Origin of the sequence: Microbacterium testaceum, from assembly GCF_003075375.1 — a bacterium.
In the GTDB taxonomy this organism is placed as follows: Bacteria; Actinomycetota; Actinomycetes; order Actinomycetales; family Microbacteriaceae; genus Microbacterium; species Microbacterium testaceum_E.
Genome location: NZ_QDFT01000025.1, coordinates 1 through 47,491 on the forward strand (window position 1 = coordinate 1; position 47,491 = coordinate 47,491).

Consider the following 47,491-nt stretch of genomic DNA (forward strand, 5'->3'; position numbering starts at 1 on the left):
SCRCGATGCTCCGCCGGGTCACCCGCCCCGGCGGACGCATCGTGGTCTGCGAGTTCTCGCACCCGCCGTCCCGCGTGTTCAACGGCCTCTACCGCTTCTACAACGATCGGGTGCTGCCGATCGTGGCGAAGGCCGTGAGCTCCAACGCCGAGGCCTACGACTACCTCAACGAGTCCATCCGCGACTGGCCCGACCAGCCGACGCTCGCGGGATGGATGCGGGATGCCGGCTGGGAGGACGTGGCCTACCGCAACCTCTCGCTCGGCATAGTCGCTCTGCACCGCGGCATCCGCCCCGCCTCGTAGCTGCCCTGTCAACCGTCGAGATACCCGCGGTCGCGCCCGAGCGCGCCAGGATAGGCTGAAACCGTGACCCCGAGACCGTCCGCGGCCGGCACCCGCCTGTCGGGCAAGCTGGGCCTGAGCGACCGCATCTTCGCAGGATTGCGTTCGCGCACCCTCCTCTCCACGGTGGAGGCGGGTCTGGCGCGCGTCGAGACCGAGCTCGAGGGCGAGGTGCGCAGCGCCGACAAGCTCGCCGACGTCACCGCGCGGTACCTCTACGAGGCCGGCGGCAAGCGCGTGCGCCCCATGCTCGCGATTCTCACCGCCCAGCTCGGACAGGGCACGACGAAAGAGGTCGTCGAGGTCGCCACGGCGCTCGAGCTGACCCACCTCGGTTCGCTGTACCACGACGACGTCATGGACGGCGCCGACAAGCGGCGCGGCGTCCCCAGCGCGCAGACGGTGTGGGGCAACAACATCGCGATCCTCACCGGCGACCTGCTGTTCGCCCGCGCCAGCCAGCTGATGGCCCGTCGCGGAGAGCGCGCGATCCAACTGCAGGCCGACACCTTCGAGCGGTTGGTCCTCGGGCAGATGCACGAGACGGTCGGACCGCAAGAGGGCGACGAGCCGGTCGACTTCTACCTGCGGGTGCTCGCCGACAAGACCGGCTCGCTGATCGCCGCCGCGGCCCAGTCCGGAGTGATCTACTCGGGCGCCCCCGAGGAGTTCGAGGAGCCCATGGTCGTCTTCGGCGAGAAGGCGGGCGTCGCCTTCCAGCTGCTCGACGACGTGATCGACCTCTCGCCCGACCCGTCCGAGACCGGCAAGGTGCCCGGCACCGACCTGCGCGCGGGCGTGCCCACCATGCCCTATCTGCTGCTGGGTCACCGCTCCGACGCGGCCTCGGCCGACCTGCGCGCACGCATCGACGAGGGCCAGGAGCGCATCGCCGCCGGCGCCGACGCGTCGATCCTCGACACGGCGCTGGCCGAGCTGCGCGACCACGAGACCACGCACGAGACCCTGCGCCTGGCGCACCAGTGGTCGCAAGAGGCGATCGACGCCCTCGCGCCGCTGCCCGACGGTGCCGTCCGCGAGGCGCTGACGCGTTTCGCGCGCGCCGTGGCCGACCGCTCGGCCTGATCCCTTTTCTCCCCCCCCCCCCCCCCCGATCGCGATCGAGAGGAACCCATGACGAAGCTGCGCCTCGCCATCGTCGGAGCCGGCCCTGCCGGCATCTACGCCGCAGACATCCTGCTGAAAGCCGAGCGTCAGTTCGACGTCTCGATCGACCTGTTCGAGCAGTTGCCCGCCCCCTACGGCCTGGTCCGTTACGGCGTCGCCCCCGACCACCCGCGCATCAAGGGCGTCATCACGGCGCTGCGCGAGGTGCTGGACCGCGGTGACATCCGCATCTTCGGCAACGTGCGCTTCGGCGAGGACATCACCCTCGACGACCTCAAGCAGCACTACAACGCCGTGATCTTCTCGACGGGCGCCATCCGCGACGCCGACCTCGACATCCCCGGCATCGACGCCGAGGGATCGTACGGTGCCGCCGACTTCGTGAGCTGGTTCGACGGGCACCCCGATGTGCCGCGCGAGTGGCCGCTCGAGGCCGAGTCGGTCGCCGTCATCGGCAACGGCAACGTCGCGCTCGACATCACCCGCATGCTCGCCAAGCACGCCGACGACCTGCTGCCCACCGAGGTACCCGACAACGTGTACCAGGGGCTCAAGGCCTCGCCGGTCACCGACGTGCACGTCTTCGGGCGCCGCGGTCCCGCTCAGGTGAAGTTCACGCCCCTCGAGCTGCGCGAGCTCGGCGAGCTGCGCGATGTCGACATGGTCGTGTACGACGAGGACTTCGATTACGACGAGGCGTCGAAGACGGCGATCGAGACCAATAAGCAGGTCAAGGTCATCGACCGGGTGCTGCAGCAGTGGCGCACGCGCCCCGGCGTCAACAACGCCGGCGGAGAGGCCTCGCGCCGCCTGCACCTGCACTTCTGGGCCAAGCCCCTCGAGGTCGTCAAGGATGCCGACGGTCGCGTCGCCGCCCTGCGGTACGAGCGCACCGTGCCCGACGCCGAGGGCGGTGTCGTGGGCACCGGCGAGATCCGCGAGGTCGCCATCCAGGCGATCTACCGCGCGGTCGGCTACTTCGGCTCGCCCCTCAAGGACGTCCCGTTCGACGAGCTGCGCGGCGTCATCCCCAACCACGAGGGCCAGGTGCTGTCGGCCGAGTCGAACGCGCAGCTGCCCGGCCTGTACGCGACCGGCTGGATCAAGCGCGGCCCCGTCGGCCTGATCGGTCACACCAAGTCGGATGCCATGGAGACCGTCCGCCACGTCATCAACGACCAGGGCGAATGGTGGCAGCCCGCGCACCCCGAAGAAGAAGCCATCCCGGCGCTCCTCGCCGAGCGCGGCGTGCGCTGGACCGACCTCGACGGCTGGCACCGCCTCGACGAGCACGAGATCGCCCTCGGCGCCCCGCACGAGCGGGCCCGCATCAAGGTCGTGCCCCGCGACGAGATGATCGCGATCTCGCGCGGCGAGTAACCGCAGCGTCGTCGAACCGCCCCGTCCTCGGAGGGGCGGTTCGACGTCTTCGCCCCTCCCGCGCGCGATTATCAGGCACTCCCGGCGGGGGCAAGCCTCGCGGCCGGATTCGCGCGCCGTCGGCAGGATGGACCCACGACGAGGGGGCCGTGTCGGTTCCCGCACCGAGGCGAGGGGGCCGGATGCGAGCGGTGAGACGGATCGTGGCCGGGGTATCGGTGCTCGCCCTCGCGGGCACGCTCGGCGCGTGCGCGGCGGGTGACGGGGTACCGACCCTCACCTGGTACATCAACCCCGACGACGGCGGGCAGGCCGAGATCGCGGCATCCTGCACCGAGGCTGCGAACGGGGCGTACCGGATCGAGACCTCGCTGCTGCCTCGCGACGCCGCGTCGCAGCGCGAGCAGTTGGCCCGCCGCCTTGCGGCGAGCGACCGCTCGCTCGACATCATGAGCCTCGACCCGCCCTTCATCCCCGAACTCGCCGAGCCGGGGTTCCTCGCCCCCGTCCCCGCCGACCTGCAGAACACCGACGGTGTGGTGCAGGGCGCGGTGCAGTCGGCGAGCTGGAACGGAGAGCTCGTCACCGTCCCCTTCTGGGCCAACACGCAGCTGCTCTGGTACCGCAAGTCGGTCGCCGAGGCCGCGGGCCTCGACATGAGTCAGCCGGTCACGTGGGACCAGATCATCCAGGCCGCCGAGGGGCAGAGTAAGCAGATCGGCGTGCAGGGGGCCCTCGCCGAGTCGCTGACGGTGTGGATCAACGCGCTCGTCGCGTCGGCGGGCGGGCAGATCCTCGACAACCCCGACGCCAAGCCCGACGAGATGCAGCTCGGCCTCGAGACCGACGCCGGCAAGAAGGCCGCTGACATCATCGGTCGCATCGGCTCGTCTGGGCTCGGAGGGTCGGGGCTGCCGACCGCCGACGAGAACGCGAGCATGAACCTCTTCCAGGGCGACAACGGGTCGTTCATGGTCAACTGGCCGTTCGTCTACCCGGCCATGCAGGCGGCGGCCCCCGACGTCGTCGACGACCTGGGCTGGGCGGTGTACCCGCGAGTGGATGCCGAGACCCCCGCCGCGCCACCCGTGGGAGGCATCAACCTCGGCGTCGGCGCGTACAGCGAGAACGTCGACCTGGCCTGGCAGGCGGTCTCGTGCATCGTCAGCCCTGAGAACCAGGCGCAGTACTTCGTCACCAACGGCAATCCGCCCTCCAACCTCGCCGCCTACGACGACGCCGAGGTGAACGAGAAATTCCCGATGGCGTCCACGATCGCCGAGTCGCTGCAGCTGGGCGCTCCCCGGCCGCAGACGCCGTACTACAACGAGATCTCCATCGGACTGCAGCGCACCTGGCACCCGCCGAACGCGGTGAACCCCGACGCGACCCCGGAGTCCTCGACCGATTTCATCCTCGCGGTGCTCAGAGGGGAGCGACTGCTGTGAGCGAGACGACACTCACCCGTGCCGCGCGGAGGACGCCGACGTCCGAGCCGCGGAAACCGACCAAGAAGCGCCGGTCCGATCGTGCCCGCGCCGAGGCGCGGCTCGGGTGGATGCTGGCGGGTCCCGCGTTCGGGATCATGCTGCTGGTCACCCTGTACCCGATCGTGCAGGCGATCTGGGATTCCCTGTTCAGCCTGCGTCTGACCGCCCCCGACGACCGCGAGTTCATCTGGTTCCGCAATTACGCCGTCATCCTGGGCGACCCGGCGTTCTGGCAGTCGATGGGGGTGACGCTGTTCATCACCGTCGTCACGGTGCTGCTCGAGCTCATCATCGGTTTCGCCTTCGCGCTCGTGATGCACCGGGCGATCAAGAAGCTGCGCGGATTCGCCCGCACGGCGATCCTCGTTCCCTACGGCATCATCACCGTCGTGTCGGCGTTCGCCTGGTTCTACGCCTTCGACATCAACTCCGGCGGATACGTCAACAACTGGTTGTCGTGGATCCCGGGCTTCGATGAGAGCCTGAACTGGTTCGCCTACCAGGGCACCTCACTGACCGTCATCATCCTCAGCGAGGTCTGGAAGACCACGCCGTTCATCTCGCTCCTGCTGCTGTCCGGACTCGCCCAGGTGCCTGGCGACCTCGAGGAGGCGGCCAAGGTCGACGGGGCGACGTCGTGGGAGGTGCTGCGCCGCGTCATCCTCCCGAACATGAAGGCCGCGATCATGGTCGCAGTGCTGTTCCGCACGCTCGAGGCATTCCGCATCTTCGACAACATCTTCATCATGACCGCCGGTGCCAACAACACCGAGGCGCTGTCGCTCCTGGCGTACAACACCTCGATCGGCCGCCTCGAGATCGGGCTGGGATCGGCCATCTCGGTGCTGCTGTTCCTGAGCGTGCTGATCATCGCGGCCATCTTCATCAAGGGGTTCAAAGTGGACCTGTCGGCGGGGAGGAACTCCTGATGCGCGCGATGACCTGGCCCCAACGGATCATATGGCTCGCGATCATCGCGGCCGTGTTGGTGTGGTCGCTGTTCCCGGTGTTCTCGATCCTCATGACCTCGTTCAAGACGCCGTCTGGATTGTTCTCGGGAACCCTCCTGCCGACGGAATGGACGCTCGACAACTACGCGACGATCCTGGCCCCGGGTGGCAGCGCGCAGGACCTCTTCCTGCCGGCCCTGCGCAATTCGATCGGCATCTCGTTGATCGCGACCTTTATCGCCGTGGTGCTCGCCACGCTGTGCGCGTACGCGATCGCCCGCCTGGACTTCCCCGGTAAGCGCATCATCCTCACGACGGCGCTCGCCGTCTCGGTCTTCCCGATCGTGTCGATCGTCACGCCGCTGTTCAACCTGTGGCGGGTGGTGGGCCTGTACGACACCTGGCTGGGGCTGATCATCCCCTACCTCTCGCTCACGTTGCCGATCTCGATCTGGACGCTCGCGGCGTTCTTCCGCCAGATCCCGTGGGAGCTCGAGCAGGCGGCGCAGGTCGACGGAGCGACGCCCTTCGAGGCGTTTCGGAAGACCGTCGTCCCACTGGCCGCACCGGGGGTTTTCACCACCGCGATCATCGCGTTCTTCATCGCGTGGAACGACTTCGTCTACGGCATCTCGCTGACCTCGACGGATGCCGCCCGCCCGGTGCCCGCGGCCCTGTCGTTCTTCACCGGGGCATCGCAGTTCGAAGAGCCCACCGGCGCCATCTCGGCCGCCGCCATCGTGGTGACGATCCCCATCGTGATCGTCGTCGTCATCTTCCAGCGTCGGATCGTGTCGGGCCTCACCCAGGGCGCGGTCAAGGGTTAAAGGAGCAGCACGTCATGGCATCCATCACTCTGAACAGAATCGTCAAGACCTACGACGACGGCTTCACGGCGGTCAAGGGCGTCGATCTCGACATCGCCGACGGCGAGTTCGTGATCCTCGTGGGCCCCTCGGGCTGCGGCAAGTCCACGTTGCTGCGCATGATCGTCGGCCTCGAGGACATCTCGGACGGGGAGCTGCGGATCGCCGACGAGGTCGTCAACGACAAGGCCCCGAAGGATCGCAATCTGGCGATGGTGTTCCAGAACTACGCGCTGTACCCGCACCTGACCGTGTACGAGAACATCGCTTTTCCGATGCGGCTGAAGTCGAGCGATCTGAGCGACGACGAGATCGACACGCGCGTGCGTCGGGCCTCGAAGCTGCTCGAACTCGACGAGCACCTCGAACGCAAGCCCGCCAACCTGTCGGGTGGTCAGCGTCAGCGGGTCGCGATGGGGCGCGCGATCGTCCGCAACGCCAGCGCCTTCCTGTTCGACGAGCCCCTGTCGAACCTCGACGCGAAGCTGCGCGGTCAGATGCGCACCGAGATCGCGCGGCTGCAGCGCTCGCTGGGGATCACCACGGTCTACGTCACGCACGATCAGACCGAGGCCATGACCCTCGGCGACCGGGTCGCGGTGCTGCGTCGCGGTGAGCTGCAGCAGGTCGCGAGCCCGCGCGGCCTGTACGACCAGCCGGTCAACCTGTTCGTCGCCGGCTTCATCGGCTCGCCGCCGATGAACTTCCTCAGCGGCACCGTCGACGGCGACGTCCTGCGTCTGCCGATCGCCGACGTTCCGCTGGACGACCGGCTGCGCCGAGCCGTCGAGGGCCGCGACCTGGTGATCGTGGGCGTGCGCCCCGACGCCTTCGAGGACGCGGATGCCACCGAGCGCGACCTCGAGGGCGGAGTCACCGCCGAGCTCGATATCGAGATGACCGAGTGGCTCGGCGAGGTGCTTTACGCCTACGTGCCCTACGAGACGGACGAGACCGTGAAAGAGAAGCTGTCCGAGCTCGACCGCGATCTCGACGGCGAGAGCCTGCGGACCGAACTGGTCGTGGCGTTGGATGCCATGAGTTCGATCCGCCCGGGCGATGCGGCGCGACTGTGGTTCTCACCGGACGCGCTGCACCTGTTCGACCCCGAGACCGGGGTCAACCTGACCCGCGACGAGGCGAAGGCCGAGAAGCTCGAGGAGGACGCGCGTGCTGCACGCACGCGCGCCCTCGAGCGGGCCAAGCAGCGGGCCGAGCGCGAGGACGCGTCGGCCCGGCGCTGATCCGCAGCCGGGTCAGTCGGCCCGGTCGGCCGCGGCGAAGGTGTCGGCCATCGCCTGCTCGTCGATCTGCTCGGCGGTGACGCTCGTGCGCGACGCGTAGACGTCGCGGTCGATCTCGTCGGTCCCGTTCGCCACCAGCAGGGCCACCATGGTGTCGCCGTTGACGTTGAGGAAGGTGCGGAACACCCCGGTGAACCAGTCGACGGCGATGAGCAGGCCCACCGCCTCGAGCGGCAGTCCCAGTGATGTGGCGAGGAAGGTGGCCGCGACCGCGAAACCGCCGGGGACGGTGATGGTGCCCATGTTCAGCATGATCGCCAGGGCCATGCCCAGCACGATCTGACCGGGGGTCAGCTCGACCCGTCCCGCCTGAGCGAGGAACAGGATGACGATGGTGTAGTTGAGCACCGCGCCGTACGAGCCCATCGTCAAGCCGACCGACAGGGTGAAGTTCGCCACCCGCTGGCTGATACCGACCTTCTCGACGGCGTTCTTCAGCACGGTCGGGAAGGTCACCGCGGAACTCGTGGTCGTCACGGCGATCACGGTCTGCTCGGCGAGCTTGCCGGGCAGCGCCCACGGGTTCAGGCGGGTGCGGGCGGCGACCACGACGACGAACAGCACCGAGACGATGATCACGCCGATGAGGGTGGCCCCCAGGTACGACAGGGCGCTGGTCACGACGGCGAACCCGACGTCGCCCGCGAGGGCGGCGAGCAGGCAGAAGACGCCCAGGGGAGCGATGCGCATGACCAGTCGGATCATGCCGAGCACGACCTGCTGCAGCTGGTCGAGCGCGGTCACGATGAGGCGGTTGCCGGTGGCGCGCACGTACCCGTTGAGAGCGAGACCGAACAGCAGTGAGAAGACGATGATCGGCAGCATGCTCGCGGTCGACATCGCATTGAAGATGTTGGTCGACACGAAGCCGAGAACGGTCTCCTGCCAGCCGGTCGGCTTCGCCGAGTCCACGATCTTCTGGTCGATCGAGCCGGAGTAGTCGATTCCGACACCCGGCTGCAGCAGCGTCGCGAGCGCCCAGCCGACGAGCGCGGCGACGATCGAGAAGCCGATCATCCAGCCGAATGTGCGGCCCGCCAGGCGTCCCATGCCGCTACCGGTCATTGAGCCGGTGGCGACGATGACGGATGCCATGACCAGCGGGACGATCGCCATCTGGATCAGTCGGATGAACAGGTCGCCGACGAACTTGAGGTTGGCGGCCCATTCACCGGTGAGCAGCCCGACGGCGATCCCGAGGACCGCCGCGATGGCGATGAGGGACGCGGGGTGGGCGAGGACCCTCCACGTTCGCGAGCGTCGGATGGTGGCGGTCGGGGGTGTACTGCTCATGAGTGCTCCTCGGGATCTGGTTCGGGGGGTCGGGCCCATCGTGGGAGCGGGCAGTTTCGCGGAGCCGCGTGGGCTGTTTCGGCGTCGTTAATGTCGGCAGGTTTCATCCCAGGGGTGATTCCCGCACCGCGGCGCGTGAAGACATGGCTTGAGGCGCGCCCGCGGCTGGCGCGGCGGCGGAGGGCTAGCGTAGAACGCGATCGAAGGAGCACCATGATCCCCACCGCCGCGTCCGCGACCGACCGTTACCGCGCCGCGCGCGACGAACTCCTCGCCGCCCGCACCGACCCGGGGCGTGCGGCGGGCTTCGTCTGGCCCCGCTTCGAGGGGGCGTTCAACTGGGCGATCGACTGGTTCGACCCGATGGCGCGCGGAAACGACGCCCCGGCGCTCATCGTCGTCGACGACGACGACACCCACCACACCCGCACCTTCGACGAGCTGGCGCGGCGCTCCGACCAGGTCGCCGCCTGGCTGTCGTCGCAGGGTGTCGCCCGCGGTGACGCCGTGCTGCTCATGCTCGACAACCGCGTCGAGCTGTGGGAGGCGATGCTCGCCATCATGAAGCTCGGCGGTGTCATCGCACCGACCACCACCGCGCTCGGGCGCCTCGACCTCGCCGATCGCATCGACCGCGCCGAGATCCGCCACGTCGTGGTGGGTGCGGCCGACGCCGACAAGTTCGACGACCTCCCCGAGGGACTGGGTCGCATCGTCGTGGGCGGAGCCCACCCCGGCTGGTCGTCGTACGACGACGCTTTCGAGACGGATGCCGCCCCCGCCCGGCATCCGGGAACCACCGCCGACGAGCGACTGCTGCTCTACTTCACCTCGGGCACCACCTCGAAGCCCAAGCTCGTCGAGCACACGCACTCCTCATACCCCGTCGGGCACCTCAGCACCATGTACTGGCTGGGTCTGCAGCCCGGTGACGTGCACCTCGCCATCAGCTCGCCCGGATGGGCGAAGCACGCGTGGAGCCTGTTCTTCGCCCCGTGGATCGCGGGGGCGACGGTGCTCGCGCTCAACTACTCGCGGTTCTCGGCGGAACGACTGCTGTCGGAGCTCGAGCGCGACCGCGTGACGACCTTCTGCGCGCCGCCGACGGTGTGGCGCATGCTCATCCAGGCCGATCTGTCGGGGCGACGCGGGGCGCTTCGCGAGATCGTCTCGGCGGGCGAGCCGCTGAACCCCGAGGTGATCGCGTCGGTCCAGCGCGCCTGGGGTCTCGACATCCGCGACGGGTACGGCCAGACCGAGATGACCGCGGTCGTGGCGAACACCCCCGGCGCCCAGCTGGTGCCCGGGTCGATGGGGCGGCCGCTCCCGGGATGCCCCGTCGTGCTCGTCGACCCCGTGACGGGGGAGCGCGCGGACGAGGGCGAGATCTGCATCGACCTGACGGCGCGTCCGATCAACCTCATGACCGGATACGTGGGGGATGCCGACCGCAACGCCGAGGCGTTCGCCGACGGCCTCTTCCACACCGGCGATGTCGCGCGCCGCGACGAGACCGGCAGCATCACCTACATCGGGCGCACCGACGACGTCTTCAAGGCGTCGGACTACAAGATCAGCCCGTTCGAGCTCGAGAGCGTGCTCATCGAGCACCCGGCCGTGGTCGAGGCGGCCGTGGTGCCCGCGCCGGACGACCTGCGGCTCGCTGTTCCGAAAGCGTACGTCGTGCTCGCCGGCGGGCATGAGGCGGGGGAGCACGTGGCCCTCGACATCCTGCGCTTCGCACGCGAGCGGCTCGCGCCGTTCCAACGCGTGCGCCGCGTGGAGTTCTTCGACCTGCCCAAGACCATCTCGGGCAAGATCCGCCGTGTCGAGCTGCGTCAGCGCGAAGAGGCCGTGTTCCGCGGCGAGATCACCGCGGTCGAGTGGCGCGACGATGCCCTGAGGGGCTGAGCCGGCCCCGCAACCCCCTCGTATCCACGCGCGAGGCGTGTGAGCATCGACGCATGGAAAAGGATCAGAAGCAGCCGTTCGAGAATCCCTCCGTCGACGACGACAGCGACATGCCCTCGCTGATGGACGAGCGCACCATGGGGCGCGAGACCGAGCGCGAGATCACGCAGATGATCAACGGCATCGAGGGCTGACGCCCAAGCTGCTCCTGCGTCACGAGGGCTCGGTCGTGCGGACGAGACCGCAATTCAGGCACGACCACGCCACGAGGAACCGCTCGTCGTCGAGCACCTCGAAGCGCAGCGGTTCGCCGCATGTCGGGCACCGCGGCATCCCGTCGGGAGTGCTCATCGAGCAGCCTCCGGGCGGGGCTCAGCGGTAGTTCGTGAACTGCAGGTCGACGTCGAGGTCGGCGGCCTTGAGCAGGCGCTGCACCTCTTGCAGGTCGTCGCGCGACTTCGACTGCACGCGCAGCTCATCGCCCTGGATCTGCGACTTGACGCCCTTGGGGCCCTCGTCGCGGATGATCTTGCCGATCTTCTTCGCGTTCTCTTGCGAGATGCCCTCTTTGAGGGTCGAGGTGATGCGGTACTCCTTGCCGCTCTGCACCGGCTCGCCGCTCTCGAGGCTCTTGAGCGAGATGCCGCGCTTGATGAGCTTCGTCTGGAAGACGTCGAGCACCGCGTTCGCGCGCTCCTCGGAGTTGGCCTTGATGACGATGGACTCGCCGCTCCACGCGATCGAGGCGTCGGTGCCCTTGAAGTCGTAGCGCTGCTCGACCTCTTTGTGCGCCTGGTTCAAAGCGTTGTCGGCCTCTTGCCGGTCGATCTTGGAAACGATGTCGAACGAAGAATCAGCCATGCCCCCAGGGTACCGGGCGGCCCGGCCGGAGGGGAGCGGACCGCCGGGCCCGGGTGTCGTCGATGACGCACAGGAGCCGCATCGGCAGGTCACAGGTTGGTATCGGAACGCGCGGCGTTTTTGATCCGCGTCCATCTCCGGCTAACTATGTAAGCGCTTGCATAACGAGCTGGGGCCGACGACGTCCACCACGCGGTACGTCTGGTGCCCTTCCCCCCACCAGAGAGGCACACCAATGAAGGTGACATCCACGCGCGCGCTCGGTTTCGGCGCGCTCATCGCCGCGGGCTCGATGCTGCTCGCCGGTTGCTCCGGCGCCGGCAGCGCTCCCCAGGCCAGCGGCGACGCCGCCGCGGCCGGCACCCTGACCGTCTGGGTCGACGCGAACCGCGCCGACGCGCTCAAGGACGTCGCCGCGACGTTCTCGGAAGAGAAGGGTCTGAAGGTCGACCTGGTCGAGAAGGACTTCTCGAAGATCCAGGCCGACTTCGCCGCCCAGGTCCCCACCGGCAAGGGCCCCGACATCACCGTCGGCGCTCATGACTGGCTCGGCGGCTTCGTGCAGGACGGTCTGGTCGCCCCCATCGAGCTCGGCGACAAGACCTCCGAGTTCCAGGAGGTCGCGATCCAGGCGTTCACCGACGAGGGCAAGGTCTACGGCCTGCCGTACGCGACCGAGAACATCGCGCTCATGCGCAACGTCGACCTCGTCCCCGAGGCACCCACCTCGTTCGACGACATGATCGCCAAGGGCGCGGCGACGGGCGTGCAGTACCCGTTCGTCGTCGGTCTGGACCCGGCGAACGCCGACCCGTACCACCTGTACCCGTTCGAGACGTCCTTCGGGAACTCCGTCTTCGCACGCAACGCCGACGGCAGCTACGACGGTTCGCAGCTGTCGATCGGCGACGAGGCCGGCCAGGCCTTCGCCTCGTGGCTCGGTGCGCAGGGCGCCGCGGGCACCATCAACCTGAACCTCACTCAGGACCTCTCGAAAGAGGCCTTCAACTCGGGTCAGACGCCGTTCATCCTGACCGGGCCCTGGAACGTGGCGGATGCCGAGGCCAAGGGCATCAACATCGCCATCGACCCGATCCCGTCGGCCGGCGGTCAGCCCGCGCAGCCCTTCGTCGGCGTGCAGGGCTTCTACCTCAACGCCAAGTCGCAGAACGCGCTCGCCGCGAACGAGTTCCTGGTGAACTACCTCGCCACCGAGCCCGTCCAGACGGCGCTGTACGAGGCGGGCGACCGCCCGCCGGCACTCACGGCCGCCTACGAGAAGGCCTCGGCCGACCCGATCATCGCCGGCTTCGGCGAGGTCGGCGCGCAGGGCGCCCCCATGCCGAGCATCCCCGAGATGGGTTCGGTCTGGGAGTTCTGGGGCGTCGCCGAGGTGTCGCTGCTCAAGGGTGAAGACCCCACCGCCACCTGGACGAAGATGTCCGACGACATCGCGGCCAACATCGCCGGTTGACCCGGCGCCGCGGCGGGCGCGCCCCACCGGCCGCCCGCCGCGGCATCCCTCTTCTTTCCCCCCCCCGGACCTCCCCCCGACCACGAAGGCCTCGACGATGACGGCTCCCCTCCTCGAACACGACACCGCGCCCGAAAACCCGCCCCGCGACCCCGCCGCCGAACGCCGGCGCCGCCGGGCGGAGCGGTACGCCGAAGCAGCTTCCGCCGGATGGAAGGTGTGGCTGGTCAAGATCGTGGCGCTCGCGCTGCTGGATGCCGCCGCGCTCTACGCCGTGATGATGCTCGCCGGCTCCGGTCAGTGGGCGGTGGCCGCGATCGTCGCGATCATCGCGGTCGGCGTGAACGTCGTGTACCTCACCCCCGGCCTGCTGCCGGCCAAGTACCTCACGCCCGGTCTGATCTTCTTGCTGGTCTTCCAGATCTTCGTGGTCGGGTACACCGTCTACATCGCGTTCACCAACTACGGCTCCGGACACAACTCCACCAAGGACGACGCGGTCAACGCGCTCCTGCTGCAGTCGCAGACGCGCGTGGAGGACAGCGCGACCTACCCGGTCACGATCGTCGAGAGCGGGGGAGTGTTCTCGCTCCTGGTGACCGACCCCGACACCGGTGACGCGGCCGTGGGCACCACCGAACAGGCGTTGGAGCCGGTGGATGCCGAGTTCGCGGGCGGGCGAGCGGTATCGGCCGATGGCTACACCTCGCTCGACTTCGCGGGGATCGTCGCGAACCAGACCGCGATCGGGGCCATCGCCGTGCCGATCTCGGACGACCCCAACGACGGGTTCCTGCGCACGACCGACGGTTCGAACGCCTACCTCTTCACCTCGAGCCTCACGTGGGACGCCGCGGCCGACACGATGACGGACACGGCCGACGGCACGGTGTACCGCGACATCGGCACGGGGGCGTTCACCGCCGACGACGGCCAGGAGCTGCTGCCCGGATGGGTCGTGACCGTGGGCGCCGACAACTTCGTGCGCGCCTTCACCGAGGACTCCATCCGCGGCCCCTTCATCGCGGTCGCCGTCTGGACCTTCGTCTTCGCCTTCCTGTCGGTGGCGACGACGTTCGTGCTGGGGCTCTTCCTCGCGATCGTGCTGAACGATCCGCGCATGAAGAGCCGCAAGTACTACCGGGTCGTCATGATCCTGCCCTACGCCTTTCCGGCGTTCCTCTCGGCGCTCGTGTGGGCGGGCATGTTCAACCAGGACTTCGGGTTCATCAACCAGACGATCCTGGGCGGGGCCAGCATCCCGTGGCTGCAGGACCCCCTGCTCGCCAAGATCGCGATCCTCATCGTGAACCTCTGGTTGGGGTACCCCTACATGTTCCTCGTGTGCACCGGGGCGCTGCAGTCGATTCCCGACGACATCACCGAGGCCGGACGCGTCGACGGCGCGAGCGTGTGGCAGATCTTCCGCCACATCAAGTTCCCCTTGCTGCTCGTCTCGGTCGCGCCGCTGTTGATCTCGTCGTTCGCGTTCAACTTCAACAACTTCAACCTCATCTACATGCTCACCGGCGGTGGCCCGCGCTTCACCGACGCCGCCATCAACGCCGGGGCGACCGACATCCTGATCTCGATGGTCTACAAGGTCGCGTTCGTGGGCCAGCTGCGCGACTTCGGTCTCGCCAGCGCCTTCTCGATCGTGATCTTCCTGCTCGTCGGCGTGATCTCGTACATCGGGTTCCGACAGACCAAGGCCCTCGAGGAGCTGAACTGACATGGCGACCGACACCCTGACCCCGACCCGCCCCGCGCGCCGCCCTGTGGGCACGTGGTTCCGCCAGACCGGCTGGCGCCACCTGGTCGGCATCGCGATGCTGATCTTCTCGTCGTTCCCGCTGCTCTACGTGCTGTCGGCCGCGCTGAACCCGGGCGGCACCCTGCTGACCGCGAACGGCCTGTTCCAGACGGTGAGCATCGACAGCTTCGTGCGTCTGTTCTCGCTGCCACAGCAGCCGTTCGCCGCGTGGTTCGTCAATTCGCTCGTGATCGGTCTGGCCACCGCCGTGGGCACCGTCTTCCTCGGGGCGCTCGCCGCGTACTCGTTCTCGAGGATGCGGTTCACCGGGCGTCGCTTCGGACTGCTCAGTCTGCTGCTGGTCCAGATGTTCCCGCAGCTGCTGGCGTTCGTGGCGATCTTCCTGCTCATGACGACCATCGCCGACGTCTTCCCCGCGATCGGGTTGAACACCCAGATCGGCCTCATCATGGTCTACCTGGGCGGGGCGCTGGGGGTGAACACGTATCTGATGTACGGCTTCTTCAACACCGTCCCCGCCTCGATCGACGAAGCGGCCAAGATCGACGGCGCCGGGCACGCGCGCATCTTCTTCACGATCATCCTGCGGCTCGTCGCGCCGATCCTCGCCGTCGTCGGACTGCTGTCGTTCATCGCGACCATGAACGACTTCGTCCTGGCATCCGTGATCCTCGTCGACCCGGCCAAGCAGACGCTCGCCGTCGGCCTGTACCAGTTCGTGTCGCAGGAGACGGCGACCAACTGGTCGGTGTTCGCCGCCGGCGCCGTCCTGGCCGCGGTGCTGCCGATGGCGCTGTTCCTCGCGCTCCAGCGCTACATCGTGGGCGGCCTGACGGCGGGCAGCGTCAAGTGAGGGGATGAGGTCCGGCCCGTTCGCCCGCGGGCGCTCGTAGACTCGGATCCCATGCGAGCACTCACTGAGGACGAGGTCCGTGAGGCCTTCGTCAACGCCGCTCCCGAGGAGCTGCGCGTCGTCGCCCTGCCGCACGACTTCGTCCTGACGGACTGGGACCACCTCGACTTCTTCGCGTGGCGCGATCCGCGCACCCGCGGGCGGGGCTACATCGTCACCGAGCACGAGGGTGAGCCCACCGGCATCGTCCTGCGCGCCGCCGAGGGCCAATCGCGCGCGCGGTCGGCGATGTGCAACCTGTGCCACACGATGCAGCCGGGCGATCAGGTTTCGCTGTTCACCGCCCGCAAGGCGGGCGAGGCGGGCGAGCACGGCGACACCGTCGGCACGTACATCTGCGCCGACATGTCGTGCCACGAGACCGTGCGCCTGGCGGCGCCGCTCGCGCCGAGCGAGATCCGGGCGAGCGTCGACCGCAAGATCGACGGCACCAAGCGGCGCACCGAGGAGTTCGTCGCCCGCGTGCTCGACGCGGCCGAGGTGAGCCGGTGAGCGGGCGCATCGTCGTGATCGGCGACGCCCTGATCGACGAGATCCGCGACGACGCCGGCGTACGCGAGTTCGTCGGCGGCGCCGGGCTCAACGTGGCGGTCGGCCTGTCGCGGCTGGGGGTGCCGGCATCCCTCATCGCGATGGTGGGCGACGACGCCGCGGGGGAGCAGATCCGCGCGTACCTCGCCGAGTACGACGTCGAGCTGCTCGCGAGTCCCGCCGCGCACGGCTCGTCGCGAGCCGTGAGCACCCGCTCGGCCGAGGGGGAGCCCCAGTACGTCTTCAACGACGCCGCGCAGAACCGCCGCGTCGCCTATGGTGCGGCGGAGCGTGCGGCGATCGCGGCCGCCCCGATGGTCGTGGTGAGTTGCTTCCCCTTCGATGACCGAGAGCAGACCGATGCGCTCGTGGATGCCGTGGCCTCGGCCGGAACGCCCCTGGCGATCGACCCGAACCCGCGCAGCGGCATGCTGCACGACCGCGACGAGTTCGTGCGCGGCTTCGAGCGCGCGGCCGCCGGGGCGCTTCTGGTCAAGGTCGGCGAGGACGATGCGCAGCTGCTCTACGGCACCTCGCTCGACGACCTGCGCGACCGGCTCACGGGCCTGGGTGTGGACGCGGTGCTGGCGACCTATGGCGCGGGCGGCGCGGCGATCGTCGCGGGCGGCGTGACGGTGTCGCGCGGCATCTCGAACCTTCCGGGACGCATCGTCGACACGATGGGCGGCGGCGACGCCGTGCTCGCGACGACCGCCGCGCTCGTGCGGGAGCGGTTGCCCGAGGTCGCCGCGGACTGGGATGCCGTGCTCTCGCGCGCCATGGACGTCGCCGCGGCGACGTGCCGCAGCGAGGGCGCGCTGCTGCGCACGCCCGAATGAGGCCGCCGGTGGTTTCGAGCACCCTCTCGGGGATAGTAGAGTGGTTTCTCGCGCCTCTGGTCGACTGAAAAAGCCGGGCGGGTGCGCATCTGGCGAGTTACCCAAGCGGCCAAAGGGATCTGACTGTAAATCAGACTGCATTGCATTCGGGGGTTCGAATCCCTCACTCGCCACAGAACGAGAAAAGGGCACCCGATCGGGTGCCCTTTTCTCGTTGGTCGATCGAGTTGCTCAGCAGGCCGCGAGCAGAGCTTTCGACTTCGTCTCAAGGAAGGCGACGAGGGCGCCCAGGACGTTGACCTCGTTGCCGAGGTTCACGAGGGCGACCGCGGAGAGCTCGATGGTGGCGTCCCGTGCCTCCATCGTGGCCTTCCAGGTGCCCTCGCCGCCCGTGATGGGCTGCAGGTAGGTGATGGTCTTCGCCTCGGTCAAGTCGACGACGATCAGGCCCGCGTCGGGATCGGACTCGTCATCCTGTTCCAGGACGCGGATGTCACTGCCGGTGAGGTACCCGAGCGCGCGGAACTCCGCGAGCCACGACTCGAGCAGAGACATGTCGAGCAGCTTGCGTACGGGCACAGGTCACTCCGATCCATTCACGTGAATGTCACGCGTCCCCGACAGTATGCATCATGCGCGAGGGGGCTGGACCGGAGCGAGCCGCAGTGGTATCAAGCGGCGCGGACCGGGCGGCCGGCCGGGCGTGCGGTCCGCACGGGCGTGTGGCTCGCCTCCTCGGCGGCTTCCCACGTGCGGGTGTCGACGACGAGGCCCGAGGCGGCGTTGGCCTGGTCGGCCAGGGTGCGCAGGTAGTCGCCCACGAGCTGCTCGGGCTCGGGGGACTCGAACACGAAGCGCAGCGGGATGGACGGCTGCAGCCAGATCGTCGATCGGCCCGTTTCTCCCTCGACGCCTGTCCACGTGAGCGTGAACGATTCGCCTCGTCGCAGCTTCGTCGACGCGATCACCTTGATGTAACCCATCAGGCGATCGGGAAGCGAGATGGGGGCCGTGTCGGAACCGTAGAACAGCGTTGCCATGATGATCTCCTTCGTCGAGTAGCGGGGCGCGGTCGATTTGTAATCTATCACGTATTTCACAAACTTAATTATTTTCGTGAAATATTCATTTTTCTGACTATGGTGAGAACAGCGGTCGGCCGGACCGCATCGAGGAGGTGGATGCCGTTGTCGCTTCCTTCTGCCCTGTTGTCCGCGCTCGATGACTACGTCGTGATGCGAGAGGCCGTGCTGGCGCAGGCGCGTCGCGACCTCGGCGTCAGCGAGCTCGAGGCGGCCGCCCTGGCGCGCATCGCCGAGGAGCCCGGCATCCGTCCCTCCAATCTGCGCGGACACCTCGGAGTGACCGCGGCGGGCGTGACGACCCTGGTCGACCGTCTGATCGGGCGCGGCCTGCTCCGACGCGAACTGGATGCCGAGGACCGCCGGGTCAATCACATCTACCTCGAGGTCGACCTCGACGCCGAGCCGTGGGTCGCCCTCCGGCGTTTTCCCCGCGACGTGGACGCGGCCATCCGCGACGAGCCGGCCGATGGCGTCGCCGCCGCAGCCGCCCTGCTGACACGGATCACCGAGCGGGTGCGCTCGCGCGCGTAACCCGCCCGTCCGCGAGGGCGATCACCTGATCGGCCTGGGCGATGAGTCGGTCATCGTGGCTGACGCACACCACGGTCGCCCCCCGTGCGATCTCGGCGGCGATCGCGCGCCGGTTCAGCTCCGCGCTGGCGGCGTCCAGTCCGGTCGTCGGCTCGTCGAGCAGCAGGACGTCGGCACGGCGCGCCAATCCCTGCGCGAGGAGGGCCCGCTGGCGCTGTCCCCCCGACAGTGAGCCGAACGGCGTCCGCGCGAGCGCGGTGATGTCGAGCTGCCGCATGGCCACGTCGATGTCGTCGCGGAGCGCCGGGCAAAGGCGCCGGATCGCGCCGACGCGTCCCCACGCGCCGACCGACACGATCTCGCGCACGGTGACGGGCAGGTGCTCCGAGACGGCCGCGCGTTGAGGAACGAAGGCGCGCGTCCGCGCCCCCGCCTCGACCCGACCGGCCGAGGGCGTGCGGGCGCCGGCGAGCACCTCGAGCAGCGTCGACTTGCCCGCTCCGTTTGGTCCGACGATCGCGGTGATCCGCCCCGCGGGGACGGTCAGGTCGACGCCGGCGAGGGCCTCGACGCCGTCGAAGGCGACGCGCAGGCCGGTCGCCGTGAGGGCGGAGGGGAGGGTCACGGCATCCATCATACGAGTTTGAGAATCGTTATCACTTAACGCTACGGTCGGTCCTCGTGTCCTGGCTCTTCGACCCCTTCTCGCTCGAGTTCGTCCAGCGCGCCCTGCTCGGCGGCGTGCTGGTGTCGGTGCTGTGCGCCGTCGCCGGGACGTGGGTGATCGTGCGGGGCATGGCCTTTCTCGGCGAGGCGCTCGCGCACGGCATGCTGCCCGGCGTCGCCCTGGCGACGGTGCTCGGCGTCCCGGTGCTGCTCGGCGCCGCCGTGAGCGCCATCGCGATGAGCCTGGGCATCGGCGCCCTGCAGCGCCGCGCCAAGCTGTCGTACGACACGAGCATCGGGCTGCTGTTCGTCGGCATGCTCGCGCTCGGGGTGATCGTCATCTCGCACGCCGGGAGCTTCGCCACGGATGCCACGGCCATCCTGTTCGGCGACATCCTCGCCATCGCGCCCGGCGATCTCGTCGTCCTGGGCCTGGCCGCCATGATCGGCATCGGGGCGGCGATCCTCGCCCACCGCCCGCTCGTCGCCCTCGCGATCGACGAGCGCGTCGCGCGCGTCCTGGGCCTCGCCCCGCGCGTCGCGCAGGCCGTGCTCGTCGGGCTCGTCACGCTCGCCGTCGTCGCCTCGTATCAGGCGGTCGGCTCGCTGCTGGTGGTCGGGCTGCTCGTCGCCCCGGCCGTCGCCGCGCGGCAGTGGACAGCGCGCATCGCAACGACCATGGTGCTCGCCGCGGTGATCAGCGCGGCCGCGGTCGTCGTCGGACTGCTCGTCTCGTGGTACGCCGCCACCGCCGCCGGCGCGACCATCGCCGCCGCCGCGATCGCCGCCGCGGGGGTGTCGTGGGGGCTTCGCGCCGCTGTCACCGCCGCGCGCCGGCGCACGGCATCCCCTCTTCCCCTTGCCGCCTGACCGGAAAGCCCCCATGCCCCACTTCGTGACCCGACGGCTCGCTCCTCTCGGCGGGCTGCTCGTCCTCGCCCTCGCCGGCTGCGCCGATACCGCGGCTCCGCCCGCCGCACCCACCGCCGACACCCACGGCGAGATCGCCGGTGCCGCCGAGCTCGCCGAGCCCGCGCTGGGCCTGACCTGGATCGCCGCGGACGGCCGGGTGTCGCACCTCGACCTGCTCGACGAGACCACGACCGACCTCGGCGCCGTCCCCCCGCCCGAGGCGATGCACTCCGACGGCCGCTACCTGTTCGCCGCCGACGACGCGGGCGTCTCGATCGTCGACAGCGGCGTGTGGACGTGGGACCACGTCGACCACTTCCACTACTACCGCGCCGAGGCGCGCATCCTCGGCGAGGTCGAGGGCGGCGGCGTCGCGACCGTCGCGACGTCGAACTCGTCCACGACCGGCGGCACGGGGCTGTTCTTCCCCGCCTCCGGCGAGGCGGTGCTGCTGGACACCGAGGCGCTGTCGCGGGGGGAGGTCGTCGAGCGGTTCCGCCTCGAGCGTCCGGCCGGGCCGGGCCTGGTGGTGCCCGCCGGGTCGTTCGCCGCGGTCGCCGCCGGGGGAGAGGTCACCCTCCACACCGCCGACGGCGAGCCCCTCGGCGAGACCACCGCGTGCGAAGATCCCGCCGGCACGATCACGACCCGCGTCGGAGCGGTGATCGGATGCCGCGACGGCGCCCTGCTCGTCACGGTCGACGCCGCGACCCCCGTCATCGAGCGCATCCCCTACCCCGCGGACACGACGGCCCCGCGCGCGACGGCCTTCGCCAACCGCGAGGGTCGACCGACCGTCGCCGCGGTCGCCGGGGACGCCGGGATCTGGATGCTCGACACCCGCGAGCGCGCGTGGACGCTCGTGCCGACGCCCGAGCCGGTCGTGCAGGCCACCGCCGTCGACGACAAGGATCACCACCTGCTCGCGCTCACGGCCGACGGCCGAGTGCTCGTCCTCGACGGGCGCACCGGGGCCCTGCGCGCCTCGTCCGCCCCGCTCGTGGGCGAGAGCCTCGCCGCCGCGCACCCCGTCTCGCTCATCGCCGACCAGCAGCGCGCCTACCTCAACGGCCCCGACGAGCAGCGCCTGTGGGAGCTCGACTTCGCCGACGGGGCACGCGTGGCGCGGGAGTTCGCCCCGGCCGCCGCGCCGCTGTTCGTCGCCGAGACGGGACGCTGACGTGCGCCGCCTGCTCGCCGCCGCGGTCGCCGCGGCCCTGCTGACCCTCAGCGGCTGCGCCGGGAACACGGCGTCCGATCGTCCCCTCATCGCGGTGTCGACCAACATCCTCGGTGACGTCGTGTCGCACCTCGTCGCGGACGACGTCGAGGTGCTGACGCTCATGCGTCCCGGAGCCGACCCCCACTCGTTCGAGATCTCGGCCGCCGAAGCAGCCCGCGTGCGCTCGGCCGACCTGCTCGTCGCCAACGGCCTGGGCCTCGAAGAGGGACTGCAGCAGCACCTCGACGCCGCCGCGGCGGACGGGGTCGCGACCTTCGTCGCCGGAGACGTCGTCGAGGTGCTCCCGTACGCATCGGCCGATGCGGGCGGTGCCGACGACCCGCACTTCTGGACCGACCCCGCGCAGATGATCCGCGTCGTGGACGCGCTCGAGCCGGTGATCCGGGGCCTCGACGGGGTCGATGCCTCCGCCGTGACCTCTCGGGCGGCCCAGTACCGCGCCCAGCTGCAGGATCTGGATGCCGAAATGACCGCCGCCTTCGCGGCGATCCCCGCCGAGCGACGGGCCCTGGTCACCAACCACCACGTGTTCGGCTACCTCGCCGAGCGCTTCGGATTCCGCCTCATCGGCGCGGTCATCCCCGGCGGGACGACGCTCGCCGCCCCGAGCACGAGCGACCTCGCCGACCTCGTGTCAGCGATCGACGAAGCGGGGGTGCCGACGATCTTCGCCGAGAGCTCCTCGCCCGACCGCCTCGTGCGCGCCCTCGCCGACGAGGCCGATCGCGACGTCGCGGTGACCGAGCTGTTCACCGAGTCGCTCACCGACGCCGCCGGCGGCGCCCCCGACTACCTGACCATGATGCGCGTCAACACGGAGCGCATCGCCACCGGGCTCTCGCCGTGACGAAGCCCCCCACCCGAAGAAAGAGGAACCCCATGAAAACCTCCCCCCTGCGCCGCGCGGGCCTGCTCGCGCTCGCGGTCGGAGCCACCGTCGGCCTGTCGGCGTGCGCCGGAGCGACCGCTCCGGGCGCTGCGCCCGCGGCATCCGCCCCCGCCGACACCGCCACCCGCGTCGCCCTGTCGTACCCCGGCGGGATCGTCGTGCTCGACGGCGACACCCTCGAGACCGTGGGCGAGGTGTCGAGCGAGGAGTTCACGCGCCTGAACGCCGCGGGCGACGGCCGCCACGTCATGGTCACCACGAGCGCGGGCTTCCAGGTGCTCGACGCCGGTACGGCCGACACAGACCCCGTGCTGACCGACCTGGTCTTCCCCGCAGCCAAGCCCGGACACGTCGTGACGCACGGCGGCACGACGGTGCTGTACGCCGACGGCACGAGCGACTCGACCATCTTCGACACCGATGCCCTGCTGGCATCCACTGACGCTCTTCCCGAGACGCGGACCGTCGCCGGTGTCGAGGCGCACCACGGTGTATCGATCGTGCTCGAGGACGGCACGTTCATCACCACGGTGGGCAACGCCGACGGGCGCAACGGCGTGATCGCCACGGACCCGTCGGGGGCGACCATCGCCGAGACCGCGGACTGCCCCGGCGTGCACGGCGAGGGAACGGCCCAGGACGAGGCCGTCGTGCTCGGCTGCGAGAACGGCGCGGTCGTCTACGCCGACGGCGCCTTCACCAAGCTGACCGCGCCCGACCAGCCCTACGGGCGCATGGGCAACGCATACGTCAGCGAGACCAGCCCGCTTGTCGTCGGGGACTACAAGGACGACCGGGATGCCGAGGGCTACCTGCTGCACCGCGTCGCCCTGATCGACACCGACGCCAAGACGCAGCGCGTCGTCGACATGCCGGCGGGGGCGGAGTACACCTTCCGCGACATCGCCCGCGGTCCCGGCGACCTCGCGTACGTGCTCGCCTCGGACGGGGCGATCCACGTGCTCGACCCGGCCACGGGGGAGTTCACCGACGCGTTCCCCGTGATCGACGCGTGGGAGGGCCCGGTCGAGTGGCAGGACGCCCACCCCGCGATCAAGGTGTCGGGCGACATCGCCTACGTCACCGAGCCGGCGAAGAACGCCGTCCACGCCGTCGACCTGACGACCGGCGAGGTCGTGACCAGCGCGACGCTGGAGCACACGCCGAATGAGATCGCGCTGACGAAGTAGCGCGCCGCGGGGCGCACCTGGGCTGGGGATCGCCGGGGTGCGCCTCGCCGCGCCGGGGTGCGCCTTCGTGCGGCGCGCCGCGCCCGCGCTCGCGTCATCGCACCGTTCTCGGAGAATCGCGCCGTTATCGGACGAATCCGGCCGGATCCTCCGAGAACCGTGCTCATGTCCGGGTTTCGCGACGGCGCCGGACGGCGCCGACCACCGGGAGCCGACCACCGGGCGCCGACCACCCGGCGCCGGCCGGCGCGCGACCCCCTACCGACCGCCCCGGTCGTACGCCACCTGCAGTGCCCCGCGCACCGCGCGGACGCCGGGGCGGTCGGCCGTTCCGCGGCGCACGGCCGTGAACACCTCGCGGCGCGGTTCGCCCGGCAGATCGACCAGCCGCACGGGCGGCGTTTCGCCCGCGAACACCAGGTCGGGGATCATGCCCACGGCATGACCGGATGCCACGAGCCGGGCGTGCGCCGTCAGATCGGCCATCTCGAACCGCACGTCGGGCTCGAACCCGGCGGCACGGCACTGCTGCGTCGCCCACTGGCGGGCGGCGGTGCCGACGGGCTCCATCACCCACGCGCGGTCGCGGAGGTCGTCGAGCCGCCGCGCCCGGTCGTCGCGCGCGACCGCGAGGCGGATGGCATCCCGCCCCAGCAGCCCGCGCTCGAGTCCCTCGCGGTGCTCGCGCGTGTGACCGGGGTACTGCTCGGCGACCGCGAGGTCGAAGCCGCGCGCCGCCACCTCGAACAGGCCCTCCTCGGGAGCGAGCTCGGCGACCTCGACCCGCAACTGCGGTTCGCCGGCGGCGAGGGCGTCGAGTGCGCGCGGCAGCAGCCCGTGCGCCGCGGACTGCATCACGGCCAGCCGCACGGGGGCGAGCGAGGGACGCATGCGTTCGAGTTCGGCGCGGGCGGCCTCGTCGGCGGCGAGCATGCGCGCGGCGTGCGCGGCCAGGGCGGCACCCTGCGCGGTGAGGCGTACCCGACGCCCGTCCGGCTCGAGCAACGGCACCCCGGCCTCTTTCTCGAGCAGGTTCAGCTGCTGCGAGATGGTCGACGGGCTGTACGACAGGGCGTCCGCGACGGCGGCGAGCGTGCCCCGCACGCTCAGCTCGTGCAGCAGGCGCAGGCGGCGTAGATCGAACACGGCATCCCTTCGGCTCTACCGAACAGTATGCATCGGTAATCATCGCTTTTCTCGAACGAACGCGAGCCTCATGCTGAGAGCATCCGAGGAAGGATCGCCATGTCGCTCACCGATGTCCCCGACACCACGTCCGGCACCACCCCCGCCGCACTCGTCACCCCCCACGAGCTCGCCGACGAGGCGATCGCGCTCGTCCGCCGCTGGCTCACCGAGAGCCGCGATGAGCCCGTCGACGCCGCTGCTCAGCGCCTCGCGGGCGTGCTGCGCGATGCGAACGGCCTGGACTTCACGGTCGGCTTCGTCGACGGCGTCGTCCGCCCCGAGGACGTGCGCGTCGCCGCCCGCAACCTCTCCGCCCTCGCCCCCCTGATCCCCGGATTCCTCCCGCTGCACCTCAAGGCCGCGATCCGCTTGGGTGCACTCACCGCGCCGATCCTGCCGCAGGTGGTCGTTCCAGCCGCCCGCACGGCGCTGCGCGCGATGGTGCGGCACCTGATCGTCGACGCGAGCGACCGCAAGCTCGGCGACGCCATCGCCGCCATCCGCGGGCGAGGCGACGGCATCCGCCTCAACGTCAACCTGCTCGGTGAGGCGATCCTCGGCAAGAAGGAGGCGGCGCGGCGCCTGGCCGGCACGCGCACGCTGCTCTCGCGCGACGACGTCGACTACGTCTCGATCAAGGTGTCGTCGACGGTCGCGCCGCACACGCCCTGGGCCTTCGACGCGGCGGTCGACGACGCCGTCGCGGCCCTGCGCCCGCTCTACCGGGTCGCGAAAGAGACGGGCACGTTCCTCAACCTCGACATGGAGGAGTTCAAGGACCTCGACCTCACCCTCGCCGTGTTCGAGACGCTGCTGTCCGAGCCCGAGTTCCACGGCGTCGAGGCCGGGATCGTCCTGCAGGCGTACCTGCCCGACGCCCTCGCCGCGATGATCCGCCTGCAGGAGTGGACGGCCGCGCGCGTGGCATCCGGAGGCGCCCCCATCAAGGTGCGCGTCGTCAAGGGCGCCAACCTGCCGATGGAACGCGTGGATGCTGACGTGCACGACTGGCCGCTGGCGACCTGGCCGTCGAAGCAGGCGACCGACGCGTCGTACAAGGCGGTGCTCGACTACGCGCTGCGCCCCGAGCACACCCGCAACGTCCGCATCGGCGTCGCCGGACACAACCTGTTCGACGTGGCCCTCGCCTGGCTGCTCGCCGAGCGCCGCGGGGTGACCGGCGGCATCGACGTCGAGATGCTCCTGGGTATGGCCACCGCGCAGCAGGCGGTCGTGCGCCGCACGGTCGGCTCGATCCTGCTGTACACCCCCGTCGTGCACCCGCAGGAGTTCGACGTCGCGATCGCGTACCTCATCCGCCGCCTCGAAGAGGGCGCATCGAGCGAGAACTTCATGTCGGCGGTGTTCGACCTCGACACCCACGCGGCGCTGTTCGCTCGCGAGCGCGACCGCTTCCTGGCATCCCTCGCCGACATGCCCGAGGGGGTCCCGGCGTCGCACCGCGTGCAGGACCGCACCGCGCCCGCCGCGCCGGCCCCCGCGCACGGGTTCCGCAACACCCCCGACTCCGACCCGGCGATCGCGGCGAACCGCGACTGGTCGCGCGCGATCGTGGCCCGCATGAAGGACTCGACGCTCGGCGCGCAGACCATCGCCGCCCACACCGTCACCGACGAAGCGGCGCTGAACACGCTGATCCAGGATGCCGCGGATGCCGCCGCCGCGTGGCGCGCGCTCGGGGCCGCCGGTCGCGCCGAGATCCTGCACCGCGCGGGTGATGCGCTCGAGGCCCGCCGCGCCGACCTGCTCGAGGTCATGGGCGCCGAGTGCGGAAAGGTGATCGAGCAGAGCGACCCCGAGGTGTCCGAGGCGATCGATTTCGCGCACTACTACGCCGAGCAGGCGCGCGGCCTCGAGACCGTCGACGGCGCGACGTTCACCCCGGTCGGTGTGACCGTGGTCACCCCGCCGTGGAACTTCCCCGTCGCGATCCCCGCCGGCTCGACGCTCGCCGCCCTCGCGGCCGGCTCCGCCGTGGTGATCAAGCCCGCGGTGCTCGCCGAGCGGTCGGGTGCCGTCATGGTCGAGGCCCTCTGGCAGGCGGGGGTCCCGCGCGAGGTGCTGAAGCTCGTGCAGGTCTCCGAGAACGACCTGGGTCGCCAGCTGCTCACGCACCCCGCCGTCGAGCGGGTCGTGCTGACCGGGGCGTACGAGACGGCCGAGCTCTTCCGCTCCTTCCGCGCCGACCTGCCGCTGCTGGCCGAGACGAGCGGAAAGAACGCCGTGATCGTCACCCCCAGCGCCGACCTCGACCTCGCTGCGAAGGACGTCGCGATGTCGGCCTTCGGGCACGCCGGACAGAAGTGCTCCGCGGCATCCCTGGTCGTCCTCGTCGGATCGGTCGCCCGCTCGCGCCGCTTCCGCGACCAGCTCGTCGACGCCGTCACCTCTCTCGAGGTCGGGATGCCGTGGGACGAGGCCTCGCGCGTCGGCCCGCTCATCGAGCCGGCGCACGGCAAGCTCCTGCAGGCGTTGACCTCCCTCGAGCCCGGCCAGCGGTGGGTCGTCGAGCCGCAGCGCCTCGACGAGGACGGCGCGCTGTGGCGTCCCGGCATCCGCGAGGGGGTGCAGCCCGGCAGCGCGTTCCACCGCACCGAGTACTTCGGTCCCGTTCTCGGGATCATGGCCGCCGAGACGCTCGACGAGGCGATCGAGATCGTCAACGCGATCGAGTACGGCCTCACCTCGGGCCTGCACGCGCTGGACGCCGCCGAGATCGACACCTGGCTCGCGCGCATCGAGGCCGGCAACGTCTACGTCAACCGCGGCACGACCGGCGCGATCGTGCAGCGTCAGCCGTTCGGCGGCTGGAAGAAGTCCGCCGTAGGCGCGGGCACCAAGGCCGGCGGGCCCCACTACCTGCACGGGTTCGGAGAGTGGACGGATGCCGCCTCCGCCGCCCCGCGCACCCCCGACGCCCTCGCCGCACCGGCGCTGGCCGCCGTGCCCGCCGCCGACCGCGACTGGCTCGCCGACGCACTCGCGAGCGACGCCGCCGCATGGGCCGAGGAGTTCTCGCTGGCCCGCGACGTGACCGGCCTGGAGTCGGAGCAGAACGTCCTGCGCTACGCCGCGGTCCCGGTGACCGTGCGCCTCGAGGACGCGTCGTCGTCCGCTCTCGTGCGGGTGGTCGCCGCGGGCGTGCGCGCCGGCTCGACGATCACCGTGAGCTGCGCCGCGGAGCTCGCGCCCGCCGTCCGCGCCTGGCTCGAGGGCGTGGGCGTGCGCGCGGCGGTCGAGGACGCCGCGGACTGGGCGCGCCGCGCCGCGCGCCTGGCCCGCACCGGTGGACGGGTGCGCCTGCTCGGCGGATCGACCGCCGCGGTGGCGGATGCCACGGGTGGTTCGCCCTCGGTCGCGGTGTATGCGGGCGAGGTCACCCGTGCCGGGCACGTCGAACTGCTGCCCTTCCTGCGCGAGCAGGCCGTGTCGATCACCGCCCACCGCTTCGGTACCCCGCGGCGGTACGCGGTGCCGCCGCTCGTCGGTCGCTGAAATCCGCGACGGGGCCGCTCCTTCGGGGGCGGCCCCGTCGTCGCTGCCGACCCGCGGCCTAGGCCGTTCCCGACGCCGCGACACGTGCGGCGGCGCGCCGCACCGACTCCGGCACCGGCGTGCCCGTCGCGGTCTGCGGCGAGGTGACCGGCTCGCCCGCGACGACCCGCAGCGGCAGCATCCCCGCCCACACGGTACGGTCCTCGCCGTCGTCGTCGACCTCGACGAGCGAGCCGGCGTTGTCCTTGACGCTCGCCTCGGCCAGGGGGACGCGCAGTACCAGGGTCGCGGCGATCTCGCGCGCCGTCATCGCGCGCACGTCGGCGCTGCGCCCCGGCATCAGGTGCTCGGACAGCAGGAGCAGCGCCGCCTCCTTCTGCTCCGGAGGGACGACGGATGCCACGCCGTGCACGACCGCGCAGAGGTACCGCATCGAGCTGTCGAAGAGGGAGCGGGCGTACTTCATCCCCAGCAGGTGCGTGATGGTGAGGCTCACCGGCGTCCCCCCGGCGATGCGGCGGAAGAAGTCGCTGCCGGTGGAACCGTGGATGAGCAGGTCATCGCCGTCGCGTCCGATCCCCACCGGGAGGGCGACCGGGCGATCGTCACGGACGATGGCCACGGTCGCGTACATGGCGGTGTCGACGATGTCGTACAGGGCCGCGCGGTCGGTGCGCTGGTGGTGGGCGCCGCGGCGCACGCGCGTCAGGGTGGTGAGGGGCAGTTCGGTGGTCATGGGTCGATCCCAGGCCATCGGCTGGTTCATCGTGTAGTCCGCTTCTGTGCGTGATCAGTGGACCAGTGACAGGATCGAGGCGTGATCGACGTCGGCATCCTGGACCGGAGTGCGCCCGCACCGCTGCACGAGCAACTCGCCCACGGCATCCGCGCCGCGGTGCTCGCGGGCCGCGTGCGCGCGGGTGACCCCGTGCCGTCGAGCCGCGCACTCGCGGCCGATCTGGGCCTCGCGCGCGGGACGGTCGTCTCGGCGTACGAGATCCTCGCGGGCGAGGGGTACCTCGTCACTCGACCGGGCGGCGGCACCGCCGTCGCCGAGGTGGCCCGCGCGGCGGTGCCGTCGACCGCGGTCGACACGGCACCGCTCGACCCCGTGGCACCGACGCCCCTGGTCGATCTGCGTCCCGGCCGGCCCGGGACCGCGGGCGTCGTCGACGCCGCCTGGCGCTCGGCCTGGCGTCGTGCGAGCACCCTCGACGTCGACTCCGACATCGGCGACGTCCTCGGCGACCCCGCCCTGCGCGCGGCGATCGCCGCGCACCTCGGACGCACCCGGGGCCTCGACGTCGCGCCCGACGACGTGATCGTCGCCGCGGGGACGAGCGACGCGATGCTGCTCACCCTGCTGGCCCTGGGGCAGCGCGGAGGCGCGTTGCGCGTGGGCATCGAGAACCCGGGCTATCCGCGGGTGCACCGGCTGCTCGCGCGGCTGGGCGCGCAGGCGGTGCCGATCGCGGTGCGACCGACCACGGGGCTCGACCTGGACGCCGTCGAGCAGTGCCACGATCTGGATGCCATCATCGTCACCCCGCATCATCACTACCCGCTCGGCAGTCGCCTGGATGCCGCCGCCCGCTCCCGGCTGCTGGACTGGGCGGCTCGCACGGCGACGGTCGTCATCGAGGACGACTACGACAGCGAGTTCCCGCACGGGCGGGTTCCGCTGCCCCCGCTGCACCTGCTCGACCCGGCGGGCGTCGTCCTGATCGGCAGCTTCTCGAAGGTGCTCAGCCCGGCGCTGCGCTGCGGGTGGATCGTGGCGACCGGGGCCGTCCGCGCCCGCATCGTCGCCGCGCGTGAGGACCTCGACCCGCCCGTCGGATCAATTCCGCAGCGCGCTCTCGCGCTGTACCTGGTCGAGGGGGCCCTCGCCCGCCATACCGCCCGCCGCCGCCGCGACTACCGGCATCGCCGCCGCCTGCTGCTCGAGGCCTTCGCCGGCGCCGAGGGCCTGACGCTGACGGCCACCGACGGCGGGCTGCACGCGGTGGTGCTGCTCGACGACGCCGCGCCCGGCGTCGAGGCCGAGGTGGTCGCCGCGCTCGCGGCGGACGGCATCGTGGTCGCGCCGCTCGCGGGCTACGCGGTGCCCGGGGTCGCCACCGACCTGCCCGCGGGCATCGTGTTCGGCTACGCCGCGCCGTCGACCCCCGTGTTGATGGATGCCGTCGACCGCATCATCGGCGCCGCCGGCGCCCTCGTCGGCCGGGGGTGCCCGTCGACCCGCCCCGCCGCCCCGCTTGACCCTGACACGGTGTGAGGGAGGAGAACGGAAGCATGTTGTCCATCGGAGCGTTCGCGCAGATCGGTCAGGTGACCCACCGCATGCTGCGGCACTGGGACACCGCGGGTCTGCTCGTGCCCGCGCACGTGGACGAGCGCAGCGGCTACCGGTCGTACGACCCGTCGCAGCTGGCGCGGCTGCATCGGATCGTGGCGCTGCGTCAGCTCGGCTTCGGCCTGGACGACGTCGCGCAGATCCTGGACGGGGGAGTGGATGCCGAGCGCATCGCGTCCCTGCTCCGCGAGCGCCGCGCCGAGGTCGAGCGCGAGCACCGCATCGCCGCCGCACGGCTCGTCGACGTGGAGCGGCGCCTCCACCTCATCGAAAGCGAGAAGCGCATGCGCGAGATCGAGATCGTCCGCAAGCCTCTGCCGGCCCTCCGCCTGGCGGCGCGGCGCCGACTGGTCGCCGACGGGGCCGAGATGGCCGAGGCCGTCGGCCCGACGTTCGACGCCGTCGCCGCGGTGATCGGCGCCGAGCGGGGAGCGCTCGACACCCCCGTCGCCCAGTACGCGGCCCGAGAGGACGGCACCGAGGTCGTCGCCGGATACGTCTACACCGGCCCCGCGCGCGACGGCGTCGAGATCGTCGAGCTCCCCGCGGTCGGCGAGGCCGTGTGCGGCATCCATCTAGGGTCCATGGACCGCATCGGCGAGAGCTGGCAGTCCGTCCACGCGCAGATCCTCGACCGCGGACTCGTTCCGTCGGGCCCGTGCCGGGAACTGTACGTGCGGGCTGTGTCCGACGACCAGGCCGACTGGGTGACCGAGTTGCAGCAGCCGGTCAGCGCTGCGGGACCGATCGGCTCTGCACCGGTCAGTTAGGCGAAGCGGACGGTTACGGTGCTCCGAGCCTCGGGGGTCCATACCTCGATGTCGACTTCGCGGTCGGTCAGTTTCAGAAGACCTTCGATGTCCGCCGTGTCCCCGAAGCTGATGGGTAGATCGACCCGTCGGGGCCGTTCTAGAGACTGATCGGTCAAGATGAGGGAATCCTCGGTGGCGTACAGAGCGATGTGGTCCTCATCGACCCAACATCCGATATCCGCCAGCCCGAGCGCGAGTTCGATGCTCTCGACGTCGAACCGCCCACGCTCTCTGAGCCCCGGCCACGCCAGCACCCGTGGAGACGATCGGCCTTGAGAGTTCACCACAAGGAGTTGGTCGCCGCGGGGATGTACGTCGGCAATGACTTCGTCCTCGGCGACAGGCAGCGCGGTCACTTCGAAGGTAGCCGCGTCGTTCCCCTTGACGCAGTGAAGGGTTCCCCCGTCCTGCCCTCGCCCGAGCTCCAGAAACACGAGTGCATCAGTGGGATGCGGAACAAACACCCCGGCGGCGTCATGTACGTGGATGAGACGCCGGGCCGCGATTGCTCCGGTTGTCGGATCGATCAGGGCGACGATGTGGCTGTCCTCCCTCGATGCGCTGACGACGACAGCGTCGCCGAGAAACGCCGCGGCGTCCGCGTGAAGTCCCGTCCGCAATAGTCCCGCGCGCGTGGAAATAAAGAGGCCGTCGCTCGTGGAAAGGGCAACCGAGCCAGCTGTGTCCGCTGCCAGAACCCGTGCCGGCCCGGGAAGGTGCAGCGGACGGCGATCGGTCTCCGTGCCGTACGAATCGAACCATCGGAGAAAACCATCGCGATAGTCGACGAACGATGTCGTCCCGTGCAGATCCTTTACGCGAACGGCGCCAATGAGACGCTTCCGCGTACAAAGGACAGTTGCATTCGTGAGCACACCGCCAGGCTAGAGCCCACCGCGGTTGAAGCGGATCGGTCGGTGTGCTCCCAGGTGGAGCACAACCGACAGGTGCCGCACCACCTCTGCAATGTGCTCCGAGCCGACGGCCTGTCCCGGTACCACGAGGGACGACGCTCAGCTTGAATTCACCACCTGATCGTGGAGCCACGGGAGACCCGCGTCCCGCACGTTCATCAGCACATTCGCGGCGACCGAAGCGACATCCTGCCCGTGGTAAACACGCCACCATTTGTCTGAGCCGTCACCCACGAGCGAACCGATACGCGTCGGCATTACGCAGCCGTAGATCGTAGAGCCCGAGGGCTTTTCTGGGTAGTACGGGTGCTCGACTCTAAGAGCGTTCCACTCGTCCTTGCGGACCACGCAGAGATTGATGGTGAACTGAATTTCTCGGCGGTCGCTATAGGCGGATTTTTGAAACGAGACGAGCGCCCAATGGGTGTTCGACTTCAGCGAGTAACGGCCGCCTGACCCGATCAGCCCTTCCGCTCGCAGCGCCGGTGAGATGCGATCGCGGATCAGCGCTGCGTAAAGATCTTGCGCGGGAACTGCTACGTCGTCCGTCGCCGTGACGCGAGGTCGCAACCTCCACGGCCAGAAGGACTCCGACGTGAGCGGCATGGCTCATTGTCGCATGCGAAAAAACGGTTCGGTTTCGCATCATACGAGGGCGTGGAGTCGCAATCTTCCGTGCGAAATGCAAATCCCTGCGGAATTGCACGCGACCTTCATGCACCAGTCATTCGGGTGTCAGGCGAGCGTCGCAGATTGAGGGTCCCCGCCTCGACCGGAAAGCCCGTCGTGCGGATGCCGATGACGCCCCGCGGCGTTGCGGGCTGAATCGTCCGTGTGTCGCGACGTGCATCCGCAGGACGACGGGGCGACGGACGCCGGAACCGGCGCCCCCGCGGCCTTCAGCCCTCGAGGATCTCGAGCGCCGCCATCGCGGCGTTCTGCCCGCCGATGCCGCTGACCGCCCCTCCGCGCTGCGCGCTCGAGCCGCACAGCAGCACGCGCGGGTGCGAGGTCGCCACGCCCCAACGTTCGGCGGGGGTCGTGGCCGGAGCCGAGAGCCACGGCCACGACAGCGCGCCGTGGAAGATGTCGCCGCCGACCATGTTCAACGACTCCTCGAGGTCACCGGTCGTGCGCGCCTCGATGCACAGCCGCCCGTCCGGCGCGCGGAAGATGCAGTCCCGCAGCGGCTCGGCGATCACCGACTCCAGCGAGGCCTGCGCGGCCGCGAGCAGCTTCGCGCCCGCCGCGACGGGGTCCATGCCGGCGATCAGCCGGTGCGGCACCTGCAGGCCGAACATCGTCAGGGTCTGCGCGCCGTCGGCCACGAGGTGGTCGCCCAGGATCGAGGGGTCGGTCAGCGAGTGGCAGTAGATCTCGACCGGCAGCGGCTCGGGGATGAGACCCCCGGATGCCGCGACGTACGCGGCATCCACCTGGGTCATCGTCTCGTTGACGTGGAAGGTGCCCGAGAACGCCGCCTCGGGGGTCACCGACTCGTCGCGCAGGCGCGGCAGGCGCGACAGCAGCATGTTGACCTTCACCTGCGCGCCCTCGGGCGTCTCGGCGCCGGTCGTCGCGCTGCCGCCCGCGGACAGCAGCGAGTCGAGCACGGCCCGCCCGACGCCGCTCAGGATGAGATCGCCGTGGAAGACCTCGGAGCGGTCGGTCATCGTGTGCACGTCGCCGTCGGGCGAGATCGACATGACCTCGACGCCCACGTAGATGTCGGCGCCGGCCTCGAGCGCGACACGTTCGAGTTCTTTCGTGACCGCGCCCATGCCGCCCACGGGGACGTCCCAGTCGCCCGTTCCGCCGCCGATCACGTGATACAGGAAGCAGCGGTTCTGCGCCAGCGAGGGATCGTCGGAGCTCGCGAAGGTGCCGATGAGGCCGTCGGTCAGAACGATCCCGCGCACCAGGTCGCTCTCGAAGGAGCGGCGCAGCAGATCGCCGAGCGGGCGGGTGGTCAGTGCGTCCCACAGCTCGTCGTCGCCCACCGCGGCGCGGATCTCGTCGGCCGTCGGCAGCGGTTCCGTCATCGTGGGGAACACCGCCCGGCCGAGCGGCGCGATGCGCTCGCCGAACGCCGCGAAGCGCTCGGCCTCAGCGGCGCCGGCCTCGCCCAGGGTGCGGGTGAACGAGGCGGCGGTGGCCTCGGCATCCTGGGTATCGATCAGGATGCCGCGCGCGGGATCGGCCGGATCGGGGGTGTACGACGAATAGCGCCGCCGCTTCAGGGTTATCCGCAGACCCAGGTCGTCGATGATCTTCTGCGGCAGCAGGCTCACCAGGTACGAGTAGCGCGACAGGCGGGCGTCGACTCCGCGCCAGGGGCGTTCCGACACCGCGGCGCCGCCGACGGCATCCGATCTCTCGATCACCGCCACCGAGCGCCCGGCGCGGGCGAGATAGGCCGCGGAGACAAGGGCGTTGTGCCCGCCCCCCACGATGACGACGTCGTACCGGCGAGTTTCCGAAGCGGTCATGGGCCCACGCTAACGAGGGGAAGGAATTCTCCGCAGGGGGTGGCGCACGTACGGTGGATGCCATGACTCTCGCCGCAGACCTGCTCGACCTCGCCGCGCGCATCGCCCAGGACGCCGGTGCCCTGGCCCACCGACGCCGGCAGGAGGGTGTCACGGTCGCCGCCACCAAGTCCGCCGCCGCCGACATCGTCACCGCCGCCGACCGCGAGGTCGAGGCCTTCATCCGTGCGGAGCTGGCGCGCGAGCGCCCCGACGACGGCTTCTACGGCGAGGAGTCCGGAGCCGAGGCGGGTACCAGCGGCATCACGTGGGTGGTCGATCCGATCGACGGGACCGTCAACTACGCCTACGGCATCCCCGCCTGGGCCGTGAGCATCGCCGCGGTCGAGGGATCCGCCGATCCGGCGACCTGGACGGCGCTGGCCGGTGCCGTGTTCAACCCCGTCACGGGCGAGCTGTTCCGCGCGTCGCGGGGCGGGGGAGCGTGGCTGGGAGCGCAGCGGCTGTCGGTCAGCGAGGTCGGTGACGCCGGTGGTCTGGTCGCCACCGGATTCGGGTACGACCCCGCGACCCACGGCCCGGCGCTCGAGCAGCTGTCGCGGGTGATGCCGATCGCGCGCGACGTCCGCCGCATCGGCGCGGCGTCGCTGGACCTCGCCTCGGTCGCGGCCGGACGCGTGGACGCGTACTACGAGAAGGGCACGCATCCGTGGGATCACGCGGCCGGTGCCCTGCTGGTCGAAGAGGCGGGGGGACAGGTCGGCGGCGCGCCGGGCGGCCGCCCCGGAAACGCCATGGTGATCGCCGCGAGCCCGGCGTTCTTCGCCCGGCTCGAACCGCTCCTCGCGTACCCGCGGGTGAAATGACGGTCGTTGTCATGGCATTCTCAGACCGCTCGGGGTAGTGTCTTTACCTGTTCGTTACTTTCCGCAACCCGAACCTGCGGAAACGGCCCAGCCCCCCAGCCCGAAGCCGTCGCCCCTGCGCGACACGACACGAGAGCCCCCGCGCGTTGCCCTCAGAAGCCTCCTCGACTGAGCCCGCCGTCACCCGGCGGTCTCGTCGCCCCCTCACCGAGCCCGCTCCCGAGACCGCACCCCGGCTGACCCGAGCCGAGATGCGCCGTCGCGCCGCGAGCGAGACCCCCGTCGCCACGATCGACGCTCCCGCCGCCAAGCCGGCCGACCCGGCGCCGATCGACGCCGAGGCCGCCTCGCAGCCCGAGCTGATCGAGAACGTCGCCGCCGCCGTGATCGAGACGGTGATCGCCGCGACCATCCAGCCGACCCTCACCGAGGTCGAGACGCCGGCCGCCGAGCCCGCCGACTCCCTCGACGTGACCGTCGTCGCCGAGCCCCGCTCGGACGAGGTCGCCGTCATCCTCCAGAGCGCCGACAGCGACGTGGCCACCACGCCGGTGTCGCTTCCCACCTCGCCCATCACCCTCCCGGTCACGCGCCGCTCGCGTCGCCGCCCGCAGGCCGAGGTCATCCTCGACAGCGGCGAGGCGTCCGCGCCCATCGAGGCTCCCGCCGCTCCCGTGCGCCCGGCGCTCGAGGCCCCGGGGGCCGCCTTCGGTCTGCGTGAGGCCGCCGCCGACGCCGCGACAGACGAGTTCGAATCGGCTGCGCGCCTGTTCGCGTTCACCGGCGAGACCGCCGTCCAGGCGCCCATCGCCACCCCGGCTCAGCCCGTCGTCGACGGCCTGCCCCCGGCTCCCCGCACGCGTCGCAACGTCCGCCGCATCGCGGCCACGTCGTTCTCCTTCGGCGTGATGGGCGTCGTCGGCCTGCTGACGGTCGGCATGACCATGCCGGTCAGTGCCCTCGCCTCCGCCAGCGGTACCGACAGCGTCACGGCCCCCGCCGAGACCGCCACGACCCGCCTCGCGGTCGGCGGCGACGTCGCCGCGGGCGACGGTCAGATCCAGGCGTACGTCGCGCCCGCCGAGGCCACCTCCGCCGTGGTCGACCGCGCCGACGGGTACAGCGCCACCACCTACGCCAAGATGGCGGCCGACTCCGGCATCACCAACCCCTCGAACTTCTACGTCAACGACCCGACGGCGCCCATCCAGTGGCCCTTCGCGGTCGGCGTGCCGATCACCTACGGCTTCGGCATGCGCGAGGGCGGCTTCCACGAGGGCGCCGACTTCGTCCCCGGCGAGGGCTCGCCCGTGCAGGCGATCGCCGACGGCACCGTGCGCATCGCGACCGAGCAGGGCGGCGCCTTCGGCGTCACCGTCCTCATCGACCACCAGATCGACGGACAGCTCGTGTCGAGCCGCTACGGCCACATGCAGTACGGCTCGCTCCAGGTCACCCAGGGCCAGCACGTCAAGGTCGGTCAGTTCCTCGGACGCACCGGCAACACCGGTCGATCGTTCGGTGCGCACACGCACGTCGAGATCCTGCAGAACGGCACGACGCCGATCGACCCCATCGCGTGGCTGCGTCAGCACGCCGGCGGGTGACCGATTGGTGCGAGAGTATCGAGTTCTGATATTCTCTTCTAGTTGCCCGGAGCGATCCGGGTACGCCCCGATAGCTCAGTGGCAGAGCACTTCCATGGTAAGGAAGGGGTCGTCAGTTCAATCCTGACTCGGGGCTCAAGGCATCCTCATTCGAATCCTGGATGCCGCGCGGCGGGGTAGCTCAGTTGGTGAGAGCGCACGACTCATAATCGTGAGGTCGCGGGTTCAAGCCCCGCTCCCGCTACGGATGAAGCCCCGGAGATCCGGGGCTTTCGTCGTTTTCGGGTGCCGCGGGCTCGGCCCGCGTCCCCGCCGAGGCGCGTCCCCGCCCGCGCCTCGCCCCGGCCGCCCTCCCCACGGTGCACAACGGCGGGGGATTTGGCCGACACGCCGGTGCGTCGGTGCAGACGGCGGCGTGTCGACGATGACTCCCGCCATTGTGCACGCCGACGGTTCGGGCGAGCACGGCTCCCGCCGCTGTGCACGTCGGCGGTTCGCGCGCGCACGGCTTCCGCCGCTGTGCACAACGGCGGGGGATTTCGCCGACACGCCGTTGCGTCGGTGCAGACGACGGCGTGTCGACGATGACTCCCGCCGCTGTGCACGCCGACGGTTCGGGCGAGCACGGCTCCCGCCGCTGTGCACGCCGGCGCTTCGCGCGCACGGCCTCCGCCGCGGTGCACAACGGCGGGGGATTTCAACGACACGCCGGTGCGTCGGTGCAGACGACGGCGTGTTGGCGACGATTCCCGCCATTGTGCACGCCGACGGTTCGGGCGAGCACGGACTCCCGCCTTTGTGCACGCCGACGGTTCGGGCGAGCACGGACTCCCGCCTTTGTGCACGCCGACGGTTCGGGCGAGCACGGCTCCCGCCGCTGTGCACGCCGACGGTTCGGGCGAGCACCGCTCCCGCCGCTGTGCACGCCGGCGCTTCGCGCGCACGGCCTCCGCCGCGGTGCACAACGGCGGGGGGTTTCAACGACACGCCGGTGCGTCGGGTGCAGACGACGGCGTGTCGGCGACGATCCCCGCCGTTGTGGACACGCCGGGGACCGCGGTGCGCGTCACGCCATCGTGTCGAGGATCCCCACGAGATCGTCGAACGTCGTGCGCGGGTTGAGGATCGCGAAGCGGGCGTTCACGCGACCGGCGTGGCTCGAGGGCGTGACGAAGGCGTGCTGGCCGTCGAGCAACTGCGCCGACCAGCGGTCGTAGTCCGCCTTGGTCCAGCCGACCCGTTCGAACACGACCACGCCCAGCTGGGGGCGGCGCACGAGCGTCAGGTCGGGGCGGCGGTCGATCTCTTCGGCGATGCGCTCGGCCAGGTCGATCGCCGAGGTGATCGCCTCGCGGTAGACCGCGGCGCCGTAGGTGGCGAGCGAGAACCACAGCGGCAGGCCGCGGGCGCGCCGCGTCAGGTGCGCCGCGAAGTCCGAGGGGCTCCAGTCGCTCGTCTCGGTGAGGGTGTCGAGGTACTCGGCGTGCTGCGTGTGCGCCCGGCGGCCGAGCTCGGGATCGCGGTAGATCAGCGCGCACGCGTCGAACGGGGCGAACAGCCATTTGTGCGGGTCGACGACGAGGGAGTCGGCGTGCTCGACGCCGGCGAAACGGTGCCGCGCGCGGGGCGACAGCATGCCGGTCAGGCCGTAGGCGCCGTCGACGTGCAGCCAGACGTCGGTGCCCGCGACCGCGCGGGCGACGTCGGCGATGTCGTCGACGATGCCGAAGTTGGTGGAGCCCGCCGTGGCGACCACGGCGAAGACGCTGTCGCCATGCTCGTCGAGCGCCGCGCGCACCGCGTCTCCGCGCAGCACGCCGTCCTCGCCCACCGGCACGCCGACGACCTCGACGTCCATCACGCGGGCCGCCGAGGCGATCGAGGAGTGCGCCTCGACGCTGCAGACCACGCGCCACGCGTCGGGGCGGGGCTTTCCGGCATCCGCGAACCGATCGCGTGCGGCCTCGCGCGCCGCGACGAGGGCCGACAGGTTGCCGAGCGTGCCGCCCTGCACGAACACGCCCCCGGCGCCCGCGGGCAGACCGAACTCGTTCGCCAGCCAGCGCAGCACCTCGTTCTCGGCGTGCACGGCGCCCGCGCCCTCGAGCCACGAGCCGCCGTAGAGCGCGCTCGCCGACACCACCAGGTCGAAGGCCGCGGCCGCCTTGGTGGGGGCGCTGGGGATGAACGACAGGTACCGCGGGTCGTCGGTGGTGATGCACGCGGGGGCCAGCACGTGCTCGAAGACGCCGAGCGCCTTGCGCGCACCGATGCCCTTCTCGTCGATGGTGCGTCCGGCCAGGCGGGTCAGCTCGGCGGCGGGCAGGGGCTTGTCGAGGGGGGTGTCCTCGGCGTTCAGCCGACCCCGGGAGTACTCGAGAACCATGTCGACGATCGCGCGCGTCTCGTCGCTGACCTCGTGCATGCGCGCGGCGGGGGAGTGGGTCATCGGGACCTCCGGGAGGGGGGATGCCGGCCCCGGCGGTGCGGTTTCGCACGGCGGGTCCGAGAGGGAGCGGCGCTCGAGGCGCGGGGCGACGGATCGTCGGACGTAGCTTATTCGTCCCCGCGCCGCGACCGGCTCGTGGGCGAGCCGGCGGACGGATTCGTCCCCGGCCGCGCCCGGATCGTCCGGACGCGCCGCGCGGATCCTTGCGAATCCGCCGGACCGGCGGCCGATTCGCGCGAGGGCTCCGCGCGGGCCCGCGGGCCGCGGACGCGCGTGTACCCCGCCCCGCCCGCCGCGGACGCGCGTGTACCCCGCCCCGCCCGCCGCGGACGCGCGTCCATCCCACTCCGCCCCCAGCGACTCGCGTCCACCCCGCCCCCAGCGACTCACGTCCACCCCGCCCCCGCCCGCTGGGACGGACGTACGCTGAATCGACGCCACACGGAAGGAAGCGATGTCGACCTCGAACCGTGCCGCGCGTCCGACGCTGCCGCTTCCGTGACGGCTCCTCCCGACCCGCGTCGCTGGCGGGCGCTGTCCGTCATGCTGATGGGGCAGTTCGCCGCTCTGCTCGACGTCAGCGTCACCAACGTCGCCCTGCCCTCGATCGGACGCTCCACCGGCGCCGGAGCGAGCGAGCTGCAGTGGATGGTGACCGGGTACGTCCTGGCCTTCGGTCTCGTCCCCGTCATCGGCGGTCGCCTGGGCGACGGACGCGGGCGCCGGCGCGTGTTCACGATCGCCGTGCTGGGGTTCGTCCTCGCGAGCGCCGCGGTGGGCCTCGCCCCGACCCCCGAGGTGCTGATCGCCGCGCGGGTCGTCCAGGGGCTGTTCGGCGGAATGATCGGTCCGCAGGTGTCGGGCTTCATCCAGAGCGTCTTCCCGGCGGGGGAGCGGGGGCGCGCGTTCGGCCGTCTCGGTCTGACCGTGGGAGCGGGCACTGCCCTCGGCCCGGTGGTCGCAGGGCTGCTGATCGCGGCGGGCGGCGAGGACGTCGGATGGCGTCTGGTGTTCTTCATCAACGTGCCGATCGGCATCGCGGCGGTGCTGCTGGCGCGGCGCTGGGTGCCGCCCGATGCGCCGGCCGCGGCGGCGGCGGGGCGGCTCGACCTGCTCGGGGCGGCCCTTCTGGGGGCGGGGTTGTTCGGCATCCTGTTCCCGATCGTCGAGAGCGGCCAGGCGGGCGGCGCGCCGGCCCTGCTGCTTCTCGTGCCCGCGGCGATCGTGCTGGCCGGCTTCATCCGTCACGAGGCTCGGTTGACGAGGGCGGATGCCGCGCCGCTGCTCGATCTGCGCCTGTTCCGCGTGCGGTCGTTCGTGACCGGCGTCGTGTTCGCCGTCGTGTTCTTCTGCAGCAACACCGGCATCCCGCTCGTCCTGGCGCTGTACTACCAGGACGGCCTCGGCTTCTCTGCCCTGCAGTCCGCCCTCGGCGTCACGGCGTACGCGGTCGGGACCGTCTTCGGCGCGCCCCTCGCGGGTCGGTTCATCTCGCGCGTGGGGCGCCCCCTGCTGCTGGTCGCGGTCGGGGTGTTCACGCTCGTGACCGTGCTGCTCGGCGTCGTCGTGCACGCGGCACCCGACGAGACCGATCCCGCCGCGGTCATCCTGCGACTGTGCCTGCCGCTGCTGGTGCTCGGCATCGCGGGCGGTTCGATCGTCACGCCCAACCAGACGCTGACGCTGGCCGAGGTGAACCCGGTCCGCGGCGGGGTCGCCGGCGGCGTCGTGCAGACCGCCCAGCGGGTCGGGTCGTCGATCGGACAGACGGTGCTCGGCACCGCCTTCGTGCTCGTGCTGACCGGCGTCCCGCGAGCCGAGGGTCCGGGGTCGCCGGCGGCCGATCCGGGTGCTTTCAGCGCCGCGCTGACCGTCGCGCTCGCCGTGTCGGTCGTGTTCTCGGGCGCCGCCCTCGCGCTCAGCGCGATCGAGGTGCGCCGTAATCGCAGCCGGTGAGGCTCAGTCCTCGTCGTCCCAGCGCGAGTGCGGTCGATCGTCGTCGTCGTCCTCGCGGCGCGCGCGTCGCGGCGCCGACCACTCGAGCTGGAAGCCGCAGTCGCGGCACTCATCGACCGCCTCGCCCTCGTCGAGCAGGGGGTGCATCGTGATCCCGCACGCGGGGCAGATCGGCTGCCGGTCGTCGGCGGGGGCGTCGGGGTAGGTCATATCGGCTTCGCTCCGGGCTGAGACGCCGGCGCGCACCCGCGGCCGACGCGGGATGCAACCCCCGCACCCGCCGTCGTGTTCCCGCCGCCGGGTCGCCGCGGCCCGCTAGCGTCGGAGCATGAACGCCGCCCGCCTCGGCCTCGGCCTCGCCGCCGTCGGCCGTCCCGCCTACATCACGACCGCGCGCGACGCCGACCTGGGCGACCCCGCCGGGCGGTCGATCGACGCGATGCGCACGCGGGCGCATGAGCTGCTCGACGAGGCGTGGGGTCTCGGCATCCGCTACATCGATGCGGCGCGGTCCTACGGGTACGCCGAGCAGTTCCTCGGGGCGTGGCTCGCGGCCCATCCCGAACGTCGCGGCGACCTGACCCTCGGGTCGAAGTGGGGCTACGCGTATGTCGGCGGGTGGCGGATGGATGCCGACGTCCACGAGCGCAAAGAGCACTCGGCCGCGATGTTCGACAGGCAGTGGCCCGAGACGCTCGACGCCCTCGGTTCGGCCCCCGACCTGTACCTTGTGCACTCCGTCACGCCCGACAGCCCCGTGCTCGCGGACGGCGTCGTGATGGCGCGCCTGCGGGCCCTGCGCGAGAGCGGGGTGACGGTGGGGCTGTCGACGAGCGGTCCCCATCAGGACGAGGTGCTGCGTACGGCCCTGGCCCTCGACGACACCCCGTTCCGCGCGGTCCAGGCGACATGGAATCTGCGCGAGTCGACCGTTTCGGACGCCCTCGCCGCGGCGCACGACGCCGGCTGGACGGTCGTGCTGAAAGAGGTGCTGGCCAACGGCGAACTGGCGACGGCAGCGCCCGGCGGCGACCTCGAGCGCGCGGCATCCGGGGTCTCTCCCGACGCCTTCGCGATCGGGGTCGCACGCGCCCAGCCGTTCGCCGACCTGGTGCTGGTGGGGGCGACGACGCGGGAGCACCTGCGCGCCGGCGCCGCCGCCGCGGCACAGCCGATCGATGCGGCCGTGCTCGCGGGGCTCGCGGTGGATCCGGTCGACTACTGGCGCGCGCGTTCCGCGCGGCCGTGGCGCTGAGGGCGGTCCTCGGCTCGCGACTTACGGGACGCACCTCACGTCGGCGACGGACCCCGACACGTTCGCCGACGACCCCGCAATGGCCGTGGCCAGCACCGAGCCCGACGACGAGCGCGCCTGCGCGTACCCCGCCGAGCGGGCGTTCGCGATCGATCGCACCGTGATGCCGGGCGCGTAGGTGCCGCACGTCGACCACGACACGCGCGTTCCCGACAGTCCCGAGCCGCTGTAGGCGCAGACGTTGCCGGTGGCGCAGCTGCCGACGGCGCGCTCGTTCTCGTCGGGCACGTCGATGCTCATCCCGAGCTCGGGCCAGTGGGCGTGATGGGAGTCGATGACCACGCCCCCGGGGATCTCGTCCAACGCCGCGGCGATGTCGGGGTGCAGGTCGGCGGTACCGCTCATCGGGGAGCATCCTCTCGGTCGCGTACGTCCCACAGGGCGTACTCGGTCAGGGACCCGGGGGGAAGGTCGAGATCGGTGTTCGCCTCGACCAGGGCCGACTCGAAACCGACGATACGGCCGGTGCCGGCCGAGATCAGAAGCGTGACATCCGCGTTCGACGGCGAGGACGGGAGGCCGCCCAGGCCGATCACCTCGCGGCCGATGCGGTCGCGGGTGGTGCCGAGCGCACGCAGGCCGGGGGCCTCGAGGACGGCCTGGAGCAGCGCGGACTGCTGGGCGTCGTCCAGCGTCCACTCGCCGAGGAGCGTGCGCGCGCCGATGATCGCGTCACCGGCGGTCAGCTCGCCCTCGGCGCCGACGGATGTGCGCAGCAGCTCCCGCATCGCGTCGGCGGTGGGGGTCGGGGGCGCGGGCGACAGCGGTCGGAACTGGTTCTGCACGTACCGCGATTCGGCCACGACCGTGCCGGGCGCGGGTTCGCCGGCGGGGACGGTGTCGCCGTCGGCATCGGTCGCCTCGGCGGCCGTGGTGACGATCGAACCCGAGAAGTTCTCGTTCCAGCGCAGATCGACCCACTCGCGACGGAACACGGTGGCCTCGGCGCCGTCGGGTGACGCGCTGAAGTACCACCCGAGCGACAGGGAGCGGCGTTCGGCCATCACCCCGTCGTCGTCCCGCGCGAGCTGCGCCCGCGCGGCGGCGACCGCCTCGGCGGGGTCGGCCGGCGAGGAGGTGTAGACGAGGGGAGTGGGAGTGAGGGCGGATGCCGAGGGTGCCGGCATCCACAGCACTCCGGTGACGATGGTGAGGATGACGACGACGGCGGCGGCGGCCGACGTCCACGCCAGCAGGGGGCGGCGCCGGGCGGCGGAGCGACGTCGTGCCACGGGGGGTCGCCCGACGATCTCGCGCAGACGCCGCTCGGCGTCGAGGGGGATCGGTGCGTCGGCGGGCGTGCGCGCGGGGTCGAGGCGCCGCATGACGCGGGCGAGCTCATCGTCGTTCATCGCCCACCCCCTCGGCGGGCACCGGGGCGGCCTGCAGCAGGGGGCGCAGCTTGGCCCGCGCGCGGTTGAGCCGCGTCCACACCGCGCCCGAACTCATGCCCATCACGATGGCGACCTCGGCGGCGGGCAGCTCTTCCCAGTACGTCAGCCAGAGGATCTCGCGCTCGGCCTCGGGCAGGGCCCGCATCGCCTCGAGCAGGTCGCGGACCCGTGCCGGCTCCGACTCGCTCGCGAGGGTGCGGACGTGGTCCTCGATGTGCGTCCACAGCGCCCCCTCCCGTTCTCGTCGTCGATACTCGTTCGCGATCAGGTTGCGCGCGGTGCGGTACACCCACGGCAAGCCGAAAGGATCGCGCGGGTCGCGCTTGCGCCACGCGATCTCGAAACAGTCCATCGTGAGGTCGGCCGCGGCCTCACGGTCCGACACCCGCCGCTCGATGAAGCGGAGGACGGCATTGTGATGCTCGCGGAAGAAGGCCACGAAGTCCTGCTCGTCGGTCACGGGCGGACGACTCCGCTCGATCGCAAGGGCTGTGTCGCGCGCGGCGGAAACCTTACGGCGGAGGCCACGGAAAAAACTTTTCGGGTCGCTGTAAGGATCGGGGCGCGGGTGACACCGCACTGATGGGGGTGGGTGTCGTCTCCGGCTTCGAGATGGCACCCATACGCCCGTCGGGAGATGTTCGGGACTGACATCGACGGGCGAGGGGGTGCACCGCATGGGGGCGGTGCACTCCCTCGGATCCTCGTCATGGCATCCAGGATGCCAGAGGGCGGCGTCGCGCCCGGATCGTCGCGAGACGCGGCGTCACTCGCCATCGACGATGAGGTTCGTGATGCGCGCCGTGGCGACGAGCCGATCCTCGTCGTCGACGACCCGCACGTCGTAGGTGGCGACGCGCCGGCCGCGGTGCGCGGGCGTGGCGACGGCGTGGATGCGCCCGTCGCGGGCGCCGCGGTGGTGGGTGATGTTCAGATCGACGCCCACGCACACCTTGCCGAGCGTCGAGGCGTGGATCATCGCCGCCCACGACCCGACCGCCTCGGCGAGCGCCGCCGTGGCGCCGCCGTGCAGGCGGCCGAGCGATTGCGTGTTACCGGTGACGGGCATGGATGCCGACACCCCGTCGGCCGACTGCGCGGTGACGACGATGCCGAGGCGTTCGTCGAGGGCTCCGGGGACGATCGTCCAGGGGGTCATGGCGGCTCCTTCCGCCGTCCTCTTGTCGGACGGGCGTACCTCTGACACTATTACTGAACGCTCGGTCGGTAACAGGTGCCGTCGAGTTCGACCCTGCCCCACAGAACGACGGAGTTCTCATGGCCTCGCAGACAGCGGCGTCCACCCGTGCCACCACGACCGGAATCTCGCGAGAGGAACGGCGCGTGCTCGCCGGGACCCTCGTGGGCACCTCGATCGAGTGGTACGACTTCTTCATCTACGCCCAGGCGGCCGGGCTCGTGCTCGCGCCCCTGTTCCTCGCCCCTCTCGCCCAGACCGACCCGGCCATCGCGCAGGTGCTGTCGTTCGCGACGATCGGCATCTCGTTCCTCTTCCGCCCCCTCGGCGCGATCGTGGCCGGCTATCTGGGCGACCGCCTCGGCCGCAAGAAGATGCTCGTGCTGACGCTCATCATGATGGGCGTGTCGACGGCCCTCATCGGCGTGCTGCCCACGTACGCCGCGATCGGCGTGGCGGCTCCGGTGCTGCTCATCCTGCTGCGCGTGCTGCAGGGCTTCTCGGCCGGTGGCGAATGGGGCGGCGCCGCGCTGCTCTCGGTCGAGCACGCCCCCGTCAACCGTCGCGGATACTTCGGCGCGTACCCGCAGATCGGCGTCCCGGTCGGCATGATCCTCGCCACGGCGACGCTGTGGGTCCTCACCTCGTCGATGTCGGCCGAGGCGTTCCTGGCCTGGGGATGGCGCGTGCCGTTCCTGTTCTCGATCGTGCTGATCGTCGTCGGGTACGTCATCCGTCGCGCCGTCGAGGAGAGCCCCGTCTTCGAGGACCTCGTGCGCCGCCGCAAGGAATCGTCCGCACCGCTCGGCCAGCTCTTCCGCAAGAACTGGCGTCAGGTCGTCCTGACCGCGCTGGTGTTCATCGGCAACAACGCCGCCGGATACCTGCTCATCGCGTTCTTTGCCACCTACACGGTCACCGTCCTCGGGCTCGAGCGTCCCACCGTGCTGCTGGCGACGACCCTGGCATCCTTCGGCTGGCTCGGGTTCACCCTGTGGGGCGGCCGCCTCTCAGACACCCTCGGTCGTGTGCGGACCTTCCAGCTCGGCTACCTGCTGCTGGCGATCTGGGCCGTGCCGATGTGGTTCCTCATCGATACCGGGAACATCGTCTGGTACTTCGTCGCGTTGTTCGTGATGACCCTCGGCCTGGGGCTCTCGTACGGCCCGCAGGCCGCGCTGTACGCCGAGATGTTCCCCGCCAACGTGCGCTACTCGGGCGTCTCGATCGGCTACGCGCTCGGCGCCATCCTGGGCGGCGCCTTCGCCCCCATGATCGCCGAGGCGCTGCTGCGCTCGACCGGCGCCTCATGGACCATCGGCGCCTACATCGCGGTCGCGGCCCTGGTGTCGCTCGTCGCCGTCTCGCTCATCAAAGAGCCGAAGGGCGTCGACCTGCGCGCCTGATCGGTCGCGCCCCCGGGGCTCCGCGCGTCGCGCGGGGCCCCTTCGCGCGTCGTGCGTGCTCTCGTGCGCCGCTTCAGGGCGAAACCGCCGGTCGTGTGATGTGGCGTCAGCGCATCCGCCGTCAGGACGTGCGCAGGCCGTCGAGCGCGATGCGCACGATGTCGGCGCCGAGTCGATCGCCGTCGACCCCGCCGCCGGGCCGGTACCACTCCACGACCGAGTTGATCATGCCGAACAGCAGGCGCGCGGCGACGGCGGCGTCGACGTCGTCGCGGACCTCGCCCTCGGCCTGCGCCGCGGCGACGAGGGCCGTGACGCGATGGTCGAAGACGCGCCGGCGCTCGAGCGCAGCCTGCTCGACCGCGCTGTTGCCGCGCACGCGCAGCAGCAGGGTCACCGCGGGCAGCTGCGCGACCAGGACGTCGGTCGCGCCGGTGAGGACGAACCGCAG

At 70.9% G+C, this 47,491-nt stretch carries 44 protein-coding genes, 3 tRNA genes and 1 pseudogene; 30 read left to right on the plus strand and 18 right to left on the minus strand.

The annotated features are described in order from the left end of the window. The 7 genes from DC432_RS10590 to DC432_RS10620 form a co-directional block, all read left to right on the plus strand. Nucleotides 1–305 (plus strand): class I SAM-dependent methyltransferase (locus DC432_RS10590; RefSeq protein ID WP_165801246.1); only part of this gene is annotated, 305 nt, incomplete at its 5' end. 63 nt (nt 306–368) lie between these two features. Continuing rightward, a complete protein-coding gene (locus tag DC432_RS10595) occupies nt 369–1,430 on the plus strand; it encodes a polyprenyl synthetase family protein (RefSeq protein WP_108318809.1) in 1,062 nt (353 codons plus the stop codon). A gap of 48 nt (nt 1,431–1,478) precedes the next feature. Beyond that, nucleotides 1,479–2,852: an FAD-dependent oxidoreductase gene (locus DC432_RS10600; RefSeq protein WP_116537872.1), complete on the plus strand. Its 1,374-nt coding sequence runs from the start codon at nt 1,479–1,481 to the stop codon at nt 2,850–2,852. Between the two features lie 182 nt (nt 2,853–3,034). Continuing rightward, entirely contained in the window at nt 3,035–4,300 is a 1,266-nt protein-coding gene (locus DC432_RS10605; RefSeq protein WP_116537873.1) for an extracellular solute-binding protein, read from the plus strand. Further along, nucleotides 4,297–5,271 carry a carbohydrate ABC transporter permease gene (locus tag DC432_RS10610; protein WP_108318815.1) on the plus strand — a complete coding sequence of 325 codons (975 nt, stop codon included), beginning with the start codon at nt 4,297–4,299 and terminating at the stop codon, nt 5,269–5,271. Before DC432_RS10605 ends, DC432_RS10610 begins: the two co-directional genes overlap by 4 nt. Then, complete coding sequence (locus DC432_RS10615) at nt 5,271–6,119, plus strand: carbohydrate ABC transporter permease (RefSeq protein WP_207770803.1); 849 nt, start codon at nt 5,271–5,273, stop codon at nt 6,117–6,119. Before DC432_RS10610 ends, DC432_RS10615 begins: the two co-directional genes overlap by 1 nt. Before the next feature lie 14 nt (nt 6,120–6,133). Then, nucleotides 6,134–7,402 carry an ABC transporter ATP-binding protein gene (locus DC432_RS10620; protein ID WP_108318817.1) on the plus strand — a complete coding sequence of 423 codons (1,269 nt, stop codon included), beginning with the start codon at nt 6,134–6,136 and terminating at the stop codon, nt 7,400–7,402. Nucleotides 7,403–7,414: 12 nt separating this feature from the next. Here the strand turns inward: DC432_RS10620 and DC432_RS10625 are convergent, their stop codons facing one another. Further along, nucleotides 7,415–8,755, minus strand: a complete 1,341-nt coding sequence (locus DC432_RS10625) for a dicarboxylate/amino acid:cation symporter (protein ID WP_116537874.1) — start codon at nt 8,753–8,755, stop codon at nt 7,415–7,417. 213 nt (nt 8,756–8,968) lie between these two features. Between DC432_RS10625 and DC432_RS10630 the strand changes: the two genes are divergently transcribed. Beyond that, nucleotides 8,969–10,666, plus strand: a complete 1,698-nt coding sequence (locus DC432_RS10630) for an AMP-binding protein (protein WP_116537875.1) — start codon at nt 8,969–8,971, stop codon at nt 10,664–10,666. A gap of 53 nt (nt 10,667–10,719) precedes the next feature. Next, on the plus strand, nt 10,720–10,860 hold the full coding sequence (locus DC432_RS16425; RefSeq protein WP_165801247.1) for a hypothetical protein: 141 nt from the start codon (nt 10,720–10,722) through the stop codon (nt 10,858–10,860). 19 nt (nt 10,861–10,879) lie between these two features. Here DC432_RS16425 and DC432_RS16430 read toward each other — a convergent pair whose 3' ends face one another. Both DC432_RS16430 and DC432_RS10635 read right to left on the minus strand, forming a co-directional pair. Next, a complete protein-coding gene (locus DC432_RS16430) occupies nt 10,880–11,017 on the minus strand; it encodes a hypothetical protein (protein ID WP_165801248.1) in 138 nt (45 codons plus the stop codon). Between the two features lie 21 nt (nt 11,018–11,038). Beyond that, the gene (locus DC432_RS10635; RefSeq protein WP_076677322.1) at nt 11,039–11,527 is read right to left on the minus strand and encodes a YajQ family cyclic di-GMP-binding protein; all 489 of its coding nucleotides are present in this window, start codon (nt 11,525–11,527) and stop codon (nt 11,039–11,041) included. A 235-nt stretch (nt 11,528–11,762) separates the two neighbouring features. Between DC432_RS10635 and DC432_RS10640 the strand changes: the two genes are divergently transcribed. From DC432_RS10640 to DC432_RS10665, 6 genes are all read left to right on the plus strand, one after another. Beyond that, on the plus strand, nt 11,763–13,001 hold the full coding sequence (locus DC432_RS10640; protein WP_116537876.1) for a sugar ABC transporter substrate-binding protein: 1,239 nt from the start codon (nt 11,763–11,765) through the stop codon (nt 12,999–13,001). Between the two features lie 97 nt (nt 13,002–13,098). Beyond that, nucleotides 13,099–14,733 carry an ABC transporter permease subunit gene (locus DC432_RS10645; protein ID WP_116537877.1) on the plus strand — a complete coding sequence of 545 codons (1,635 nt, stop codon included), beginning with the start codon at nt 13,099–13,101 and terminating at the stop codon, nt 14,731–14,733. Nucleotide 14,734: 1 nt separating this feature from the next. Beyond that, nucleotides 14,735–15,628 (plus strand): sugar ABC transporter permease, encoded by an 894-nt coding sequence (locus tag DC432_RS10650; RefSeq protein ID WP_116537878.1) that lies wholly within the window; start codon nt 14,735–14,737, stop codon nt 15,626–15,628. A 51-nt stretch (nt 15,629–15,679) separates the two neighbouring features. Beyond that, nucleotides 15,680–16,180, plus strand: a complete 501-nt coding sequence (locus tag DC432_RS10655; RefSeq protein WP_108317550.1) for an FBP domain-containing protein — start codon at nt 15,680–15,682, stop codon at nt 16,178–16,180. Then, complete coding sequence (locus DC432_RS10660; RefSeq protein ID WP_116537879.1) at nt 16,177–17,058, plus strand: PfkB family carbohydrate kinase; 882 nt, start codon at nt 16,177–16,179, stop codon at nt 17,056–17,058. The genes DC432_RS10655 and DC432_RS10660 overlap by 4 nt, the downstream gene beginning before the upstream one ends. A 91-nt stretch (nt 17,059–17,149) precedes the next feature. Next, a tRNA-Tyr gene (locus DC432_RS10665) sits at nt 17,150–17,231 on the plus strand. A 58-nt stretch (nt 17,232–17,289) separates the two neighbouring features. Here the strand turns inward: DC432_RS10665 and DC432_RS10670 are convergent. Both DC432_RS10670 and DC432_RS10675 read right to left on the minus strand, forming a co-directional pair. Continuing rightward, nucleotides 17,290–17,637: a hypothetical protein gene (locus DC432_RS10670; protein ID WP_108317554.1), complete on the minus strand. Its 348-nt coding sequence runs from the start codon at nt 17,635–17,637 to the stop codon at nt 17,290–17,292. Nucleotides 17,638–17,729: 92 nt separating this feature from the next. Beyond that, entirely contained in the window at nt 17,730–18,098 is a 369-nt protein-coding gene (locus tag DC432_RS10675) for a hypothetical protein (protein WP_116537904.1), read from the minus strand. A 141-nt stretch (nt 18,099–18,239) separates the two neighbouring features. On the opposite strand from DC432_RS10675, the gene DC432_RS10680 reads away from it, so the two are divergent. Further along, entirely contained in the window at nt 18,240–18,674 is a 435-nt protein-coding gene (locus DC432_RS10680; RefSeq protein ID WP_207770804.1) for a MarR family winged helix-turn-helix transcriptional regulator, read from the plus strand. Here the strand turns inward: DC432_RS10680 and aztA are convergent. Beyond that, nucleotides 18,646–19,299: a zinc ABC transporter ATP-binding protein AztA gene (gene aztA, locus DC432_RS10685; protein ID WP_243393097.1), complete on the minus strand. Its 654-nt coding sequence runs from the start codon at nt 19,297–19,299 to the stop codon at nt 18,646–18,648. The genes DC432_RS10680 and aztA overlap by 29 nt on opposite strands. 56 nt (nt 19,300–19,355) lie before the next feature. Between aztA and aztB the strand changes: the two genes are divergently transcribed. The 4 genes from aztB to aztD are packed head-to-tail and all read left to right on the plus strand — an operon-like array spanning nt 19,356 to nt 23,574. Next, nucleotides 19,356–20,210: a zinc ABC transporter permease AztB gene (gene aztB / locus DC432_RS10690; protein WP_116537882.1), complete on the plus strand. Its 855-nt coding sequence runs from the start codon at nt 19,356–19,358 to the stop codon at nt 20,208–20,210. Between the two features lie 13 nt (nt 20,211–20,223). After that, nucleotides 20,224–21,432 carry an ABC transporter gene (locus DC432_RS10695; protein WP_116537883.1) on the plus strand — a complete coding sequence of 403 codons (1,209 nt, stop codon included), beginning with the start codon at nt 20,224–20,226 and terminating at the stop codon, nt 21,430–21,432. 1 nt (nt 21,433) lies between these two features. Then, complete coding sequence (gene aztC / locus DC432_RS10700) at nt 21,434–22,342, plus strand: zinc ABC transporter substrate-binding protein AztC (RefSeq protein WP_116537884.1); 909 nt, start codon at nt 21,434–21,436, stop codon at nt 22,340–22,342. A 32-nt stretch (nt 22,343–22,374) separates the two neighbouring features. Next, nucleotides 22,375–23,574, plus strand: a complete 1,200-nt coding sequence (gene aztD, locus DC432_RS10705; protein WP_116537885.1) for a zinc metallochaperone AztD — start codon at nt 22,375–22,377, stop codon at nt 23,572–23,574. Nucleotides 23,575–23,832: 258 nt separating this feature from the next. Here aztD and DC432_RS10710 read toward each other — a convergent pair whose 3' ends face one another. Next, nucleotides 23,833–24,720 carry a LysR family transcriptional regulator gene (locus tag DC432_RS10710; protein WP_116537886.1) on the minus strand — a complete coding sequence of 296 codons (888 nt, stop codon included), beginning with the start codon at nt 24,718–24,720 and terminating at the stop codon, nt 23,833–23,835. Between the two features lie 99 nt (nt 24,721–24,819). On the opposite strand from DC432_RS10710, the gene DC432_RS10715 reads away from it, so the two are divergent. Next, a complete protein-coding gene (locus DC432_RS10715) occupies nt 24,820–28,278 on the plus strand; it encodes a bifunctional proline dehydrogenase/L-glutamate gamma-semialdehyde dehydrogenase (protein WP_116537887.1) in 3,459 nt (1,152 codons plus the stop codon). 58 nt (nt 28,279–28,336) lie between these two features. Here DC432_RS10715 and DC432_RS10720 read toward each other — a convergent pair whose 3' ends face one another. Further along, nucleotides 28,337–29,014, minus strand: a complete 678-nt coding sequence (locus DC432_RS10720) for a pyridoxamine 5'-phosphate oxidase family protein (RefSeq protein WP_116537888.1) — start codon at nt 29,012–29,014, stop codon at nt 28,337–28,339. A gap of 81 nt (nt 29,015–29,095) precedes the next feature. Here DC432_RS10720 and DC432_RS10725 point away from each other — a divergent pair, with 81 nt between their 5' ends. Together DC432_RS10725 and DC432_RS10730 are read left to right on the plus strand one after the other, a co-directional pair. After that, nucleotides 29,096–30,556, plus strand: a complete 1,461-nt coding sequence (locus DC432_RS10725) for a PLP-dependent aminotransferase family protein (RefSeq protein ID WP_116537889.1) — start codon at nt 29,096–29,098, stop codon at nt 30,554–30,556. Between the two features lie 17 nt (nt 30,557–30,573). Continuing rightward, nucleotides 30,574–31,404, plus strand: coding sequence for a MerR family transcriptional regulator (locus DC432_RS10730; RefSeq protein WP_116537890.1), 831 nt, complete (start codon nt 30,574–30,576; stop codon nt 31,402–31,404). On the opposite strand, the gene DC432_RS10735 is transcribed toward DC432_RS10730, so the two are convergent. The 3 genes from DC432_RS10735 to DC432_RS10745 all read right to left on the minus strand — a co-directional run bounded on the left by DC432_RS10735 (nt 31,401) and on the right by DC432_RS10745 (nt 34,849). After that, nucleotides 31,401–32,321 (minus strand): hypothetical protein, encoded by a 921-nt coding sequence (locus DC432_RS10735; protein WP_133177923.1) that lies wholly within the window; start codon nt 32,319–32,321, stop codon nt 31,401–31,403. The two genes, DC432_RS10730 and DC432_RS10735, sit on opposite strands and share 4 nt — an antisense overlap. 138 nt (nt 32,322–32,459) lie before the next feature. Continuing rightward, the gene (locus tag DC432_RS10740; RefSeq protein ID WP_116537892.1) at nt 32,460–32,966 is read right to left on the minus strand and encodes a DUF4304 domain-containing protein; all 507 of its coding nucleotides are present in this window, start codon (nt 32,964–32,966) and stop codon (nt 32,460–32,462) included. 293 nt (nt 32,967–33,259) lie between these two features. Further along, nucleotides 33,260–34,849, minus strand: a complete 1,590-nt coding sequence (locus DC432_RS10745; protein ID WP_116537893.1) for a phytoene desaturase family protein — start codon at nt 34,847–34,849, stop codon at nt 33,260–33,262. Nucleotides 34,850–34,911: 62 nt separating this feature from the next. On the opposite strand from DC432_RS10745, the gene DC432_RS10750 reads away from it, so the two are divergent. The 4 genes from DC432_RS10750 to DC432_RS10765 all read left to right on the plus strand — a co-directional run bounded on the left by DC432_RS10750 (nt 34,912) and on the right by DC432_RS10765 (nt 37,566). After that, entirely contained in the window at nt 34,912–35,715 is an 804-nt protein-coding gene (locus tag DC432_RS10750) for an inositol monophosphatase family protein (RefSeq protein WP_116537894.1), read from the plus strand. Nucleotides 35,716–35,966: 251 nt separating this feature from the next. Continuing rightward, on the plus strand, nt 35,967–37,322 hold the full coding sequence (locus tag DC432_RS10755) for a M23 family metallopeptidase (protein ID WP_207770805.1): 1,356 nt from the start codon (nt 35,967–35,969) through the stop codon (nt 37,320–37,322). 64 nt (nt 37,323–37,386) lie between these two features. Continuing rightward, nucleotides 37,387–37,458 (plus strand) — tRNA-Thr (locus tag DC432_RS10760). 34 nt (nt 37,459–37,492) lie between these two features. Next, nucleotides 37,493–37,566, plus strand: a tRNA-Met gene (locus tag DC432_RS10765). 822 nt (nt 37,567–38,388) lie between these two features. Here DC432_RS10765 and DC432_RS10770 read toward each other — a convergent pair. Then, on the minus strand, nt 38,389–39,771 hold the full coding sequence (locus tag DC432_RS10770) for a pyridoxal phosphate-dependent decarboxylase family protein (RefSeq protein ID WP_116537895.1): 1,383 nt from the start codon (nt 39,769–39,771) through the stop codon (nt 38,389–38,391). Nucleotides 39,772–40,269: 498 nt separating this feature from the next. Between DC432_RS10770 and DC432_RS10775 the strand changes: the two genes are divergently transcribed. Further along, on the plus strand, nt 40,270–41,727 hold the full coding sequence (locus DC432_RS10775; RefSeq protein WP_116537896.1) for an MFS transporter: 1,458 nt from the start codon (nt 40,270–40,272) through the stop codon (nt 41,725–41,727). Nucleotides 41,728–41,730: 3 nt separating this feature from the next. Here the strand turns inward: DC432_RS10775 and DC432_RS10780 are convergent, their stop codons facing one another. Then, a complete protein-coding gene (locus tag DC432_RS10780; RefSeq protein ID WP_116537897.1) occupies nt 41,731–41,937 on the minus strand; it encodes a zf-TFIIB domain-containing protein in 207 nt (68 codons plus the stop codon). A 118-nt stretch (nt 41,938–42,055) separates the two neighbouring features. Between DC432_RS10780 and DC432_RS10785 the strand changes: the two genes are divergently transcribed. Beyond that, nucleotides 42,056–42,982, plus strand: a complete 927-nt coding sequence (locus DC432_RS10785) for an aldo/keto reductase (protein ID WP_116537898.1) — start codon at nt 42,056–42,058, stop codon at nt 42,980–42,982. A gap of 21 nt (nt 42,983–43,003) precedes the next feature. On the opposite strand, the gene DC432_RS10790 is transcribed toward DC432_RS10785, so the two are convergent. The 4 genes from DC432_RS10790 to DC432_RS10805 all read right to left on the minus strand — a co-directional run bounded on the left by DC432_RS10790 (nt 43,004) and on the right by DC432_RS10805 (nt 45,595). Continuing rightward, nucleotides 43,004–43,387 (minus strand): peptidase inhibitor family I36 protein, encoded by a 384-nt coding sequence (locus DC432_RS10790; RefSeq protein ID WP_108320253.1) that lies wholly within the window; start codon nt 43,385–43,387, stop codon nt 43,004–43,006. Beyond that, nucleotides 43,384–44,394, minus strand: coding sequence for a hypothetical protein (locus tag DC432_RS10795; RefSeq protein WP_116537899.1), 1,011 nt, complete (start codon nt 44,392–44,394; stop codon nt 43,384–43,386). Before DC432_RS10795 ends, DC432_RS10790 begins: the two co-directional genes overlap by 4 nt. Next, complete coding sequence (locus tag DC432_RS10800; protein WP_165801250.1) at nt 44,381–44,896, minus strand: RNA polymerase sigma factor; 516 nt, start codon at nt 44,894–44,896, stop codon at nt 44,381–44,383. Before DC432_RS10800 ends, DC432_RS10795 begins: the two co-directional genes overlap by 14 nt. A 306-nt stretch (nt 44,897–45,202) precedes the next feature. Beyond that, complete coding sequence (locus DC432_RS10805; RefSeq protein ID WP_116537901.1) at nt 45,203–45,595, minus strand: PaaI family thioesterase; 393 nt, start codon at nt 45,593–45,595, stop codon at nt 45,203–45,205. A gap of 119 nt (nt 45,596–45,714) precedes the next feature. Between DC432_RS10805 and DC432_RS10810 the strand changes: the two genes are divergently transcribed. Beyond that, nucleotides 45,715–47,040, plus strand: a complete 1,326-nt coding sequence (locus DC432_RS10810; RefSeq protein WP_116537902.1) for an MFS transporter — start codon at nt 45,715–45,717, stop codon at nt 47,038–47,040. 121 nt (nt 47,041–47,161) lie between these two features. Here DC432_RS10810 and DC432_RS10815 read toward each other — a convergent pair. Next, nucleotides 47,162–47,491: pseudogene (locus DC432_RS10815) on the minus strand (TetR family transcriptional regulator); the annotation flags it as partial.

Excerpts from the sequence above, each read along its gene's own strand:
- DC432_RS10600 (WP_116537872.1), top strand. The coding sequence starts at position 1,479 with ATGACGAAGCTGCGCCTCGCCATCGTCGGAGCCGGCCCTGCCGGCATC.
- DC432_RS10605 (WP_116537873.1), top strand. The coding sequence starts at position 3,035 with ATGCGAGCGGTGAGACGGATCGTGGCCGGGGTATCGGTGCTCGCCCTC.
- DC432_RS10615 (WP_207770803.1), top strand. The coding sequence starts at position 5,271 with ATGCGCGCGATGACCTGGCCCCAACGGATCATATGGCTCGCGATCATC.
- DC432_RS10620 (WP_108318817.1), top strand. The coding sequence starts at position 6,134 with ATGGCATCCATCACTCTGAACAGAATCGTCAAGACCTACGACGACGGC.
- DC432_RS10625 (WP_116537874.1), bottom strand. The coding sequence starts at position 8,755 with ATGAGCAGTACACCCCCGACCGCCACCATCCGACGCTCGCGAACGTGG.
- DC432_RS10630 (WP_116537875.1), top strand. The coding sequence starts at position 8,969 with ATGATCCCCACCGCCGCGTCCGCGACCGACCGTTACCGCGCCGCGCGC.
- DC432_RS16425 (WP_165801247.1), top strand. The coding sequence starts at position 10,720 with ATGGAAAAGGATCAGAAGCAGCCGTTCGAGAATCCCTCCGTCGACGAC.
- DC432_RS16430 (WP_165801248.1), bottom strand. The coding sequence starts at position 11,017 with ATGAGCACTCCCGACGGGATGCCGCGGTGCCCGACATGCGGCGAACCG.
- DC432_RS10635 (WP_076677322.1), bottom strand. The coding sequence starts at position 11,527 with ATGGCTGATTCTTCGTTCGACATCGTTTCCAAGATCGACCGGCAAGAG.
- DC432_RS10640 (WP_116537876.1), top strand. The coding sequence starts at position 11,763 with ATGAAGGTGACATCCACGCGCGCGCTCGGTTTCGGCGCGCTCATCGCC.
- DC432_RS10645 (WP_116537877.1), top strand. The coding sequence starts at position 13,099 with ATGACGGCTCCCCTCCTCGAACACGACACCGCGCCCGAAAACCCGCCC.
- DC432_RS10650 (WP_116537878.1), top strand. The coding sequence starts at position 14,735 with ATGGCGACCGACACCCTGACCCCGACCCGCCCCGCGCGCCGCCCTGTG.
- DC432_RS10655 (WP_108317550.1), top strand. The coding sequence starts at position 15,680 with ATGCGAGCACTCACTGAGGACGAGGTCCGTGAGGCCTTCGTCAACGCC.
- DC432_RS10675 (WP_116537904.1), bottom strand. The coding sequence starts at position 18,098 with ATGGCAACGCTGTTCTACGGTTCCGACACGGCCCCCATCTCGCTTCCC.
- DC432_RS10680 (WP_207770804.1), top strand. The coding sequence starts at position 18,240 with ATGCCGTTGTCGCTTCCTTCTGCCCTGTTGTCCGCGCTCGATGACTAC.
- DC432_RS10695 (WP_116537883.1), top strand. The coding sequence starts at position 20,224 with ATGCCCCACTTCGTGACCCGACGGCTCGCTCCTCTCGGCGGGCTGCTC.
- aztD (WP_116537885.1), top strand. The coding sequence starts at position 22,375 with ATGAAAACCTCCCCCCTGCGCCGCGCGGGCCTGCTCGCGCTCGCGGTC.
- DC432_RS10715 (WP_116537887.1), top strand. The coding sequence starts at position 24,820 with ATGTCGCTCACCGATGTCCCCGACACCACGTCCGGCACCACCCCCGCC.
- DC432_RS10720 (WP_116537888.1), bottom strand. The coding sequence starts at position 29,014 with ATGACCACCGAACTGCCCCTCACCACCCTGACGCGCGTGCGCCGCGGC.
- DC432_RS10730 (WP_116537890.1), top strand. The coding sequence starts at position 30,574 with ATGTTGTCCATCGGAGCGTTCGCGCAGATCGGTCAGGTGACCCACCGC.
- DC432_RS10740 (WP_116537892.1), bottom strand. The coding sequence starts at position 32,966 with ATGCCGCTCACGTCGGAGTCCTTCTGGCCGTGGAGGTTGCGACCTCGC.
- DC432_RS10745 (WP_116537893.1), bottom strand. The coding sequence starts at position 34,849 with ATGACCGCTTCGGAAACTCGCCGGTACGACGTCGTCATCGTGGGGGGC.
- DC432_RS10750 (WP_116537894.1), top strand. The coding sequence starts at position 34,912 with ATGACTCTCGCCGCAGACCTGCTCGACCTCGCCGCGCGCATCGCCCAG.
- DC432_RS10755 (WP_207770805.1), top strand. The coding sequence starts at position 35,967 with ATGCGCCGTCGCGCCGCGAGCGAGACCCCCGTCGCCACGATCGACGCT.
- DC432_RS10770 (WP_116537895.1), bottom strand. The coding sequence starts at position 39,771 with ATGACCCACTCCCCCGCCGCGCGCATGCACGAGGTCAGCGACGAGACG.
- DC432_RS10780 (WP_116537897.1), bottom strand. The coding sequence starts at position 41,937 with ATGACCTACCCCGACGCCCCCGCCGACGACCGGCAGCCGATCTGCCCC.
- DC432_RS10785 (WP_116537898.1), top strand. The coding sequence starts at position 42,056 with ATGAACGCCGCCCGCCTCGGCCTCGGCCTCGCCGCCGTCGGCCGTCCC.
- DC432_RS10790 (WP_108320253.1), bottom strand. The coding sequence starts at position 43,387 with ATGAGCGGTACCGCCGACCTGCACCCCGACATCGCCGCGGCGTTGGAC.
- DC432_RS10795 (WP_116537899.1), bottom strand. The coding sequence starts at position 44,394 with ATGAACGACGATGAGCTCGCCCGCGTCATGCGGCGCCTCGACCCCGCG.
- DC432_RS10805 (WP_116537901.1), bottom strand. The coding sequence starts at position 45,595 with ATGACCCCCTGGACGATCGTCCCCGGAGCCCTCGACGAACGCCTCGGC.
- DC432_RS10810 (WP_116537902.1), top strand. The coding sequence starts at position 45,715 with ATGGCCTCGCAGACAGCGGCGTCCACCCGTGCCACCACGACCGGAATC.